The organism is Actinoplanes utahensis, from assembly GCF_016862455.1.
GTDB classification, from domain to species: domain Bacteria; phylum Actinomycetota; class Actinomycetes; order Mycobacteriales; family Micromonosporaceae; genus Actinoplanes; species Actinoplanes utahensis.
The window spans coordinates 1-44,480 of record NZ_BOMZ01000059.1 but is presented as its reverse complement, the minus strand read 5'-3'; the positions used below and the strand labels follow the sequence as shown (position 1 = coordinate 44,480).

Annotated in this window: 43 protein-coding genes; 18 read left to right on the top strand and 25 right to left on the bottom strand. The window is 72.7% G+C overall.

Annotated features, from left to right (window positions below; all coding sequences use genetic code 11):
• Positions 1-130: 130 nt before the first annotated feature.
• Positions 131-796, bottom strand: a complete 666-nt coding sequence (locus Aut01nite_RS21810; RefSeq protein WP_043523851.1) for a CDP-alcohol phosphatidyltransferase family protein — start codon at positions 794-796, stop codon at positions 131-133.
• 169 nt (positions 797-965) lie between these two features.
• Entirely contained in the window at positions 966-1,889 is a 924-nt protein-coding gene (gene metF / locus Aut01nite_RS21805; RefSeq protein WP_043523852.1) for a methylenetetrahydrofolate reductase [NAD(P)H], read from the bottom strand.
• A 67-nt stretch (positions 1,890-1,956) separates the two neighbouring features.
• Here metF and Aut01nite_RS21800 point away from each other — a divergent pair, with 67 nt between their 5' ends.
• The gene (locus tag Aut01nite_RS21800; protein WP_043523853.1) at positions 1,957-3,027 is read left to right on the top strand and encodes a polyprenyl synthetase family protein; all 1,071 of its coding nucleotides are present in this window, start codon (positions 1,957-1,959) and stop codon (positions 3,025-3,027) included.
• An 85-nt stretch (positions 3,028-3,112) separates the two neighbouring features.
• On the opposite strand, the gene Aut01nite_RS21795 is transcribed toward Aut01nite_RS21800, so the two are convergent.
• A complete protein-coding gene (locus Aut01nite_RS21795; protein WP_043523854.1) occupies positions 3,113-3,463 on the bottom strand; it encodes an Rv2175c family DNA-binding protein in 351 nt (116 codons plus the stop codon).
• A gap of 9 nt (positions 3,464-3,472) precedes the next feature.
• Between Aut01nite_RS21795 and Aut01nite_RS21790 the strand changes: the two genes are divergently transcribed.
• The 3 genes from Aut01nite_RS21790 to Aut01nite_RS21780 all read left to right on the top strand — a co-directional run bounded on the left by Aut01nite_RS21790 (position 3,473) and on the right by Aut01nite_RS21780 (position 7,202).
• The gene (locus tag Aut01nite_RS21790; protein ID WP_152628582.1) at positions 3,473-4,243 is read left to right on the top strand and encodes a hypothetical protein; all 771 of its coding nucleotides are present in this window, start codon (positions 3,473-3,475) and stop codon (positions 4,241-4,243) included.
• A 101-nt stretch (positions 4,244-4,344) separates the two neighbouring features.
• Positions 4,345-6,336 (top strand): Stk1 family PASTA domain-containing Ser/Thr kinase, encoded by a 1,992-nt coding sequence (pknB, locus tag Aut01nite_RS21785; RefSeq protein WP_043523856.1) that lies wholly within the window; start codon positions 4,345-4,347, stop codon positions 6,334-6,336.
• Positions 6,324-7,202, top strand: a complete 879-nt coding sequence (locus Aut01nite_RS21780) for a deoxyribonuclease IV (protein ID WP_236642611.1) — start codon at positions 6,324-6,326, stop codon at positions 7,200-7,202. The genes pknB and Aut01nite_RS21780 overlap by 13 nt, the downstream gene beginning before the upstream one ends.
• Here the strand turns inward: Aut01nite_RS21780 and Aut01nite_RS21775 are convergent.
• Entirely contained in the window at positions 7,189-8,058 is an 870-nt protein-coding gene (locus Aut01nite_RS21775; RefSeq protein ID WP_043523857.1) for a LysR family transcriptional regulator, read from the bottom strand. The genes Aut01nite_RS21780 and Aut01nite_RS21775 overlap by 14 nt on opposite strands.
• Positions 8,059-8,129: 71 nt before the next feature.
• Between Aut01nite_RS21775 and Aut01nite_RS21770 the strand changes: the two genes are divergently transcribed.
• Positions 8,130-8,834 carry a CTP synthase C-terminal region-related (seleno)protein gene (locus Aut01nite_RS21770; protein ID WP_043523934.1) on the top strand — a complete coding sequence of 235 codons (705 nt, stop codon included), beginning with the start codon at positions 8,130-8,132 and terminating at the stop codon, positions 8,832-8,834.
• On the opposite strand, the gene Aut01nite_RS21765 is transcribed toward Aut01nite_RS21770, so the two are convergent.
• From Aut01nite_RS21765 to Aut01nite_RS21755, 3 genes are all read right to left on the bottom strand, one after another.
• The gene (locus tag Aut01nite_RS21765; protein WP_043523858.1) at positions 8,815-9,834 is read right to left on the bottom strand and encodes a threonine aldolase family protein; all 1,020 of its coding nucleotides are present in this window, start codon (positions 9,832-9,834) and stop codon (positions 8,815-8,817) included. The genes Aut01nite_RS21770 and Aut01nite_RS21765 overlap by 20 nt on opposite strands.
• Positions 9,827-11,233, bottom strand: a complete 1,407-nt coding sequence (locus Aut01nite_RS21760) for a class II 3-deoxy-7-phosphoheptulonate synthase (protein WP_043523935.1) — start codon at positions 11,231-11,233, stop codon at positions 9,827-9,829. Before Aut01nite_RS21760 ends, Aut01nite_RS21765 begins: the two co-directional genes overlap by 8 nt.
• 65 nt (positions 11,234-11,298) lie before the next feature.
• Positions 11,299-12,768, bottom strand: a complete 1,470-nt coding sequence (locus Aut01nite_RS21755; RefSeq protein ID WP_043523859.1) for a glycosyl hydrolase family 18 protein — start codon at positions 12,766-12,768, stop codon at positions 11,299-11,301.
• Between the two features lie 172 nt (positions 12,769-12,940).
• Here Aut01nite_RS21755 and Aut01nite_RS21750 point away from each other — a divergent pair, with 172 nt between their 5' ends.
• The 4 genes from Aut01nite_RS21750 to Aut01nite_RS21735 all read left to right on the top strand — a co-directional run bounded on the left by Aut01nite_RS21750 (position 12,941) and on the right by Aut01nite_RS21735 (position 16,164).
• Positions 12,941-13,411, top strand: a complete 471-nt coding sequence (locus Aut01nite_RS21750; RefSeq protein WP_043523860.1) for a glutathione peroxidase — start codon at positions 12,941-12,943, stop codon at positions 13,409-13,411.
• On the top strand, positions 13,411-14,088 hold the full coding sequence (locus tag Aut01nite_RS21745; protein ID WP_043523861.1) for a DUF429 domain-containing protein: 678 nt from the start codon (positions 13,411-13,413) through the stop codon (positions 14,086-14,088). The genes Aut01nite_RS21750 and Aut01nite_RS21745 overlap by 1 nt, the downstream gene beginning before the upstream one ends.
• Before the next feature lie 166 nt (positions 14,089-14,254).
• Complete coding sequence (locus Aut01nite_RS21740; RefSeq protein ID WP_043523862.1) at positions 14,255-15,466, top strand: sensor histidine kinase; 1,212 nt, start codon at positions 14,255-14,257, stop codon at positions 15,464-15,466.
• On the top strand, positions 15,463-16,164 hold the full coding sequence (locus tag Aut01nite_RS21735) for a response regulator (protein WP_052163457.1): 702 nt from the start codon (positions 15,463-15,465) through the stop codon (positions 16,162-16,164). The genes Aut01nite_RS21740 and Aut01nite_RS21735 overlap by 4 nt, the downstream gene beginning before the upstream one ends.
• On the opposite strand, the gene Aut01nite_RS21730 is transcribed toward Aut01nite_RS21735, so the two are convergent.
• The 5 genes from Aut01nite_RS21730 to Aut01nite_RS21710 all read right to left on the bottom strand — a co-directional run bounded on the left by Aut01nite_RS21730 (position 16,112) and on the right by Aut01nite_RS21710 (position 22,137).
• Positions 16,112-16,921 (bottom strand): CPBP family intramembrane glutamic endopeptidase, encoded by an 810-nt coding sequence (locus tag Aut01nite_RS21730; RefSeq protein ID WP_052163458.1) that lies wholly within the window; start codon positions 16,919-16,921, stop codon positions 16,112-16,114. The genes Aut01nite_RS21735 and Aut01nite_RS21730 overlap by 53 nt on opposite strands.
• Before the next feature lie 125 nt (positions 16,922-17,046).
• Positions 17,047-17,859, bottom strand: coding sequence for a pyrroline-5-carboxylate reductase (gene proC, locus Aut01nite_RS21725; RefSeq protein ID WP_043523863.1), 813 nt, complete (start codon positions 17,857-17,859; stop codon positions 17,047-17,049).
• A 154-nt stretch (positions 17,860-18,013) separates the two neighbouring features.
• Positions 18,014-19,042: a 6-phosphofructokinase gene (locus tag Aut01nite_RS21720; protein WP_043523864.1), complete on the bottom strand. Its 1,029-nt coding sequence runs from the start codon at positions 19,040-19,042 to the stop codon at positions 18,014-18,016.
• A 146-nt stretch (positions 19,043-19,188) separates the two neighbouring features.
• Complete coding sequence (locus Aut01nite_RS21715) at positions 19,189-19,686, bottom strand: pyridoxamine 5'-phosphate oxidase family protein (RefSeq protein WP_043523865.1); 498 nt, start codon at positions 19,684-19,686, stop codon at positions 19,189-19,191.
• A gap of 150 nt (positions 19,687-19,836) precedes the next feature.
• Positions 19,837-22,137 carry an ROK family protein gene (locus Aut01nite_RS21710; RefSeq protein ID WP_052163459.1) on the bottom strand — a complete coding sequence of 767 codons (2,301 nt, stop codon included), beginning with the start codon at positions 22,135-22,137 and terminating at the stop codon, positions 19,837-19,839.
• Positions 22,138-22,371: 234 nt separating this feature from the next.
• On the opposite strand from Aut01nite_RS21710, the gene Aut01nite_RS21705 reads away from it, so the two are divergent.
• Positions 22,372-23,637, top strand: coding sequence for an MFS transporter (locus Aut01nite_RS21705; RefSeq protein WP_204037620.1), 1,266 nt, complete (start codon positions 22,372-22,374; stop codon positions 23,635-23,637).
• A gap of 69 nt (positions 23,638-23,706) precedes the next feature.
• The gene (locus tag Aut01nite_RS21700) at positions 23,707-25,494 is read left to right on the top strand and encodes a glycoside hydrolase family 3 protein (RefSeq protein WP_043523866.1); all 1,788 of its coding nucleotides are present in this window, start codon (positions 23,707-23,709) and stop codon (positions 25,492-25,494) included.
• A 271-nt stretch (positions 25,495-25,765) separates the two neighbouring features.
• On the opposite strand, the gene Aut01nite_RS21695 is transcribed toward Aut01nite_RS21700, so the two are convergent.
• Complete coding sequence (locus Aut01nite_RS21695) at positions 25,766-27,244, bottom strand: MFS transporter (protein WP_052163460.1); 1,479 nt, start codon at positions 27,242-27,244, stop codon at positions 25,766-25,768.
• Positions 27,245-27,345: 101 nt separating this feature from the next.
• On the opposite strand from Aut01nite_RS21695, the gene Aut01nite_RS21690 reads away from it, so the two are divergent.
• Positions 27,346-27,990, top strand: coding sequence for a TetR/AcrR family transcriptional regulator (locus Aut01nite_RS21690; RefSeq protein ID WP_043523867.1), 645 nt, complete (start codon positions 27,346-27,348; stop codon positions 27,988-27,990).
• Here Aut01nite_RS21690 and Aut01nite_RS21685 read toward each other — a convergent pair.
• A complete protein-coding gene (locus Aut01nite_RS21685; protein WP_043523868.1) occupies positions 27,968-28,465 on the bottom strand; it encodes a polyadenylate-specific 3'-exoribonuclease AS in 498 nt (165 codons plus the stop codon). The genes Aut01nite_RS21690 and Aut01nite_RS21685 overlap by 23 nt on opposite strands.
• A 22-nt stretch (positions 28,466-28,487) precedes the next feature.
• Positions 28,488-29,330, bottom strand: a complete 843-nt coding sequence (locus Aut01nite_RS21680; protein WP_043523869.1) for a phosphotransferase enzyme family protein — start codon at positions 29,328-29,330, stop codon at positions 28,488-28,490.
• A gap of 249 nt (positions 29,331-29,579) precedes the next feature.
• On the opposite strand from Aut01nite_RS21680, the gene Aut01nite_RS21675 reads away from it, so the two are divergent.
• Positions 29,580-30,257, top strand: a complete 678-nt coding sequence (locus Aut01nite_RS21675) for a Crp/Fnr family transcriptional regulator (RefSeq protein WP_373871528.1) — start codon at positions 29,580-29,582, stop codon at positions 30,255-30,257.
• On the opposite strand, the gene Aut01nite_RS21670 is transcribed toward Aut01nite_RS21675, so the two are convergent.
• Positions 30,254-30,928: a lysophospholipid acyltransferase family protein gene (locus Aut01nite_RS21670; RefSeq protein WP_043523871.1), complete on the bottom strand. Its 675-nt coding sequence runs from the start codon at positions 30,926-30,928 to the stop codon at positions 30,254-30,256. The genes Aut01nite_RS21675 and Aut01nite_RS21670 overlap by 4 nt on opposite strands.
• Positions 30,929-31,071: 143 nt before the next feature.
• On the opposite strand from Aut01nite_RS21670, the gene Aut01nite_RS21665 reads away from it, so the two are divergent.
• Positions 31,072-31,866: a hypothetical protein gene (locus Aut01nite_RS21665; RefSeq protein WP_043523872.1), complete on the top strand. Its 795-nt coding sequence runs from the start codon at positions 31,072-31,074 to the stop codon at positions 31,864-31,866.
• A gap of 34 nt (positions 31,867-31,900) precedes the next feature.
• Entirely contained in the window at positions 31,901-33,316 is a 1,416-nt protein-coding gene (locus Aut01nite_RS21660; RefSeq protein ID WP_043523873.1) for an alpha,alpha-trehalose-phosphate synthase (UDP-forming), read from the top strand.
• Here the strand turns inward: Aut01nite_RS21660 and Aut01nite_RS21655 are convergent.
• The 6 genes from Aut01nite_RS21655 to Aut01nite_RS21630 form a co-directional block, all read right to left on the bottom strand.
• Entirely contained in the window at positions 33,303-33,911 is a 609-nt protein-coding gene (locus Aut01nite_RS21655; RefSeq protein WP_043523941.1) for an alpha/beta hydrolase, read from the bottom strand. The two genes, Aut01nite_RS21660 and Aut01nite_RS21655, sit on opposite strands and share 14 nt — an antisense overlap.
• Positions 33,912-33,979: 68 nt before the next feature.
• Positions 33,980-35,293 carry a flavin-containing monooxygenase gene (locus Aut01nite_RS21650; RefSeq protein ID WP_043523874.1) on the bottom strand — a complete coding sequence of 438 codons (1,314 nt, stop codon included), beginning with the start codon at positions 35,291-35,293 and terminating at the stop codon, positions 33,980-33,982.
• 25 nt (positions 35,294-35,318) lie between these two features.
• Positions 35,319-35,996, bottom strand: a complete 678-nt coding sequence (locus Aut01nite_RS21645) for an endonuclease/exonuclease/phosphatase family protein (RefSeq protein WP_043523875.1) — start codon at positions 35,994-35,996, stop codon at positions 35,319-35,321.
• 10 nt (positions 35,997-36,006) lie between these two features.
• Positions 36,007-36,954, bottom strand: coding sequence for an ROK family glucokinase (locus Aut01nite_RS21640; RefSeq protein WP_043523876.1), 948 nt, complete (start codon positions 36,952-36,954; stop codon positions 36,007-36,009).
• Between the two features lie 24 nt (positions 36,955-36,978).
• Entirely contained in the window at positions 36,979-37,716 is a 738-nt protein-coding gene (locus Aut01nite_RS21635) for a hypothetical protein (protein WP_052163461.1), read from the bottom strand.
• Between the two features lie 24 nt (positions 37,717-37,740).
• Entirely contained in the window at positions 37,741-38,193 is a 453-nt protein-coding gene (locus tag Aut01nite_RS21630) for an SRPBCC family protein (protein ID WP_043523877.1), read from the bottom strand.
• A gap of 93 nt (positions 38,194-38,286) precedes the next feature.
• Here Aut01nite_RS21630 and Aut01nite_RS21625 point away from each other — a divergent pair, with 93 nt between their 5' ends.
• Both Aut01nite_RS21625 and Aut01nite_RS21620 read left to right on the top strand, forming a co-directional pair.
• On the top strand, positions 38,287-39,975 hold the full coding sequence (locus Aut01nite_RS21625) for a sensor histidine kinase (RefSeq protein WP_052163462.1): 1,689 nt from the start codon (positions 38,287-38,289) through the stop codon (positions 39,973-39,975).
• A 7-nt stretch (positions 39,976-39,982) separates the two neighbouring features.
• Positions 39,983-40,651 (top strand): response regulator transcription factor, encoded by a 669-nt coding sequence (locus Aut01nite_RS21620; protein ID WP_014688640.1) that lies wholly within the window; start codon positions 39,983-39,985, stop codon positions 40,649-40,651.
• Positions 40,652-40,682: 31 nt separating this feature from the next.
• Here Aut01nite_RS21620 and Aut01nite_RS21615 read toward each other — a convergent pair whose 3' ends face one another.
• The 3 genes from Aut01nite_RS21615 to Aut01nite_RS21605 form a co-directional block, all read right to left on the bottom strand.
• A complete protein-coding gene (locus tag Aut01nite_RS21615) occupies positions 40,683-40,937 on the bottom strand; it encodes a hypothetical protein (protein ID WP_043523878.1) in 255 nt (84 codons plus the stop codon).
• Positions 40,938-40,971: 34 nt separating this feature from the next.
• The gene (locus Aut01nite_RS21610) at positions 40,972-41,286 is read right to left on the bottom strand and encodes a TlpA family protein disulfide reductase (protein ID WP_043523946.1); all 315 of its coding nucleotides are present in this window, start codon (positions 41,284-41,286) and stop codon (positions 40,972-40,974) included.
• Positions 41,287-41,369: 83 nt separating this feature from the next.
• Positions 41,370-43,496 (bottom strand): ABC transporter ATP-binding protein, encoded by a 2,127-nt coding sequence (locus tag Aut01nite_RS21605; RefSeq protein WP_236642612.1) that lies wholly within the window; start codon positions 43,494-43,496, stop codon positions 41,370-41,372.
• Positions 43,497-43,758: 262 nt separating this feature from the next.
• On the opposite strand from Aut01nite_RS21605, the gene Aut01nite_RS21600 reads away from it, so the two are divergent.
• Positions 43,759-44,295, top strand: a complete 537-nt coding sequence (locus Aut01nite_RS21600) for a DUF4240 domain-containing protein (protein WP_043523880.1) — start codon at positions 43,759-43,761, stop codon at positions 44,293-44,295.
• The last annotated feature ends 185 nt before the right edge of the window (positions 44,296-44,480 follow it).

Here is a 44,480-nt window from a genome sequence, read left to right as displayed (position 1 = left end):
GGTCACCGGGATGGGCGGCGGGAATCGCCGGTCACCGGGATGGGCGGCGGGAATCGCCGGTCACCGGGATGGGCGGCGGGAATCGCCAGGCGGCGCGGCAGGCGCCGATCACCGGGGACGGGCGGCGGAATCAGCGCAGGGCGGCGCGGACCGCGCGGGTCAACTGCGCCAGGCCGATCAGTTGCAAGGTCAGCCAGACGGTGACGGCGACGATCAGGACCGGGACGGTCCAGGTGGGAACGATCAGCGCGGCGAGGGCCGCCAGGACGCAGCCGGTGATGGTGACCGCGACCCGGGTCGGGCGTTCGCCGACGGTGACGACACCGATGTCGGGCATGCCGGCCGCCGTGGCGCGGGCCCGGACGTACTCGTGCAGCCAGCTCGCCGCACCGGCGCAGACGGTGAGCCAGCCGGGGACCCCGGCCACCCAGAAGGCGGCCAGCCAGGCGATCTCGCCGATCCGGTCGGCGACCGAGTCGTACACGAAACCGGTCCGGGTGATCCGTCCGGTGATCACCGCGACCGCCCCGTCGAGGCCGTCCGCGGCCGCCGCGAGCAGCACCAGGATCGCGCCGGCGGCGAGGCCGGGCGGGCCGGTCAGCGCCGCGAGCGGCACGGCCAGGCAGAGCGCGAGACCGGCGAGGGTCACCGCGAGCGGCCCGACCCGGTTGCGGGCGAGCCAGGAGCCGATCCGGTACGCCCCCCGCACCCATCCCCGGACCAGTGGTGACGCCTGCCGGGGATCGAATCCGCCGTGCAGCCCCGACCACACCACGGCATAGTCGTCCCAGGTCATGCCCGCCCCGGCAGGACCCCGGCCGGTTCCGGCAGGACCCCGGCCGGTTCCGGCAGCCGGAGCAGGGGAGCCCGCCGGCTCGGGGGCGGGTGGCTTGGCGGGCGGGACGCCACCGCCCGCGGCCCCGGTCAGGGCCGGCGGGTCGGTGGGGGTGGGCTGCATGGCCGGGTCAGGCGGCGGTGGCGATCTCGGCGGGCGCCAGGAGCTGCCAGACCTCGCGGGTCGCCGTCGACCTGTTCAGGGTGATGAAGTGGATCCCGGGGACGCCCTCGGCGAGGAGCCGGGCGCACATCTCCGCGCACGTCTCGATGCCCAGGGCCCGGACGGCCTCCTCGTCGCCGGCGAGGCGCTCGAAGCGGCGCAGCAGGGCCGGCGGGAACGGCGCCCCGGACAGCACGGCCGAGCGTTCGATGGTGGCCATCCTGGTGACCGGCATGACGCCGGGCAGGATCGGCGTGTCGCAGCCGGCGGCGGCGACCCGGTCGCGCAGGCGCAGGTAGTCGTCGGCGTCGAAGAACATCTGGGTGATCGCGAAGTCGGCGCCGGCCCGGCATTTGCGGACGAAGTCGCGGGTGTCGCTCTCCACGTCGGGTGAGCGGGGATGTTTGTACGGGAACGCGGCCACCCCGACGCTGAAGGTGCCCGACTCGCGGATCAGCCGGACCAGGTCCTCGGCGTAGCGCACGCCGTCGGGGTGCGCGATCCACTCGCCGGTCGGGTCGCCGGGCGGGTCGCCGCGGACGGCGAGGATGTTGCTGATGCCGGCGCCGGCCAGGCGGCCGATGACGTTGCGCAGCTCGGCGATCGAGTGGTCGACGGCGGTGAGGTGGGCCATCGGCAGCAGGGTGGTCTCGGTGGCGACGCGCTCGGTGACGGCGACGGTGGTGTCCCGGGTGGTGCCGCCGGCGCCGTAGGTGATCGACACGAAGCTGGGCCGCAGTGACTCCAGCTCGCGGATCGCCTGCCAGAGGAACTGTTCGCCGGCCGGGGTCTTGGGCGGGAAGAACTCGAACGAGAACGTCGGCGCCGGGCCACGGACCAGGTCGCCGACGGCGGGGGCGCCGGGCATCCGGGTGGGAAGACCGAGGGACATATGCGAACTGTACCGGCCGGCACAGCCGTTGATCGGCTGCGCGGGGGCACGCGATACCGTCAGCCGGGTGACGATTTCTCCACTCGATCGGGCCGGTCTGCGGCCCCGTGTCGACAAGGCGCTCTCCGGTTTCCTCGCCACCCAGCGGGCCCGCCTGCTGGAGATCGACCCGGCGCTCGCCGAGGTCGCCGACACGGTGTCGGCGTTCGTGCTGGGCGGGGGGAAGCGGCTGCGGCCGGCGTTCGCGTACTGGGGGTTCCGGGCCGCCGGCGGTGTGGATTCCAGCGAGGTGGTGGCGGCGGTCGCGGCGCTGGAGCTGGTGCAGGCGAGCGCGCTGATCCACGACGATCTGATGGACCGGTCGGACACCCGCCGCGGGGAGCCGTCGGTGCACCGCCGATTCGAGGTGCTGCACGTCGACGAGGGCTGGCGGGGCGGCGCGGCCGGGTTCGGGGACTCGGCGGCGGTGCTGCTCGGCGACCTGGCCATGGTGTGGTCGGACGAGATGCTGCACTCGTCCGGGATGGGGTTGGCGGAGCTGGCCCGGGCGCGGCCGGTCTTCGATCAGATGCGGACCGAGGTGACCGTCGGGCAGTACCTGGACGTGCTGACCCAGGCGACCGGGGAGATGTCCCGGGAGCGGGCCGGGAAGGTGGCCCGGTTCAAGTCGGCGAAGTACACGGTCGAGCGGCCGTTGCTGCTGGGCGCGGCGCTCGCGGGCGCCGGTCCGGAGGTCTTCGCGTCGTACGCGGCCTTCGGTCTGCCGCTGGGTGAGGCGTTCCAGATGCGCGACGACGTCCTCGGTGTGTTCGGCGATCCGGCGCAGACCGGCAAGCCGGCCGGCGACGACCTGCGCGAGGGCAAGCGGACCTACCTGGTCGCGGCCGCGTTCGAGGCGCTCGGCGCGGCGGGGCGGGCCGAGCTGGACCGGGCGCTGGGCGACCCGGGGCTGGACGACGCGGGGGTGGAACGGCTGCGGGCGGTCATCCGGGAGTCGGGCGCGCTGGCCGCCACCGAGGCGCGGATCGACGCGCTGAGCGGTGAGGCCCTGGCCGCGCTGAAGGCGGCGCCGGTCGAGGACGAGGGACGCGAGGCGCTGCTGGCGCTGGCGGACGCGGCGGTCCGCCGATCGGTCTGAGTGGCACGGGCCCCGGAGAAGGGGCGGGCACCCGGACTCCGTGTGGATCCGGGTGCTTCCGCCGTACCCAGAGAAAGGTCTTGATCTAGAAGCCGAGGGCCTGCGCGCGCCGCTTGGCCTCCCGGGCGCGGTCACCGCCCAGGGCGATCGCCGCGTTGCCGTCGAGGGTCTCGTCCGGTTCGTAGAGCCACTTGAGGGCTTCTTCGTCGTTGTACCCGGCGTCATGGAGCAGGGTCAGAACCCCGGGCAGGTGCTTGAGCACGGTGGCGTTCGCCACCAGCTCGGCGGGCACCACCCGGACGCCGTCTCTGCGGACCGCGAGCAGTGAGCCCTCGCGGATCAGCTGGTGCACCTTGCTGATCGTCACACCGAGCTTTTCGGAAACGTCCGGCAGGGTGATCCACCCTGCCGGGCCGGGGGTTACGGGATCGGTCACCAGTACAGCGTGCCAGACCGGATCGGAGAACTGTTGATGAGCCTGTGGCGCAACGTCCGCGGCGAGATGGCCGGCGCATGGCGGTCGATCTGTTACGACCTGGGCCGGCGCCGGGCCGCGCCGTCGTCGCCGAGACCGGATGTCACGTCGACCGGGATGGAGACGTTCCCGGGTTCCCTGGTCGGCCTGCCCGTGCCGCCGGTGGAGACGGACGCCCGGCCACCACGGCGATTTGTCGCGGTTGCCGCGTTCTGTGCGCTGTCCCTCTGCGGGGCCGCCGGGTCGTACCTCGTCGCGACCACGGCGTTCGCCGACCGGATGGGTGACCGCGTCTCCCCGGTGGCGCCGCCCGCGGCCGCCCCGGCCCGGCCGGCCTTCGAGGCGACGGAGGACGCCATGGGCGGCGTCCCCGCGAGCACCGGCCGGCCGCGCACAGCCATCGCGGCCACCGCGGCCACCGGACCGGGGCCCGCCCGGCCGCCCGGCACGACCGCCCCCGCCGCCCCGGCCGCCCCGGCCGCCGCCCGGAAGCCGGCGCCTCCCGCCGCGGCCCGGCCCGCTCCGGGCCGCACCGGCATCCCCGAGGTCACCACGTCGCCGGACTGTGGCTGCGAGGCGCCGCCGGTGCCGACGCCGACCGCGCCGTCACCCACTCCTTCGGTGTCGGATTCCGGCTCCCCGTCCCCCTCCGCCAGCCCGGACACGAGCCTCTCCCCCACCCCGGACACCAGCTCGCCAGGGCAGCGAAGTGACCGCCGTCACCGTCGCCAGCGGCACTGACAGCGAGATCGCCCCTGGTCGGAAGCGTCTGGATACCCGTTTGGACTCAGCTGTGACATCCTGGGACACCCTCACGGGAAAGACACATACACTTCACGCCGATGGACACCACAGTCGCCGATACGTTGATCGGCACAACGATTGACGGGCGCTACCGGATCACCGGTCGCGTCGCCCGTGGTGGCATGGCGACCGTCTACCGGGCCACCGACGAGCGGCTTGAGCGCACCGTCGCGCTGAAGATCATTCACCCGTCACAGGCCACCAACGTCCACTTCGTCGACCGTTTCACCGACGAGGCCAAGACGATCGCCCGCCTGACCCACCCGAACGTGGTGGCCGTCTACGACCAGGGCCGGCATCAGGGGCTCCCCTATCTGGTGATGGAGTTCGTGCAGGGCCGCACCCTGCGGGATCTGCTGAGCCAGCGCACCCGGCTGACCCCGGTCGAGGCCCTGGCGATCCTGGAGCAGATGCTCGCCGCGATCGCCGCCGCGCACCGCGCCGGCCTGGTGCACCGCGACGTCAAGCCGGAGAACGTGCTGGTCGCCGAGGCCCCCAGCGGCGGATCCGCGGATTTGGTCGACGCGGTGGTGAAGGTGGCCGACTTCGGTCTGGCCCGCGCCATCGAGGCCAGCACCGTCGACGACTCCGGCCAGCTCATGGCCACCGTGGCGTATGTCGCTCCCGAGCTCGTGCAGACCGGGCAGGCCGACGCCCGCACCGACGTCTACTCGGCCGGCGTCGTGCTGTTCGAGATGCTCACCGGCCGGGTGCCGTACGACGGCGCCGAACCCGTCGAGGTCGCCTGGCAGCACGTCGACAACGACGTCCCGCCGCCCTCCCGGATCGTTCCCGGCCTGCCCACGGTGCTCGACCGGCTGGTCGCCCGGGCCACCCGGCGTGACCCGGCCGCCCGGCCCACCGACGCCGGCGGGCTGCTGACCGAGGTGCAGGCCGCCCGCGAGGGCCTCGGCGTCACGCACGCCGAGACCGCGATCATGCGCCCGGTCCCCGGTGTGCCCCGCCCGGCCGACGCGACCGCGATCGTGCCCGCCGTCCCGGCCGCGGACGCCACCGCCCTGGTGCCGCAGATCCCGGCCGGCACCTATCAGGCCTCGCACCGCCCGTCCTGGGCCCGGTTGCCGGAGCAGGGCGGCCGCACCGCGCCGCACCGCCGGACTGCGCCGCCGGCCGCCGGCCTGGCCGGTTTCTTCGCCGACCGGCGGCGGGTCGTGCTGACCTCGCTGATCGCCGTGATGGCCGTCGTCGTCCTGGGCAGCGCCTGGTGGGTGACGTCGGGGCGATACACCGAGGCCCCGACGCTGCTGACCATGACCGAGGCGCAGGCCATCGCGCTCGCCGACAAGGAGGGCTTCACCGTCCTGGCGGGCGACGGGGTCTACAGCGCCGAGGTCCCCGAGGGCTCCGTGGTCAGCCAGACCCCGGGCGCCGGCGAGGAGATCGTCAAGGGTGACGCCATCACGGTGAACCTGTCGCTCGGTCCCGAGATGCACGCGGTCCCCGACCTGGAGGGTCAGGAGCTGGAGTTCGCGAAAGCGGCGCTGGCCGACCTGAAGCTGAAGGTCAAGCAGGGCGCGGGCGTCTACAGCGACGTCGCCCCGGCGGGCGTGGTCGTCTCCACCAACCCGAAGGCGGGCACCAAGCTCAAGCCGGGCGCGACGGTCACCCTGGTGGTGAGCAAGGGCAAGCCGCCGATCGACATACCGGACGTGGTCGGCAAGAACATCAACGAGGCTCGCCAGTTGCTCAACGAGAAGGGCCTGAAAGCGGTCGAGGAGTCGGTGGAGAGTGACCGCCCGCGGGACGAGGTCGTCAGCCAGACGCCCAAGGCCGGCACCGGCGCGGAGAAGAACACCGAGGTCAAGCTTCAGATCAGCCTCGGCCCGCCGCTGCTGACGCTGCCGGACTTCAACAACCAGCCGTGCCCGCAGGCGCAGCAGACCCTGCAGGGCATGGGCCTGCAGGTCCAGATCAACATCGACCCGAACGCGACCGTCCGCGGGCAGAACCCGCCGGCGAACACCCAGGTCGAGCCCGGGAGCTTGGTGCAGCTGACGTGCTTCCTGTAAGTCAACGGATCGGCTCGCACACGAAGACGTCGGGAGGGCTCGCCAAGGCCGCCCTCCCGTACGTGGACGCCGCGGGTTCGGAAACCCTCCAGGTGTACGTGTCCAACTCCCGGGGCTGGGCGCTGCCGGCCGGCGATCCGAAACAGGACACCCTGTTCCGCGACGGCATCGGTGAGCGCGGGCTGCCCGCCTTCATCCACGCGTCGCTGCTGGTGAACCTCGGGTCGCCGACCGAGCTGACGGTGGAGAAATCGGTCGCCACGCTGGCGCACGCGCTGGACCGGGGCCGGGCGATCGGCGCGACCGCCGTCGTCTATCACGCGGGCAGTTCGGTGGACGAGTCGCACGACGGCAAGGCCCTCCATCAGGTACGCGAGGCGCTGCTGCCGCTGCTCGACCGGGCCGCCGCCGAGGGCCTGCCGAGGATCCTGGTGGAGCCGAGCGCGGGCGGCGGGCGCAGCCTGGCCTCCAAGGTGCAGGACCTGGAGGCCTACCTGGCGGCGGTGGAGAACCACCCGTGGATGGGTGTCTGCTTCGACACCTGCCACGCCTGGGCGGCCGGCCACGACCTGGCCACTCCGGGCGGCATGACCGCGACGCTCGACGCGCTGGTCGCGGCGGTGGGCCCGGGCCGGCTCCAGCTGATCCACGCGAACGACTCGAAGGACGAGTGCGGGTCGACGCGGGACCGGCACGAGACGATCGGCAAGGGCCGGATCGGTGCGGCCCCGTTCGCGGAGCTGTTCGCGCATCCGGCCACCGCCGGCGTCCCGGTCATCGTCGAGACGCCGACGGTCGAGCACGAGGGCCATGCCGCCGACATCGCCCTGCTGAAGAGCCTGCGCGTCCCCGTCACGGGTTCCTGAGCAGCGACGCGGCGAGGGCGGCCGCCGGCTCGCCGGGGTCCTCGGGGCGCAACAGCTCGATTCGGTGCACCAGCCGGGGCGCGGTGATCGGCACCCCGGCCAGGCCGGGCCGGGCCGCCACCAGTCCGGCCGGCAGCACGGTCAGCCCCTGCCCGGCCTCGGCCAGCCCGATCAGAACGGTGACGTCACCCCCGTCGTAACGCATCCCGGCGCGCAGGCCGTCGACCGGCAGCCGTGCGCGGGGCGCCACCACTGGCGCGTCGATCCAGGCGGCATCGGCCAGGTCGGCCAGGTTCACCCCGGTCCGGCGGGCCAGCGGATGCCGGGCCGGCACGGCCACCACCGCCGGCTCCTCCCCCGCCCCGATCGCGCCGGCCCGGGGCTGGTGCGGCAGCGGCAGCGGATCGCTCGGCGCCGCGAAGCCGTCGACCAGGGCCAGGTCGATCTCGCCGGTGACGGCGGCGGTGACGATCCGGTCCCGGCCGTCGACGAGCACCCGGCTGGACAGCCGGGGGTGTTCGGCCCGGATCCGGGCCAGCGCCGCCATCACCCGCGGCGACCAGGCGAGTGGGGTGAGCCCGACGATCAGCCGGCCGGGCGGGGCGACGGAGCGGGTCACGTCGGCGCGGGCCGCGGCGAGCCGGGTCAGCAGGAGTGTGGCGTGCCGGTGCAGGCGCTCGCCGGCCGTGGTGAGGGCGACCGGGCGGCGGGTCAGCAGCGGGATGCCCAGGTCGGCTTCGAGGGCGGCGATCTGCTGGGAGACCGCCGACTGGGTGTAGCTGAGCCGCTGGGCGGCGGCGGAGAACGAGCCGGTCTCGGCGACGGCCACGAAGGTGCGCAGCAGGTGCGGATCCACATCAGCGATGCTAATGCCGGCTTCACCGATGATCGTTGGACCTGATCGCGGCGATCCCGAAGACTTGGCACATGATCACGATTGCCCTGGTCGGGGACCGGTCACCGGCCGTCCGCGCCCACACCCGCATCTCCGCCCTGCTCGACGTGCTGCGCGAGGAAGGCGATCTGGACGCCTACTGGATTCCCACGCCGGATGCCGAGGATCCCGCGGTGCTGCACGGGTTCGACGGGATCTGGATGGTGCCGGGCAGCCCGTACCGCAGCGTCGACGGCGCCCTGGCCACGGCTCGCGTCGCGCGTACCGGCGGCATCCCGTTCCTCGGCACCTGCGGCGGTTTCCAGCACGCCATGCTGGAGTTCGCCCGCGACGTCTGCGGCCTGACCGGCGCGCACCACGCCGAGTACGGCGCGGACGACGGGGAGGCGCTGATCGTCGCCCTGGCCTGTTCGCTGGCCGGGCACGAGGCGACAGTCGACCTGACCGCCGGGTCCCTGATCGAACGGCTGCTCGGGACGTCCCGCACGGTGGAGCGCTACCACTGCTCGTACGGCGTCTCGGAAGCCCACCTGGACGCCCTCGCCGCCGGCGGGATGCGTTTCACCGGCCACGACGAGACCGGCGCGGTCCGGGCCGCGGAGCTCCCGGACCACCCGTTCTACCTGGCCACGCTCTTTCAGCCGGAACTCGCCGGGGACGGGACGGACCCGCACCCGATCATCCGCGGTTTCGTCCGGGCCGCCGCCGACCGGGCGATCAGGCCAGCAGTTCGCTGAGGACCTCGATGGCCTGGTCCATCGCCTCGTCGTCGAGGTCCAGGTGGGTGACCAGCCGTGCGGTGCGCGGGAGCATCGCGGAGATCAGCACGCCGCGTTCGGCGGCGCGTGCGGTGAGCGTGGGCGCGTCCAGGTCGTGCTTCGACAGATCCAGCGGTACGAGGTTCGTCCGCACCCTCTCCGGATCGACCACCCCGAACCCGGCGAGGGCCTCGGCGATGATCCGGGCCCGCTCGTGGTCCTCGGTGAGCCGCCGGACGTGGTGGTCGAGCGCGTACCGCCCGGCCGCGGCGAGGATGCCGGCCTGCCGCATGCCGCCGCCCATCCGTTTGCGGATGACCCGAGCCCGGGCGATCCGTTCCCGGCTGCCGACGACCAGCGAGCCGACCGGCGCGCCGAGTCCCTTGGACAGGCAGACGGACAGGGTGTCGAAGAGCGCGCCGTACTCGGCGAGGGTCACCCCGTCGGCGACGTGGGCGTGCCAGATCCGGGCGCCGTCGCAGTGCAGCGCCACCCCCTGAGCCTGGGTGACGGCCCGCAGGTCCTTGAGGGTGGCGAGCGGGACGACCCCGCCGCCGCCGAGGTTGTGGGTCTGCTCGACGGCGATCGCCGACGTCGGCACCGAGGGGTAGCCGGCCGGCCGGATCATGCCGGCGATCCGCTCGGCGTCCAGGTCGGCGCCGTCGGAACCCCAGGTCCGGGTCTGGATGCCGCCGTACCAGGCGCCGGCGCCCAGCTCGTAGGTGACGACGTGCGCGTCGCCGCCGGCCAGCAGCTCGCCACCGGCCGGGACGACGAGCTGCATCGCGATCTGGTTGGCCATCGTGCCGGACGGTGCGAACAGCGCCGCCTCGTGCCCGAACAGGCCGGCGACGTACGCCTCCAGCTCGTTGACGGTCGGGTCGTCGCCGAACACGTCGTCGCCGACCGCCGCCTTCGCCATCGCCTCCCGCATCCCGGCGGTCGGCCGGGTCACGGTGTCCGAACGCAGGTCAGCCACGAAGCATCTCGGCGACCAGGAACGCCAGCTCCAGACTCTGCTGGGTGTTGAGCCGCGGGTCGCAGGCGGTCTCGTAGCGGCCGGGCAGGTCGAGGTCCTCGATGCCCTGGGCGCCGCCGAGGCACTCGGTGACGTCCTCGCCGGTCAGCTCGACGTGGATGCCGCCCGGGTGGGTGCCGAGGCCGCGGTGCACCTCGAAGTAGCCGAGAACCTCGTCGACCACCCGGTCGAAATGCCGGGTCTTGTAGCCGTTCGACGACTCGTGGGTGTTGCCGTGCATCGGGTCGCACTGCCAGACGACCTTGGCGCCGGAGGCGTGCACCTTCTCCACGATCGGCGGCAGCACGTCGCGGACCTTGCCGTTGCCCATCCGGCTGATCAGGGTGAGCCGGCCGGGGATGTTGTCCGGGTTCAGCTTCTCGCACAGCTCGATCGCGGTCGCGGGCTCCGTGCCGGGGCCGATCTTGACGCCGATCGGGTTGGCGATCCGGCTGATGAAGTCGATGTGCGCGTGGTCGAGCTGGCGGGTCCGCTCGCCGATCCACAGGAAGTGGCCGGACAGCCCGTACGCCCGGCCGTCGGAGACGCGGGTCAGCGCCCGGTCGTACTCCAGGGCGAGGGCCTCGTGCGAGCAGTACAGGCTGACCGTGCGCAGCGCCTCGCTGTCGGTCATGCCGCAGGCGCGGATGAAGTCGAGGGCCCGGTCGATCTCGCGGGCGATCGCCTCGTACCGCTCGCCGGCCGGGGAGGCGCGGACGAAGTCCTTGTTCCAGTCGTGGAGGCCGTGCAGGTCGGCGAGGCCACCGGAGAGGTACGCCCGGAGCATGTTCATGGCGGCGGCGGAGTTCGCGTACGCCCGGATCATCCGCTGCGGGTCGGCGACCCGGGCCGCCTCGTTCGCGTCCAGCGAGTTGATCAGGTCGCCCCGGTACGCCGGGAGGCCGAGCGCGTCGGTCGGCGAGGAGCGGGGCTTGGTGTACTGGCCCGCGACCCGGGCCACCTTGACCACCGGCATCGACGCGCCGTACGTCAGCACGACGGCCATCTGCAGCAGGGTCCGCGCGCCGGCCAGCAGGTGGCTCTCGGTGTTGTCGGCGAACGTCTCGGCGCAGTCGCCGCCCTGAAGAAGGAACGCCCGGCCCTCGCACACCTCGGCGAGCCGGTGCCGCAGCTGGTCGACCTCGTAGGGCGCGACGATCGACGGCACGTTGTCGAGGACCTTGCAGACCTCGGCGACCTCGCCCATGTCCGGCCAGGGCGGCATCTGGACACGCGGCAGGCTGCGCCAGTGGTCCAGGCCGAGGGCCTCGTCCTCGGCGGAGTCGGTGGACGGGCGGGACGTCTGCAGAGCAGGGTTGCCCACCCCGGGGTGACTGAGCTGATGCCACTCACGACGCATGCGGAAAGCGTACGGAAGAGGGGCACCGACCTTGCGGCCGGTGCCCCTCTCTTTCACTGTGGGCTTTACAGGTTGCTCTTGATCGCGCTGATCAGCTCACCGTTGGTGGTGTCACCGGAGAGCTCCCAGAAGAACGCGCCGCCGAGACCCTGGTTCTTCGCGTAGGTCATCTTGCCGGCGATGGTCGACGGGGTGTCGTAGCTCCACCAGTTGTTGCCGCAGAGCGCGTACGCCGTGCCGGCGATCGTGCTGGTGGCCGGGCACTTGGTCTTGAGGACCTTGTAGTCCTCGATGCCCGCCTCGTAGGTGCCGGGCGCCGCGCCGGTCGCCGAGCCGCCCGGGGCCGCCTGGGTGACGCCGGTCCAGCCACGGCCGTAGAAGCCGATGCCCAGCAGGATCTTGCTGGCCGGAACACCCTTGCTCTTCAGCTTCTGCACGGCGGCGTCGGAGTTGAAGCCGGCCTGCGGGATGCCGGCGTACGAGGTCAGCGGCGAGTGCGGAGCCGTCGGGCCCTGCGCGGCGAAGGCGCCGAAGTAGTCGTACGTCATCGGGAAGATCTTGTCCATCTTCTGCGCCGCGGTGGCGTAGTCGGTGGCGTCGATCTTGCCGCCGTTGCTGCCGTCGGCGGTGATGGCTGCCGTGATCAGAGCGTTCGAGCCGAACTTGCCACGCAGCGCGGTGATCACGTTGTTGAACGCGTTCGGGCCGCTCGTGTCGCAGGTCAGGCCGCAGGCGTTCGGGTACTCCCAGTCGATGTCGATGCCGTCGAAGACGTCCGCCCAGCGCGGGTCCTCGACCAGCTTGTGACAGGAGTCGGCGAAGGCGGCCGGGTTCTTGGCGGCCTCGGAGAAGCCACCGGACCAGGTCCAGCCGCCGACCGAGTAGATCACCTTGAGGTGCGGGTACTTCGCCTTGAGCTTGCGGAGCTGGTTGAACGAGCCACGCAGCGGCTGGTCCCAGGTGTCCGCGACGCCGTCGACGCTCTCCGCGGCGGTGTACGCCTTCTCGTAGTCGGCGTAGGAGTCGCCGATGCTGCACTTGCCGCCGGTGGTGTTGGCGAACGCGTACAGGATGTGGGTCAGCTTGGCGGCCGAGCCGGACGTGTCGATGTTCTTCACGTGGTAGCCGCGCCCGTAGACGCCCCACTCCGCGAAGTAGCCGACGACCCACTTGTCACCGGGGTTGGTCGGCGGCGTCGTGGGCGGCGTGGTCGGGGGTGTGGTCGGCGGCGTCGTGGGCGGCGTGGTCGGCGGGGTGGTGGGCGGCGTGGTGCCGCCCCCGCAGACGCCGTTGTCGATCCAGACGGCCCACTGAGTGCTGTTGGTGGCCGGCGACTCGCCCTGCGTCCACCACTTGGCGGTGTAGTTGTGGCCGTTCTGTGAGGCGACGTTGTCCTTCACATAGGCGGTGGTCGAACTCCATGCGGGGGCACATGCGGCGGCTGCGGCTGCGGACGCGGACACGGCGGGAACCGCGACACTCGCCGCGATCACGACCGTGCCGGCGAACAGCGCCCGGCGGGTGGTTTTGTGCACGGGGACGTCTCCTCAAACAGTTAGGAAACTTTCCAAAGAGAGGGATGAAGAGACCGTAGTCACATCGATTAACAACAGTCAAGCCAGGTGAACAGCTTTAAGGTTTCTTTAACAGCACTGTGCGCGCCGCGACGGGGTGCAATCGTGCGGACACGGCCGGTAGTCTTCGGTCATGACCATCTTCGACGTCAGCATTGGCGCCCTCACCGGCGGCGCGACCGAATTGGACCGTTACCGCGGATCGGTCGTCCTGGTGGTCAATGTGGCCTCACGATGCGGCCTGACCCCGCAGTACACCGGACTTCAGGACCTCTACGAGACCTACCGCGACCGCGGGCTCGTGCTGGTCGGCGTGCCGTGCGACCAGTTCGGCGGCCAGGAGCCGGGCACCGCCGCGGAGATCGACGAGTTCTGCCGGGTCGATTACGGGGTCACCTTCCCGGTGACCGAGAAGGTGGAGGTCAACGGACCGGGCCGGCACCCGCTCTACCGGGAGCTGGTCGGCTCCGGCGACGACGTCGAGTGGAACTTCGAGAAGTTCGTCGTCGCCCCCGACGGCACGGTCGCCGCCCGTTTCTCCCCCGGCACCGCACCCGGCGACGCCGAGCTGATCGCGACGATCGAGAAGCTGCTGCCGCACTGATGAGCATCCACGTGATCGGGGTCGACGCGTACGCGCTCGGCTGGGTCGGCGTCGAGCTGCGCGACGGCGCCTTCGGCCGCGCGATCCTCGCGGCCACCCTCTACGAGATCGTCGCCGGCAGCTCCGGTGCCGCCGTGATCGGTGTGGACATCCCCCTCGGCATGCTCCCGGACCGCTGGCGCGCCGCCGACACCCTCGCCGCGGACCAGCTCGGCCCGCGCCGCGGCAGCGTCTTCCGGGTGCCGCCACGCCCGGTCTGGCAGGAGCCCGACTTCGCCTCCGCCAACCGGCTCTGCCGGGAGCTCACCGGCGCCGGGCTGTCCCGGCAGTCCTGGGCGCTGCGGCCCAAGCTGCTCGAAGCCAACGCCATCTGGGAACGCCATCCCGGGCTGCTCTTCGAGGCCCACCCGGAGCTGTCCTTCCGCACCATGGCCGGCGAACCGCTGGCACACGCCAAGAAGACATGGAGCGGCCAGGCCCGCCGCCGCGAGCTGCTGGCCCGCAACGGCATCGTCCTGCCGGACCGGCTCGGCCCCGCCGGCCAGGCCCCACCCGACGACATCCTGGACGCCGCCGCCGTCGCCTGGACCGCCCACCGCGTCGCCACCGGCTCCGCCCTCTCCCACCCCAGCCCGCCCGAGGAGGAGAACGGCAGCCGCATCGCCATCTGGTATTGAGAAGACCCTTCTCCGGTACGCCGCCGGCGACGGCCTGGACCGCAGCGCGGCCACCGGGCCGGATCCGGCGCTCACCGCCACCCCCGGCCCGCGCTTGCCCGCCCGCTGGACGTCGCGGGCCGTGGCTAAGCTGTGGCCGGCCGGGTCGGCACGGGGCGGGAGGACTGTGGAACAGGACACCACCCTGGCAGCCCGGCTGGACCGCTGGGCCCGGGCCCGGCCGCTGCTGGTGGACGGCTCCCTCGCCGGCGTGATCTGGCTGGTGTTCGGCCTCCCGGGCGTGCTCGTCGGCGGTCCGGCCGGGCTGGTCGTCGCGACCGCGACCATCCTTCCCCTCGCCCTGCGCCGCCGGCAGCCGGTCGCTCTGCTGGTCTGGTCGACCGCGGTCTTCGGGCTCCAGCTCGCGGTGCTGCCCATCCCGCTGCCGGCCAACATCGCCCAGGCGCTGGTGATCTACACGGTCGCCGCACACGTGGCGTCGCTGCCCGTGCGGCTGTGCGCGCTGGCCACGGCGCTGGCCGGGTGTCTGGCCGCCGGCTTCCGGTGGAGCACCGAGCCGGAGTACACCCGCAACGCCCTCGTCATCGCCGTGTTCCTCGCCGTCTTCGCCGGGCTGATCTGGCTGATCGGCAACGTCGTGCGGGGTCGCGAGACCAACATGAGAGCGCTCGGCGAGGCGTACGCGCGGTTGGAGGAGGGCCGGCTGCAGCGCGTGCGGTTCCTGGCCCAGCGGGAGCGGGTCGCGGCCGCCCGGGAGATCCACGACATCGTCGCCCACTCGCTCACCGTCGTCATCGTGCAGGCGGACGGGGCGGAGTACGCCGCCGAGCACGCCCGGCCGTGGGACCGTGCCGATGCCCGCACCGCCCTCGCCACGATCGCCCGGACCGCGCGGACCGCGCTCACCGAGGTGCGCGGCGTCATCGATGTGCTGCGGGACCCCGAAGCGGCGGACGACCCGGGCGGGCCGCCGGTGTGCCTGTCCGATCTGGAGCGGCTCGTCGCCGCGGTCCGGGCCGCCGGGCTGCCCGTCGAGGTCCGCGCCGACCCGGCCGTGTTCGAGCGGGCGCCCGCCGCGGTGCGCTTCGCGGTGCTCCGGGTGGTCCGGGAGTCACTGACGAACGTGCTGAAGCATGCGGGCGCCCGGGCCACGGCACGGGTGGCGGTCGAGTGGACATCGGAGGCGGTGCGGGTGCGCGTCGCCGACGACGGCGCCGGCGCGTCCGGCGTGGCCGTCGACGGGCCGGGTCACGGGCTGGGCGGGATGCGGGAGCGGCTGCGCGCCCTGGACGGTGTGCTGACGGCCGGTCCCCGTCCCGGCGGCGGGTTCGGTGTCGAGGCCGTCGTCCCGGTCGCACCGCCGGGAGCGCGCCGATGAGCCCGTCCCCGCCGATCCGGGTCTTCCTCGTCGACGATCAGGAGCTCGTCCGCGCCGGCTTCGCGATGATCCTCGACGCCACCCCGGATCTGCGGGTGGTCGGGACGGCGGGTGACGGGCAGGCGGCACTCGACGCGCTGCGGCAGCCGGGACACCACGCCGACGTCGTCCTGATGGACATCCGGATGCCCGGCCTCGACGGGGTGGAGACCACCAGACGGCTCCTGTCCTCCGCGAACCCGCCGCGGGTCGTCATGCTGACGACGTTCGACTCCGACGACCTGCTGGTCGACGCGCTGCGCGCCGGCGCGTCCGGATATCTGGTCAAGGACGCCGGCCCCGCCGAGCTGCTGACGGCGATCCGGGCCGCGGCGGCCGGCGAGTCGCCCGTCTCCCCGCGGCTGGTCCGGCGCCTGATCGACTCCTTCGTCCTGGGGGCGCCGAATCCCGCCGCCGGCCGGCCGCCCGCCGCGCCGTCCGCTCTGGCCAGGCTCACCGCCCGCGAGCGGGAGATCCTCGCGGCGATCGGGCTGGGGCTGACCAACACCGAGATCGCCGTACGGCTGCACGTGGCCGAATCCACCGTCAAGACCCACGTCGGCTCGGTGCTGCGCAAACTGGAGGTACGCGACCGGGTGCAGGCTGTCATCCTCGCGCAGTCGCTGGAACCCGCGGACGGCCCGCCCGCGCCCGGCTGACCCCGATCGCGGCAGCGCACGCGGCGGTGCCGAGGAGCACGAACAACCCGGTGTCGCCGCTGAGGTACTCGTCGACCAGCACGGGCTGGTCGGTGGCGATCGGGATGGTCAGCGCGGCGAAGGTGGCATTGTGCGCGAAGTGCGCCAGCACGGCGGGCCACACGCTGCCCGACATGGTCCGCAGGTGGCCAATCAGGAACGAGAAGGCGATCACGGTGCCGCTGAACAGCGTGAGCACCAGGAACCGGTTGCCCTCGCTGTGGTAGTACGGCGTGAGGAGGATGTACGGGAGGTGCCAGCCGATCCAGACCACCCCGACGGTGAGCATCGCCGCCCGTTCGCCCAGGAAGGCGAGCCGCGGTTGCAGGTAACCGCGCCAGCCGATCTCCTCCGCGAACGCCAGGATCGGACCGGCGACGCACAGAGCGAGCAGATCGGCCGGCCACGGCCCCTGCGGGACGACCGGCCGGGCGATGCCGAGCGCGACCGTCGCCGCGGTCGCGAGCAGGCAGACACCCGCGGTGGTGGCGATCGTCAGCGGCCAGTGGCGCAGCCCCAGCCGGCCCATCCCCAGCCGGCGCCAGCCGTCGCGCCGGTAGCCTTCCCGGGTGACGACCAGAAGCATCAGCAGTACGACGAGCAGTGGCGAGAAGGCCAGTATCAGCCCTCCCGCGACGTCGGCGGTGCCGAGGGCGATGCCGAGGGTCAGCAGGACGAAGACGATCGACGCGGTGCGATCGGAGAGCGTGGCGAACACGGAACGGACCTGCTTTCGCTGAGGGTCCGCCCAGTCTCGGCGCGTGCCGGCCCGCCGCCATCCACCCGCGGACGGAACCTCGGCGAGCGGCCGCCCACCGTCTCCGTCCGCGGTACTAGTACCGGCTACTTCGCCTGGTCGGCGATCTCCCGGGCGCGGTCGCGGGCCGCCTCCAAGGCGCCCATCAGGGCCGCGCGGACGCCGTGCTTCTCCAGCTCGTGGATGGCGGCGATGGTCGTGCCCGCCGGGGAGGTGACCGCCTCGCGGAGCTTGACCGGGTGCTCGCCGGAGTCACGCAGCATCACCGCCGAGCCGAGGGCGGTCTGCACGACCAGCTCGTGCGCGGTCTGCCGCGGCAGACCGAGCAGGACACCTGCGTCGATCATGGCTTCGACGATCAGATAGAAGTAGGCCGGGCCGGAGCCGGAGATCGCCGTGACCGCGTCCTGCTGGTACTCCGGCACCCGGACCGTCCGGCCGAGCGGCGCGAACATCTCCTCGGCGACGGCCAGGTGCGCGTCGGTGGCGTGGGCGCCCGCGGAGATCGCGGTCATCGCCTCGTCGACGAGCGCCGGCGTGTTCGTCATGACCCGCACGACCGGGGTGCCCTCGGGCAGCCGGGCGGCGAAGAACGCGGTGGGCAGGCCGGCGCAGAGCGACACGACGAGCGTGCCGGCGGGCACCCGGCCACCGATGTCGTCGAGAACAGCGCCGGCGTCCTGCGGTTTGACCCCGATCGCCAGGATGTCGGCGTTCCGCACCGCGGTGGCGTTGTCGACGACGGCGACACCGTAGCGCTCGGCGAGCTCGGCGCCGCGGGCCTCACGGCGGGTGGTGACCAGCAGCCGGTCGGGGGGCCAGCCGGAGCGCAGCAGCCCGGACAGGACCGTCTCGCCCATCTTGCCGGCTCCGATGACCGCGACGATGTGCTTGGGCAACGCAGACTCCTCGACGGCGCCGCAGCCCCGCCGCGACGGCAGAGAACGCTGCCACCGGCCGCCCCGGAACAGCGCAGAAAAGGACAAGCCGGCCCGCGCTGCTCTTCCGGATGACCCGGGACAGCAGCGCGAACCAGCCGACGACCCGGACGGGTCAGCTGCCGAAGAAGACCTCGGCCTCTTCGTAACGCTCGAGCGGAACGGTCTTCAGCTCGCCGGTGCCCTCGATCAGCGGGATCCGGACGACGTCGGTGCCGCGCAGCGCCACCATCTTGCCGAAGTCGCCCTCGTGCACGGCGTCGATCGCCTGCAGGCCGAAACGGGTCGACAGGACCCGGTCGAACGCGGTCGGGGTGCCACCGCGCTGGATGTGACCGAGGACGACCGTACGAGCCTCCTTGCCGGTCTTCTCCTCCAGCTGCTCGGCCAGCCACTGGCCGATGCCGCCGAGGCGGACGTGACCGAAGCTGTCCAGCTCCTGGTTGTGCAGGACCATCTGGCCGTCGAGCGGCTGAGCGCCCTCGGCGACGACGACGATCGGCGCGTACTCGACCTGGAAGCGCTTGGTCACGTACGTCGCGACCTGCTCGACGTCGAACTGGCGCTCCGGCAGCAGGATGACGTTGGCGCCACCGGCGAGGCCGGCGTGCAGCGCGATCCAGCCGGCGTGCCGGCCCATGACCTCGACGACCAGGGTGCGGTGGTGCGACTCGGCGGTGGTGTGCAGCCGGTCGATGGCCTCCATCGCGATGTTGACCGCGGTGTCGAAGCCGAAGGTGTAGTCGGTGCCGTTCAGGTCGTTGTCGATGGTCTTCGGCACGCCGACCACGTTGACGCCCAGCTCGGCCAGCTTGGTGGCGACACCCAGGGTGTCCTCGCCGCCGATCGCGACGAGCGCGTCGACGCCCTGCTCGGCCAGGTTGGCCTTGATCTTCTCGACGCCACCCTCGATCTTGAACGGGTTGGTGCGCGAGGAGCCGAGGATGGTGCCGCCGCGGGGCAGGATGCCACGGACCTCAGCGATGCCGAGCGGCTTGGTCAGACCCTCCAGCGGGCCCTTCCAGCCGTCGCGGAATCCGACGAACTCGTGACCGTAAGCGGACACACCCTTACGGACGACGGCACGGATGACCGCGTTGAGACCGGGGCAGTCGCCGCCACCGGTGAGCACGCCGATACGCATTTTTCTTCCCCCTGGATCGGGTAGCGAGATGCGGATAGCCCGTCGAGGCCCCAGGAGACTTCTTTCATCGGCTGCGTTGCCGGTCCGGGGCGGGGCCGCACACCCGGCACTCTAGTCGCCGCCCCGATCCCGGTGGAACTCGGCCTCTAAAGCCTGACGGTTTCGTTCTCGCCAGCGTCCGGCGTCTTTCCGGTAACAGCCGCCTTCGCGTACCCGAGGAGAGTGACGACCTTGGAACTGTGCGCCGCCTCCCAGTACTCCGCGGTCTCCGCGTTCACCTTGACCAGGGTCAGGTTCGGCGTCTCCAGGCCGGCCGGGAACCACGCCTTCAGGAACGGGTTCCACAGCCGCTCCGCCTGGGCCCGGTCCTGCACGTGCGCCGCCGTACCGGAGATCGAGATCCAGTTGTTGTGCTTGGAGTCGCTGAACGCGACGTTCACCTGCGGGTGCACCCCGATCTGCGCGACCAGGTCGGAGTCCGCGTAGGTGAAGAACCACAGGTCCCCGTCGAACTCCACGTCCTGCACCGCCATCGGCCGGCTGACGTGCTTGCCGTCCTCGGTCATCGTGGTCAGCATGGCGATCTTCGCGTCCGCCACCAGCGCCTTCACCTTGTCCCGTCGCTCTTGATCCGTCGCGGTCATGTCGCCTCCTCGGGTCCGGTTTCCGTCCCGTCCCACTTACCCCACCACCCCCACGGCAACCCGAGATCCACTTCTTGCGGCGTACGGGGCCCGCGCCCCGGCCGCGCGACCCCGCGGCGGGAGGCGGCCCGGCGGTGGCGAGTGGCCGGGTCAGATCAGTGACTCGAGGGCGCCGATGGCCTCGGCGTCGGGGCCGAGGGCCGCCGGGACCACGGTCAGGCCGGCGACGGCGGAGGGTGAGCAGTGCCGTTGCAGGGCTTCGCGGACGCCGTCGACCACGAACTCGCCGGGTGCCAGGAAACGGCCGCCGACCACGACCACGGACGGGTTGAAGACCGAGACCAGCGGGGTCACCGCACGGCCGATCAGACGGCCCGCGTCGAGCAGGGCCCGCCGGATCGGCCGGTCGCCGTTCGCGGCGAGGTCGAGCAGCCGGTCCTCGGAGGGCGGGCCCGGGGCGGGACGGCGGTCCAGCAGGGCGGCGAAGTACTCCGGGGTGAGGAACGCCCGCAGGCAGCCACGCCGCCCGCACCCGCAGAACGGCCCCATCTCCCGGACGTTGAGGTGCCCGACCTCGCCGGCGTAGCCGATCGCCCCGCTGTACATCCGCCCGCCCGCCACGAGGCCGCCGCTGAGGTACTGGTCGGCGCTGAGGAAGAGGATGTCCCGGGCGCCCCGGCCGGCACCGCGCCGAACCTCGGCCAGCGCCCCGAGATGCCCGTTGTTGGCCACCTGGACCGGGCACCCGAGAACCGCCGAGATCTCCTCGCCCGGCGAGTAACCGGAGAACATCGTCAGCACGCTGCGGGCCCCGAACTGCCCGGTGACCGGGTGCACCGGCGCGGGCACGCTGACCGCGACCCGGGTGTCCGCCCCGATCCGGTCCCCGTGCTGTTCCAGCAGTTCCCGCACGAACCCGCCGGCTTCCCGCATCATCGGCCGCGCGTCGTGGGCGAGCGGGACGGCCCGGAAACCGTCGTACCGGATCTCGCCCGAACCGTCGGCCACCAGCACCCGGATCCCGGGCCCCTGGAACGCCAGCCCGACCAGCAGCGCCTCCGGCGCGGCCAGCCGGAAATGCGGCGACGGCCGTCCCGCCCGGGGTTCCGCCGGAGCGCACCGCTCGACGATCCCGTCCCGGCACAGCCCGGCCAGCAGATCCGCCACCGCCGCCCGCGGCAGTCGCGTGATCTTCACCAGATCGCTTCGCGCGGTCGCCCCGCGCCCCCGCAGCGCCTCCACGAGGATGTCCCGCCGCACGGCCCGTTCCCTGCGCCCGAGCACTCCGGCCCCCGCCCCGCCCTCACCCGGGCGGGCGTCCGCCGGCGACCCCGCCTGATCGGAGGTGGTGGGGCCGGTGCTCCGGGCGAGGGTTCGGCTGCCGCGGGCGGCCGGGGTGGCGCGGAGGCCGGACCAGAGGGCGCCGAGCAGGGCGGCCCGGTCGCCCAGGGTGGCGGCGTGGATCTCGGTGGTGGCGGCGACCTCGGGCTGGGCGTAGCGGGTGAGGGCTTCGCGGACCGCGGTGACGATCGGGCCGTCCGGATCGACCAAGGGGCCGTCGAGGATGACGAGGGACGGGTTGACGGTGTTGGCGACATCGGCGAGGACCCGGCCGATCATGCGACCGGCGTCGGCGAGGATCCGTTCGACGGCGGTGTCGGAGCGGGCCAGTTCGACGGCGCGGGCGGCGCTGACCGGCTCGCCCAGGGTGTGCCCGACAGCGGTCAGGATGGCGGGGACGGCGGCGATCGTCTCCAGGCAGCCACGGTTGCCGCAGCGGCACAGCGGGCCGATCTCGTCCATCTGGACGTGCCCGATCCGGCCGGCCGCGCCGGTTCCCCCGTGGTGCAGCACCCCGCCGAGCAGCAGGCCGCAGGTGATCGCGGCATCGATCCGCAGGTGGCAGACGTCGGCGTGACCGGCCGCGATGCCGTAGCCCCGTTCGCCGAGAAGGCTCAGTTCGGCGGTGTTCCGCACCATGACCCGGCGGCCGAGACGCCGCTGCAGTTCCGCGCCGATCACGGCGGCGTCCACGGTCGCGCCGAGGACGGTGGACCAGACGCGGCCGCCGATGTCGGTGGAGCATGCGGTGATCAGGGTGGTGAGGGTGTCGAGGCCGGGGTCGGGGCGGTGGCGTTCGGAGCGGATGGCGCCGGTGAGGTCGGCTGCCGCCACCCGTACCCCCTCGGGGGTGAGAAGCGCGCCCACCACCCCGCCCGCCGCCACGCCGAGGGTGATGGACCGGGCCGGACGTCCGGCCCGGGCGCCGTCGGCGACGGCCGCCTCCTCGGCCAGCAGCCCGGCCGTGAGCAGTTCGGTGACCAGGGCGTCGACCGTCATCCGGGCCATCCCGGTGCGGCGGGTCAGGTCAGCCCGGCTGATCCGCCCGGTCTCGCGCACCACCGCCAGGAGCAGATCCCGGCGGACCTGATGTACGCGACGACCGGCCATCGGGCCAGTTTTGCCGAAGCTGGACATAATTTCCGGGGGACTGCGACCCCGGTCACACGCAGTACCGGGCAAATCCGGCGCGAGTAAGGCGAGACACCGGCGAATCATGGCCGTGAGCAGGCCCTTCAGGCTCTGGTTCGGCACGCTTCGGATCGATACCTTCAGTGAAACAAGGCGTTAACAAACACCGGAGCCGGCCCGGTGACTCTCCCCCTTTTTCTCTCGAGGTGTGCGATGACGACTGTCCAACCCCGTCCGCCGGCCACCGTCCCGACCGCTCCGAACGCGCCGACGCGACTGATCGTCGCGATGGCGCTGGCTCAGCTGGGCGCGTACCTGACGATCCTCACGCCGGTCGTGGTCACCATGTCGATCCGGGTCGCGCAGATCGCCCCGGACGACAAGGCCGCCGCCCTCGGCACCGTCCTGTCCGTCGGGGCCGTGCTCGCGCTGATCGGCAACCCGTTCTTCGGCGCCATGTCCGACCGCACCACCTCCCGGTTCGGCCGGCGGCGGCCGTGGCTGCTCGGCGGCATGCTCGCCGGGTTCGCCGGCCTGCTGGTGGTCGCGCTCGGCGGCAGTGTCCCGGTCCTCACCGCCGGGTGGGCGCTGGCCCAGCTCGGGGTCAACGCGACGCTGTCCACGCTGACCGCGCTGCTGCCCGACCAGATCCCCGCCCGCCAGCGGGGCCGGGTCAGCGGCATCCTCGGCCTGATGACCTCGGTGGCCATCCTGCTCGGCAGCGCGATGGCGGCGGCCCTGGCCGGGAACGCGCTTCTGATGTTCGCGGTGCCGTCCGCGATCGGCGTCGCCACGGTGGCGCTGCTGGTGACGATCCTGAAGGACCGGCCGGCCGAGAAGGGACACTTCGCCCCGTACCGGTTCAAGGAGTTCCTGAGCACCTTCTACGTCAGCCCGCGCCGGCACCCGGACTTCGTCTGGAACATCATCAGCCGCTTCCTGATCTGGATGGGCCTCGCCAGCGTCACCACGTACCAGGCGTACCTGCTGATCGACCGGTTCGGGTACACCACCGACAACGTCGCCAACGGCATCCTGGTCGCCACCCTGATCAGCACGGTCGGCCTGGTCGTCGGCTCGTCGGCCGGCGGCCTGCTCTCCGACCGCACCGGCCGGCGCAAGCCGTTCGTCCTCGGCTCCGGCATCGTCGTCGCCGTCGCCCTGGCGGTGATCGCGTACGCCGGCACCTTCCCGGTCTTCCTCGCCGCGGTGCTGCTCTTCGGCCTGGGCCAGGGCGTCTACCTCGCGGTCGACCTGGCGCTCGCCACCGACGTGCTGCCGGACCCGGACGACGCCGCCAAGGACATGGGCGTGCTCAACATCGCCAACGCGCTGCCGCAGTCGCTGGTGCCGATCCTGGCCGCGCCGATCCTCGCGATCGGTGGCGGGGACGCCAACTACAGCGCGCTGTTCCTGGCCGGTGCGGTCGTCGCCGTCGCCGGGTCGCTGCTGGTCCGCATGGTCCGCGGCGCCCGCTGACCCCGCTCCCCCGCTCGCCGGGCGCCCGGCCGTCCCGGGCGCCCGGCCCTCTTCTCGAAGGAACGCACGATGCACCCGTACCAGAACCCCGCTCTTCCGATCGAGGACCGGGTCTCCGACCTGCTCTCCCGCCTCACCCTGGCGGAGAAGGCGGGCCTGATGTTCCACACGATGATCGCGGTGAACCCGGACGGCACGATCGCCGACGGGAACCCGATGATCCCGTCCGCGTCGTCACTCCTGCGCGACAAGTTGATCAACCACGTCAACATCCTGACGTTCGCCCCGGTGCCGCCGGAGCGCCTCGCCGCCTGGCACAACCGGATCCAGGAGATCGCGGCGGGCGTCGGGCACGGCATCCCGGTCACCGTCTCCAGCGATCCTCGCCACGGTGTGATCGACAACCCCGCGGCCTCCGCCGCGGCGGGCGGCTTCTCCGCCTGGCCGGAGCCGATCGGCCTGGGCGCCACCAAGGACCCTTCGCTGGTACGGGGATTCGCCGACATCGTCCGGCAGGAGTACCTGGCCACCGGCATCCGGGTGGCCCTGCACCCGATGGCCGACCTCGCCACCGAGCCGCGCTGGGCCCGGATCAACGGCACCCTCGGCTCGGACGCCGACACGGTCTCCGCGCTGATCCGCGAGTACGTGCTCGGCCTGCAGGGTGACGCGCTCGGCCCGGACTCGGTGGCGGCGATGGTCAAGCACTTCCCCGGCGCCGGGCCGCAGAAGGACGGCGAGGACGCGCATTTCGCGTACGGGCGGGAGCAGGTGTATCCGGGCGGCATGTGGGACTACCACCTGAAGCCGTTCGAGGCCGCGTTCGAGGCCGGGGCCGCGCAGGTGATGCCGTACTACGGGATGCCCGTCGACACCGAACACGAGGAGGTCGGCTTCGGCTTCAACGCCGGTGTGATCGAGGGCCTGCTGCGGCAGCGGTACGGCTTCGACGGCGTGATCTGCACCGACTGGGGCCTGGTCAGCGACGCCGTGATCATGGGCACCGACATGCCGGCCCGCGCCTGGGGCGTCGAGCACCTGGACCGGCACGCCCGCGTCCTGAGGATCCTGGAGGCCGGCGCCGACCAGCTCGGCGGCGAACACTGCCCGGAACTGATCATCGACCTGGTCGCCGACGGCCGCCTCCCGGAGTCCCGGGTCGACGTCTCGGCCCGCCGGATCCTGCGCGACAAGTTCCGGCTCGGCCTCTTCGACGACCGCCGTTTCGTGGACCCGGCAGCCGCCGCCCGGATCGCCGGGCAGCCCGCTTTCCGGTCGGCCGGCCTCACCGCCCAGCGCGACTCCATCGTCGTCCTCACCGACCGCCCCGTCCTGGCCGCCGTCCCGGGCTCCGGCATCGCCGCGCCGGTCCTTCCGCTGGCCGAGGGGATCTCGGTATATCTGGACGGAGTCGACCCGGTGATCGCGGCCGGCTACGCCAAGGTCGTCGACGATCCGGCGTCGGCCGACGTGGCGATCGTCCGGCGGGCCGCCCCGTACGACCCGCGCGGTGTCGGTTTCGAGGCGTTCTTCCACGCCGGGCGCCTGGAGTGGACCGACGAGGAACTGGCCCCGGTGCTGGAGCTCACCGCCACCCTGCCGACCGTGGTCGACGTGTGGCTGGACCGTCCCGCCGTCCTGACGCCCTTCGCGGGCAGAGCGGCGGCGCTCACCGGCAGCTTCGGCTCCAGCGACGAGGCGCTGCTGGACGTCCTGTTCGGCCGTGCCCCGTCGAGGGGCACCCTGCCGTTCGAACTGCCGTCCTCGATGGCCGCGGTCGAGGCGTCGCGCGAGGACGTTCCGAACGACTCGGCCGACCCGCTCTTCCCCTACGGTCACGGCCTCCCTCTGAGCTGATCCCCGCTCTGGCCCCACCGGCGTGTGGTCCGGGTGCGACCCACACGCCGGTGGGGTGACCGTGACCATCGCCTTCAGCCCGGCGGCCGCGCTTCGGCCCGGTGCCGCCGCCACCCCGCGCGGAGGTCCGGGGACGGCATGGTTCTTCGGGACGGCTCCGGGCGTACCAGCGAAGGTTGTGCGGAACCGCGCGGCGAAGCGTCCCGCAACAGCCGGGGAAAGCGGAAGGCCCGGCCACCTGGGGCGGCCGGGCCTTGCGGGCGTGCGGAGGTCAGTGGGCCATGGCGGGCGGGGCGTCGGGGTCGACGTCGAGCGGCCCGGCGCGGAAGAGGACCGCGGCGACCACGGCGGCGAGCAGGAAGAAGCCGGCCGACCACCAGAACACCGTGTGGTAGCTCTCCAGCGCGGCCTGCGCCTGGACCAGCGGGGACGGCTCCTTGCCGACCATGTGATCGGCAGCGGCGGTGGCGGCGAACGAGCTGAGCAGGGCGGTGCCGATGGAACCGCCGATCTGCTGCACCGTGTTGATCATCGCGGAGGCGACGCCGGCGTCCCGGTGCTCGACGCCGGAGGTGGCGGCGTTCTGGGTGGGCGCGAAGACCAGACCGAGACCGAGGCCGACGACGATCAGGCCGGGCAGGACGCCGGTGGCGTACGAGGAGTCGAGCTCGAGGCGGGTCAGCAGGACCATGCCGCCGGCGGCGATCAGGGCGCCGAGCGGGACCAGCGGGCGCGGGCCGATCCTCGGGGTGAGGATCGAGCCGGCGGTGGTGGCGGTGAGCATGATCCCGGCGAGCATCGGCAGGAAGGCGAGACCGGTCTCGACCGGGGTGAAGCCGAGGATGCCGGCCAGGTAGTAGGTGAGGAAGAGGAAGATGCCGAACATGCCGGCGCCGGCGATCGCGACCGAGGCGTACGCGCCACCGCGGTTGCGGTCCAGGACGACGCGCAGCGGCAGCAGCGGGTGCTCGGCCTTGCGCTCGATCAGCACGAAAACGGTGAGCAGGACCAGGCCGGCGATGATCGGGCCGAGGGTCATCGCGTCGGTCCAGCCGTCGGTCTCGGCGTTGGCCAGGCCGAAGACCAGCGCGACCAGGCCGGCCACGGCGGTGATGGTGCCGGGCACGTCGATCCGGCCATGGGCGGGGACCGGTTCGTCGCGCAGCTTCAGGAAGGCGCCGGCCACGGCGATCGCGGCGATCACCAGGTTGACGTAGAGGCACCAGCGCCAGGAGACGTACTCGGTGAGGACGCCGCCGAGCAGCAGGCCGATGCCGCCGCCGGCGCCGGAGATGGCGCCGAAGATGCCGAACGCCTTGCCGCGCTCGGCGGGCTCGGTGAACGTGGTGGACAGCAGCGACAGCGCGGCGGGGGCGAGCGCGGCGCCGAAGACGCCCTGCAGGGCGCGGGCCACGATGAGCAGCTCCAGGCTGCCGGCGGCGCCACCGAGCGCGGAGGCCAGGGCGAAGCCGATCAGGCCGATGACGAACATCCGCTTGCGGCCGAAGAAGTCGGAGAGCCGGCCGCCGAGCAGCAGCAGGCTGCCGAAGGCGAGGGCGTAACCGGTGACCACCCACTGCCGGCCGTGGTCGTCGAAGCCGATGTCGGCCTGGGCGGTGGGCAGCGCGATGTTCACGATCGTGGCATCCAGCACGACCATGAGCTGCGCCAGGGCGAGCACCACGAGGGCCCACCAGCGGCCCGCCTCACGTCCGGTGGCCGGCGGCCGATCAATAACGGTGCTGCTCATGCGGGGAGCCTTCCGGAGCTAAGTTGAGGTACGTCCTCCACTTCGGCAGGCTAGCAGGGTAAGTTGAGGAATCACCTCCACTTACTTGTACCCTTGGCCACATGGCCCTGCGACGTGATGCGCAACGCAACCGGGAGCGGATCCTGCGCGCCGCCCACGAGGTCTTCGCGGCCCGCGGGTTCGCGGCCACCCTCGACGACGTGGCCCATCACGCCGGAGTCGGGATCGGCACCGTCTACCGGCGCTTCCCCACCAAGGAGGAGCTGATCGAGGCGGTCTTCACCGATCGCCTGGAAGACCTGGTGACCCTGGCCGAGGAGGCGCTCGCCGCCCCGTCGGCCTGGGAGGGCCTGACCGGCTTCCTGCGGACGTCGGCGCGCTGGCACGCGGCCGACCGCGGGCTGCGCGACGCCGCGCTGAGCATGGACGAGCAGCATTTCAAGAAGGCCGGCGAGCAGATCGTGCCGCTGCTGGAGCAGATCATGGAGCGCGCGCACGCCGAGGGCACGCTCCGGGCGGACGCCGGGTTCCAGGACTTCCCGATCATCATGGCGATGGTGACCGAGATGGCCCAGCACAGCGAGGGATGCCGGCCGGGCCTCTACGAGCGTTACCTGGAGCTGATGATCGACGGCCTGCGGGCGCGGCCCGGCAACGGCTCGCTGGGAGCCGCGCCGACCGGCACCGACATCCGCGCCGTCATGCGCGAATGCGTGCCGCCGATCAAGCCTGCGCCGCGGTCATAGCGTTCCACCGGGCCAGGTTGTGCCGGGCGTCGACCAGGGCGTCGTGCCGTCCGGCCATCTCCGGCAGGTGCGGGCGGCCCAGGTCGTCCCAGCGCTGCCGCAGGTCCTTGGTGAACCGGGGGATCTCCCGGGGCAGGGCCGGCATCGCGCCCCAGAGCTGGGCGAGCGCGACGTGGTCGTACGCCGCGTACCAGGCCCAGAGCTCCATCTGCTCGCCGCGCCCGCGGATCGGCTCGGCGAGGAACTCGTAGAGGTCGTCGCGGATCCGCTCCCGGCTGCGCCAGGCCTTGTCGGACGGTGAGGGCAGTTTGTCGAGGACGTTGCGGCGCACCCAGGGCACGGCCTTGGAGTCGTCGAACTCGGTGCTGACCGCGTAGAACTCGCGGCCGAACTCGTCGACGACACCGATCGAGACCAGATCGACGGTCCGGCCGTCCTCGATGAATTCGCAGTCGTAGAAATAGCGGTATGGCATCGCCGTCCATCCTCGCCCATCGTCATCCGGGCATGGACTCCAGGGCCTCCCTGGCCGAGGTCAGCGTCTCCGGGCACCCCCGGCGCGCGGCACTGTCGGCAAGCATCGCCCACCGCAGTCTCAGCAGCACGGGCAGGGCGGCGTCCAGTTCGTCGGCGCCGACCGGCCCGGTCGCACGGTAGCCGTCGAGCAACTCGGCGCAGCGTTCCGGCCCGCCGGCGTAGGCCACCGCGGCGGCCACGTCGTAGACCAGCGGGCCGGTGCCGCTCGCCCCGCAGTGCAGCAGCCCGGTCCGCCCGGTCGCCGGGTCCAGCACGAACGCCCCCGGCTCCGGATCGCCGTGCAGCACCCCGTAGGTGAGCTGGTCGGTCACGGTGAGCCGGGTGGTCGCGACGACCGCGGCGCGGAGCCAGGGCGCGGCTGCCGGATGGGCGGTGGCCGGGGCGGGCAGCCGCCAGGGACGCAGGCCGGGGTGCCGGAAATCCCGGAGGGCCTGGTGTACGACGCCCAGGCGCTCGCCCCACCACTGCTGGTCGATCGGGTCCCGGCCGCTCAGGCGGCGGCCCGGGATCCGGCGCAGAACGGCGGCCGCCCCGTCCGGCGTCGCCACGGTCAGCGCGCCGCCGAGGGTCCGGACGGGTTCCCCGGCGGCGATCCGGGTGCCACGCAGGTGCAGCGCCGCCGCCAGGCCGGCCTCCAGGGGCTGCCGGGACGCGGTCTCGGCGAGCAGCAGCAGATGCGGTTCACCGCCCGTGGTGAACTCCCAGCCCCGCGACATCAGGGTCAGCGGCAGCCCGGTCATTCCGGACGGGACGAGGTGCCACTGGTCCCGTAGGAGCGATCGAAGGAAGTCATCATCCGGCATCGCGGGATTATCTCGACACAAGCCGCCAAAGCGACGGACAGCGAGGGCGATAGTCACTCAGAGAGATTGACGGTTTACAGAACGCTATCGAAGGGACATGATCGTACGAGGACTGCTTCGATGTCCGTTTTGAAAATGGCGTTCGAGGCACGCTTCGTGCTAAGAGTGATCGTTCGCGTCGTGGGGCCGGCGCCGGGCCACGTCCGACGCGGTCCCCACCGGGGGAGGGATAGCGCCGTGGACCATCGCATGCCGGATCCCGGCGACGCCTTAACCGGCGTGGACATGTTCGCCGGGCTGGAGCCGGAGGTTCGCCAGCGCGTCATCGCCGCTGCCGTCCCACGGCACTACCGCAAGGGCCAGATCATCTTCGTCGAGCACGACCCCGGCGACTCGCTGATCATCATGAAGCGGGGCGCCGTCGCCGTGTTCCGGACCGCGCCGACCGGTGAGCGTGCGGTCCTCACCGTGGTCCGCCCGCCCGACGTGCTCGGCGAGGTGTCCCTGCTGGACGCCTCGACCCGCAGCGCCTCGGCCGAGGCCATCGAGGACTCACAGGCGCTCTCGCTGTCCCGGGTCGCCTTCATGGAGCTGGTCCACTCCAACCCGCGCATCCTGGACGCGGTGATGCGCTCGGTCGGCGGCCTGATCCGCCGGCTCACCGAGCAGAACGCCGATCACGTCTTCCTCGACCTGCCCGGCCGGGTCGCGAAGACCCTGGTCCGGCTCTCCGGCGAGAGCCAGGCGCCGATGATCACCATCGAGCTCAACCAGAGCCAGCTCGCCGAGATGGCCGGCGGCTCCCGGCAGAGCGTCAACCAGGCGATCGGCTCCTTCGCGAGCCGGGGCTGGCTGCGCACCGAGGGCCGGCGCATCGTCGTCACCGACGTGCAGGCCCTCCGCCGCCGCGCGGGGATGCAGGGCTAGGCGGCCGCCTTCAGCGTCGAGGCGTAGACGTCGACGTACTCGCGGCCGGACAGGGCCATCAGCTCGTACATGATCTCGTCGGTGATGGCCCGCTCGACGAAACGGTCGCCCTTCTGATCGGCGTACCGGGAGAAGTCGAGCGGCTCGCCGATCCGGATCCGGACCCGCTTCACCGCCGGGATCAGCGTGCCGGTCGGCTGGATCTCGTCGGTGTTCAGCAGCGCCACCGGCACGACCGGGGCGCCGCTCTCCAGCGCCAGCCGGGCCACCCCGGTCTTGCCGCGGTACAGCCGCCCGTCGGGCGAGCGGGTGCCCTCCGGGTAGATGCCGGCGATGTCGCCCTGGCGCAGCACGCGCAGCAGCGTGTCCAGAGCCGCCTGGGCCGCCTGTCCGCCCGAACGGTCCACCGGGATGGTCCCCGCGCCGGTGAAGAACATCCGGGAGAACCAGCCCTTGATCCCCTTGCCGGTGAAGTATTCGGCCTTGGCGACGAAGGTCACTTTCCGCTTCATGATCAGAGGGGTGAAGATCGAGTCGGAGAACGAGAGGTGGTTGCAGGCCAGGATCACCGGGCCGGAGCGGGGCACGTTCCGCAAGCCCTCCACCTTGGGGCGGAAGACCAGTCTCAGCAGCGGCCCGAGGACCACCAACTTCAGCAGCCAGTAGAACACTGACGTCCTTTCGACGGATGCCACCGGGCGTCCGGGGCGACAGGAAGCGTACGAAGCGGGGGCGGCGCGTCACAACGCACTCCCGCAACAGGCGCCTGCCGTGTCACCATTCAAGGCACGGTCGGGCGAGGGGGTGTGCATCGGTGACAGCGGGTGGCGCCCGTCGTGGGCGGCGCGACAATGGGCTTGACGCCGCCGACTACGCGGCGGCGGGAGATGTGGATCCTCGGATCGGCGAGCATCTGCTCGACGTTCTGGCAGCCGGCGGCATCGCCGCCTACCTGCAACCGACCGCCGATCTGAACCCGATCCTGCGGGCGACCACGTTGCCCGCACGGCCGATCGACCGGCTGTTCGTGGACCGGGCGCACCTGGAGACCGCCAAGGAGCACCTGCAGAAGGTGACCGGCGGCGCACCGCCCACCCCACCGTCGCCGCCGGCGCCGGCGCCCCGGCCGCAGGCCGAGGTGGACGCCGAGTGGGCCAAGATCGTCGCCGGGTTCCACACCACGGTCGACGCGTCGACGCCACCGTGGCCGGCCGCTGAGGACACCCCGCGCCAGGAGCCGGCCCGGCCGGTCACCGAGGAGGGCACGCCGCACAACCGCCGGCGCACCGACCCCCCGGACGAGCCCTCGATCCTCTACGGACTGGACACGTTCGGCGGCGACCTGCCGCCCGACGAGGCCGACGAGGAGGAGCGCTACATCCCGCCGCCTCCCCCGCCGCTGCCACGCATCTCGAAATACGCGGTCACCGGCGTGCTGGGGGTGGTGGCCGGCCTGGTGCTGTTCCTGTGCCCGTGGTTGCTGCCGATCGACTCGTTCACGGTCACGCTGCTGGGCTTCGCCGCGATCGTCGGCGGGGCGGGCACCCTGGTCTGGCGCCTACGCTCGGGCGACGAGGACGACGAGGACGACGACGGCGCCGTCGTATAGACAGAGGTCGGTGTCGCCGCAGTAACCTAAAGTGATGCGTCAGAGTTCGCTCGTCGTCATCGCCAATCGCCTGCCCCTGGATGACAGCACCGCTCCGGACGGAGCCTGTGAGTGGCGCCGCAGTCCCGGCGGCCTGGCCAGCGCCCTGCACGCGATCCTGGAGCAGACCCCGGCCACGTGGGTCGGCTGGGGCGGCGGAATGGGCCCGGCGCCGGCCCTGCCCGATGTCGGCAGCCTGCGGTTACGGCCCGTGCCACTGACCGGGGACGAGCTGCGGGGCTATTACGAGGGGTTCGCCAACTCGACCCTGTGGCCGCTCTACCACGACGCGGTGCAGCAGCCGACCTTCGACCGGGGCTGGTGGGAGACGTACCGGGCGGTCAACCGGCGGTTCGCCGAGGCCGCCGCCGAGGTGGCCGAGCCGGGCGCCGCCGTCTGGGTGCAGGACTACCACCTCCAGCTCGTCCCGGGGATGCTCCGCGACCTACGGCCGGACCTGCTGATCGGGTTCTTCATGCACGTGCCGTTCCCGCCGCCGGAGCTCTACATGCAGCTGCCCCGGCGCGTCGAGCTGCTGCGCGGGATGCTCGGGGCCGACCTGGTCGGCTTCCAGCGCGAGCAGGCCGCCCACAACGTCGCCCAGCTGGCGCAGAAACTGCTCGGGGCCCGGGCCACCGACGACGCCATCACCGTCGACGGGCGGACCGTGCGGACCGGCGCGTTCCCGGTCTCCATCGACGTCGCCGAGATGCGGGCGCTGGCCACCCGGCCGGACGTGGTCAGTCAGGCCGAACAGCTGCGGCACAGCCTGGGCGAGCCGAAACGGGTGCTGCTCAGCGTGGACCGCCTCGACTACACCAAGGGCATCGAACACCGGCTCACGGCCTACAGCGAGCTGCTGCGCGACGGGTTCGTGAAGGTGCGGGACACCGTGATGGTGCAGGTGGCGGTGCCCAGCCGGGAACGGGTGGAGAGCTATCAGGGCCTGCGTGACCGGATCGAGGGAGAGGTCGGCCGGATCAACGGCGAGTACGGCCGGGTCGGCGAGCCCGCCATCCACTACCTGAATCAGCCGTTCACCCGCTCCCAGCTCGCCGCCCTCTACCGGACCGCCGACGTGATGGTGGTGACCCCGCTGCGCGACGGGATGAACCTGGTCGCCAAGGAGTTCGTGGCGGCCCGCGAGGACGGCGCGGGAGCCCTGGTGCTCAGCGAGTTCGCCGGGGCCGCCGCCGAACTGGAACAGGCCTTCCTGGTGAACCCGCACGACGTCGACGGGCTCAAGGACACCCTGCTGCAGGCGATGGAGGCGGACAGCGCCGACCTGACCGCCCGGATGACCGCGATGCGCCGGCACCTGGCCACCCACGACATCATGGCGTGGGCGCGGGCCTACCTGAGCGCGCTCGACCACACCGGACGGCTGGCGGACCGGCTCACAGCTCCTTGAGCAGCCAGTCCAGGATCGCGTCGATCGGCTCGGCCCAGCTCGTCTCCAGCATCAGGTCGTGGCCCATGCCGGGGAAGAGCAGGGGCGCGACCCCGTACCGGGCGGCGGCGCGGTCCAGGGCGGGCCGGGTCACCACAGAATCGTCCGGGCTGCCCACGACGAGCATCGGCGGGCCGCCGACCGGGTCCGGCAGCCGGACCCGCCCGGCCGGCGGGATCCGGCCCGCCAGCACCGGAGCGACCAGGACCGCCGCGCGGGCCGGGTAACGGCCCAGCGCCCCGGCCACCACCCGGCCGCCGGTCCCGTGACCGATCAGCACCGTCCGGCGGGGTAACCCGGCCGCCACCTGCACCACGTCGTGAACCCGGGCACGCAGGTCGCCGCCGGGCCGCGGGGTCACGGCGTGGGACGGGAAGCCGCGGCCCGCCGCATGGCCGAGCCAGTGCTCGGCGAACACCGCGGCGCCGTGGCCGTGGCCGGGCACGAACAGCAGCGGCGGGCGGCCCGCGTCGTCGTCCGGCAGCCTCGAGACGACCTCGCGGTCCGCGGCGGGCACCGGGTCGGACCAGTCCTCGTACCGAAGGATCTCACTCATCTCGGCCGGCCCCCTCTCGCCGAAGATCGGCGATCCGAACCGTGGCGGCCGGAACTTCCGTCGTTCGCTCATGCCGCCATCCGGGCCAGAAGGCTCTCGACGGCACGCAGGTAGTCCACGTGACCGACCTCGAACCAGTGCCGCCGGGTGGGGATCACCGGACGCCGTGACCAGGACGCCGGCGGGCGCTGCGACTCCTCGCGCTGCACGGCGGCGGCCTTCTCCGGGTCGGTGACGCGCAGCCGCAGCCAGCGGGCCACCGCGACGCTCTGCCAGTGCGCGAGGGGGAAGATCCCGCTGTCCGGCTGCACCAGGCCGACCACCGCGAGCGTCGGGTGCCGGCGGGCGAAGGTGTGCAGGTGCAGGTCCGGGCGGCCGTGCTCGTCGGTGTCCAGCAACTCGGGGGCGGCGAAGTCGAACCGGGGACGGTAACCGGTCGCGGTGATCACCAGGTTCGGCTCGATACGACGGCCGTCGGCCAGTTCCACCGCCGCGCCGTCGTACCGGGTCACGTCGCCGACCGGCTCGATCCGGCCGTGCCCGAGATAGTGCGGCAGCAGGCCGTTGACCACCGGGTGGCTCGCGAACGGCGGGTGGTCCGGGGCGGGGACGCCCCAGCGGGTCAGGTCGGCGGCCGCCCGGCGGTAGCGCCACTGCCGCCACCAGGCCGGCCCGCGGCGCGGTCGCGCCTGGTCGGCGGGGCGGGTGCCGAGGTACTTCGGGGCGTACCAGTAGCCGCGCCGGGTCGAATGCCACACCCGGTCGGCGTGCTGGGCCGCCTCGACCGCGATGTCGCAGCCGGTGTTGCCGCCGCCGATCACCAGCACCCGGCGGCCGCGCAGCCGGGACGGATCCTTGTACGCGTTCGCATGGATCACCTGCCCGCCGAACTCCCCCGGGATCTCCGGGCTGACCGGCGACCAGTTGTGCCCGTTGGCGATCACCACGGCCGCGTACCGCTGCACCCGCGACGAGCCGCCGCCGGTGGACCGGATGGTCACGTCCCAGCGGCCGTCCCCGGCCGGCTCGATCGAGGCGACCTCCATGCCGAACCAGATGTCGTCGCCGAGCTCGAAGTGCGCCGCGTACCGCTCCAGGTACTCCAGGATCTGGCTGTGGTGCGGATAGTCCGGCCAGGTGTCCGGCATCGGGAAGTCGGGGAACTCGGTGAGCGGCCGCGACGAGATCACATGCGCCCCGGCATAGACCGGGCTGCGGTCGTGCCGCCAGTTCCAGGCGCCGCCGACGGAGGTCTCACGCTCGTAGCAGTCGACCGCGAAGCCCTGCTCACGCAGGTTCTTCACGGCGGTCAGACCGCTCGCTCCGGCGCCGATGACGCACACCGCGCCGCCACGGTCGCCGAGGTCCGGGGAGTCTTGCACCCGGCGATCCTTGCAGATGCCGCGCTTAGGAGGAAGGGAGCAAAAGGTCCGCGACGATCGGCAGATGATCGCTCGCGACGCGGGCCCGGTCGGTCCCGACGATCTCGTACTTCTCGATGGCGATGTCCGGGGTGACGAACAGCGCGTCGATCCGCCGGCTGGGCACCGTCGCCGGAAAGGTGGGCACGTCCTCGGACGAGCCGAGCAGCCCGTCCTCCACCGTCCGCCAGGCGCCACCGCCCGGCCCCTCGTTCAGGTCGGCCGCCACGATCGCCGGGCCGGTCACGGTGTCCAGCTCGGCTTTCCAGTGCGCGGCCTGGGCGGGCCGTTCGGCCGGGTCGGTGGCCAGATGCGACCCGGAGACGGTGAACGCCGCGCCGCGGACCGCGCCCTGCGCGAACACCGCGCCGCGCAGATGCCGTCCCGGCGTCAGCGGATAGCGCATGCACCAGGTCCGCCGGATCGCCACCCGCAGGCTCACCAGCAGCAGGTTGCCCAGCGACGGCAGCCCACCGGCGGCCACCACCAGGCCGGTCTCGGAGGCGAGCAGCGCGCACTTCTGCCGCCACCGGAACCGGCGCGGCGCCTCCTGCACCACCAGGACGTCCGGGGCCAGGTCACGGATCAGGCCGACCAGCGCGGCCCGATCGTCCCGCAACCCGTGGACGTTGTAGCTGACCACCCGCAGCGGAACCCCGGACATCCCGGCCGCCTCAGGCGCGTCGGGCCAGGTCGGCCGCGCCGACCACGCCGGCCGCGTTGCCCATCCGGGCGGCGTGGATCGCGGCCACCGGGAAACGGTCCCGGTTGGCGAGCTGATCCCGGTACGCCCGTTCGATCGGGCCCATCAGCAGCGGGCCCGCGTCGATCACCCCGCCGCCGATCACCATCAGCTGCGGGTCGAGGCTCTGTGCCAGGTCGGCCAGCGCCACCCCGAGCCAGTAGCCGACCTGGGCGAAGGCGTCCATCGCGACCCCGTCACCGGCCCGCGCCGCCTCGGTGATCTGCCGGCCGGTGATGGCCAGCGCGTCGCCACCGGCCAGCCCGAGCAGCGTGGCGGCCCGTTCCGGCTCCTGGCGCGCCCCGGCCCGGCCGAAGCGGACCAGCGCGTTGCCGCTCGCGTACTGCTCCAGGCACCCCAGCCGGCCGCAGCCGCACGGATGCCCGTCCGGCACCGACTGGATGTGCCCGAGCTCGGCGGCGATGCCGTTGGCACCCCGCCACAACTGCCCGTTCACCACGATCGCGCCGCCGATGCCGGTGCCGACGGTGATCATCACCATCGAGTCGGCGTGCGCGGCCACGCCGAAGCGGAACTCGGCCCAGGCGGCGACGTTGGCGTCGTTGTCCAGCACGACCGGCAGGTTCGTGGCCTTGCTCACGTAGGCCTGCAGCGGCTCGTCGCGCCAGGCCAGGTTCGGCGCGAAGAGCACGGTCGAGCCGGCGGCGTCGATCCACGCGGCGGCGCCGATCCCGATCGCGGCCGCCTCCGGGTACTGCGCCACCAGCTCGGCGGCCACCTCGACGATCGTGTCCCGGGTGCCGGCGGGGTCGTCCGCCGGCGTGGGCCGGCGGTTAGAGGCGAGCACGTTGCCCTGCTCGTCGACCACACCACCGGCGACCTTGGTGCCGCCGACGTCGATTCCGATGGTCAGCGTCACGCTGCCCGTCCCCTCTGCAAACAGTTACACCGCGCCGCCGGGGTGGGCGTCGTCGCCCGTCCCCGTGTCGCGGTCCTCGGACGCCGCGGCGTCCAACTCATGATCCACGCTACGGGGCGCGTCCGGGCCGTTCACGGCCGCCTCGGCAGTGGCGGCCGCCCAGACGTCCCCGGTCCGGGTGGATCCCGCCGCCGTCCGGGCCCGCTCGGCCGCCTCCACCGCGCGCGCCACCGCCCGCTCGGCGGCGGCGGCCCGGGCCCGCGCCGCGGCGGCCTCGTTGCGGGCCCGCTCCACGGCGGCCGCGCGGGCGTCGGCGGCGCTGGCCGCGCCCCAGGGATCGGACTCCGCGTCGGGCTCGTCGGCGGGCGGCTCGTCGGTCGCCGACGACCAGGCCCGATCGGGGCTCGGCTGCGGGCGCGGGCGGGGCGTGGACGGACGGGGCCGCTCACCGCTCAGCGTGGCGAAGGCGCGCATCAGCCCGGCCACCCCGGCGGCGATGTCACCGACGCTGCCGGCGAGCCGCTCGGCGGTCTCCGGACTCGGGTCACGCACCGCGGCGATCGCCTTGCACACCGGGCACACGCAGCACTCGGCGCTCCCGGTCGACCAGGAGCCGGCGGCGGCGCCGGCGCTCGCCAGCAGGCCCATCACGGAGTCACCCAGGTGGCCGAATCCGTCCCCGGACGAGTGCCCGCCCGCCGAGGCCCTGGCGAGCAACGCCGCGACCAGGCGCTCCGCCTCCTCCCGCGCTGTCCCCGGCATCCCGCGCTCCCCTCGGCTCGCGGCTCAGGCCGCGGGCAGGCTCTCGACGCGGCGCTTGAGCTCCTTCAGCGCCATGTCCATGATCATTTTCTCGGCCTTGCGGCGGAACATCCCCAGCATGCCGATCGCGAGGTCCACCACCAGGGTGTACGTCACCGTCGTGCTGCCGTCCGCGTTCTCCACCAGATCGTAGGAGCCGTCCTGGGAGCGCTGCGTCTTCGACGGCTCGACCAGGCGCCACTCGATCCGGGACAGATCGTCGGCGTACGCGTACTCCAGCGTGTACTCGTCGACCAGCACGGTCGCGTCGATCTGGAAGCGCACCTGCGCGGCGTATCCGTCCTCGTACTCCTCGAGGACCTGGACTTTCTTGATCGACTCCGCCCACTCCGGGTACCGCGGGAAGTCGCAGATCACCGCGGCGACCCGGGCCAGGGGCGCATGGACCTGAATCGACTGTGTCGAGGTGTCCGCCATGCACGGCAGGCTACTCGCTGAACGCGCCCGTTCGCGCGACCGGGGCATCGCCGGAACGCGCCGATTCCGGTGCCTCCCGCTACGATCCGTCACGTGCCAGCCCTCGCCAGTGGTTCCGCGCGTATCCGCCCCGCCGAAGCCGCGGCCCGCGCCGTCATGCTCCTGCTGGTCGCGGCCCTGACCCTGACCGCCACCGGCCGGCCGGCCCAGCTCGGCTGGATCGCCCTGCTGGCGGTCGCCGCCGTGCCCAGCTTCGTGGCCCGCGGCCATCCGGTCCTGGCGCCGCTGGGCCGGGTCGCCGAGGTGACGGTCACCTGCCTGGCAGCCGGCTGGGTCGCCGCCGCCGCGCAGGAGGCCGACCGGGTCGACGCCGGGTTCGGCGCCGAGGCGGTGCTGCCCTACCTGGCGGTGCCCCTGCTCACCGCGGCCCTGCACCGCCGCACCGGGGAGGGCCTGTCGCTGCTCGGCGTCGCGGCGGTCACCATGGTCGCCGGCGGCGCCCTGGCCGGGCCGGGCGACATGCTGCGCACCCCGGGCTACCTGGCGGCCTGCGGCCAGTGGCTGGTGCTCGGGGCGATCATCACGTTCGCCGCCGAGACGATGCGCCAGCTGCTCCAGCCCCCCGAGCCCACCCCGCAGCCGTACGCGGAGGCCACCCGCCTGCTCACCCAGCTGCGCAGTGTGGCCCGTTCGCTGCCCGGCGCGACCCTGGACCCGGGCGGCATCTCCGAGCACCTCCTGGAGGAGCTGCGGGCGGTCGCGCCCGGTCACCGGGCGGCGGTGCTGTCGGCCAGCGGCGGCGGCCGGCTCGTCGTGCTGGCGCAGACCGGCGCCGAGCGGGTCGACTGGGAGACCACCCTCGACGCCGACTCCGGGATCGCCGACGCCTGGGCCACCCAGCAGCCGCAGACCGCCAGCCGGTCGCAGGCGCGCAGCCACCCCGGGGGCGACGTGTCCTCGCTGGTGGTGCCGCTGGTCGCCGGGGTCCGGACGATCGGGCTGGTCATCCTGGAGACGGACGCCGCGGGGGCGTACCCCTCCTCGGTGGTCCAGGCCGTGACCGAGGTGACCGGCCCGGCCTCGCTGCGGCTGGAAGCCGCCCTGCTCTTCGACGACGTCCGCTCGCTGGCCACCAACGAGGAGCGGCAGCGCCTGGCCCGGGAGATCCACGACGGGGTCGCCCAGGAACTGGTGATGGTCGGTTACGGCATCGACAACGCGCAGGCCACGCTGCCGGAGGGCGCCGAGGAGACGGCCGAGGAGCTGCGCGTGCTGCGCGCCGAGGTGACCCGGGTGATCACCGAGCTGCGGCTGAGCCTCTTCGAGCTGCGTTCCGAGGTCGACCGCAACGGCGGCCTCGCCGCGGCCATCGCGGAGTACGCCCGGACCCTGGGCACCAGCGCCGGGCTGCGGGTGCACTTCACGTTCGACGAGTCGACCGCCCGGCTGCCCGCCGCGACCGAGGCCGAACTGCTCCGGATCGCCCAGGAGGCGATCACCAACGCGCGCAAGCACGCGGGGGCGTCGAATCTCTGGGTCACCTGCACGGTCGACCCGCCGTACGCCGAGATCGAGGTGTCCGACGACGGCAAGGGGTTCGCGGACACCCGCCCCGACGGCCGCTACGGTCTTACCATCATGGCGGAACGTGCCGAACGCATCCGCGGTCGTCTCAAGATCACGCCGCGACACCCCAGCGGGACAACCGTCGCTGTAGTGCTCGGAACACCGCCCCGGCGCGATAGCGTGCGGGATAGCGTTTCAGCTCCAGAAGGGGAGTAACCCGAGCATGTCGACCAGTCCTGCGCCGACGACGCGCACCAAGGTCCTCCTTGTCGACGATCACGATCTGATCCGTAAGGGGCTGCGACACGCATTCGAGCGCGACCGTCAGTTCGAGGTCGTCGGTGAGGCCGCCACGGCGGCGGAGGCGGTGCGCCAGGCCGGCGCCCTCCAGCCGGATGTCGTGATCATGGATCTTCGCCTGCCCGACGGCAGCGGCCTCGAGGCCACCCGCGCCCTGCGCAAGAACAACGCCAACATGGGCATCGTGGTCCTGACCATGTATGCCGGCGACGACCAGCTCTTCGGCGCTCTCGAGGCCGGGGCCAGCGCTTTCGTGCCGAAGACGGCGCCCGCGGACGAGGTCGTGGCGGCCGCCCGGCACGCCGCGTCGGCGCCCAGCGCGTTCACCGCGGCCGATCTGGCCGAGGCCATGAAGCGGCGGCTCGCCCCGTCCGGTCCGCAGCTGTCGCCGCGTGAGGGTCAGGTGCTCCGCCTGCTCGCCGACGGCATGAGCGTGGCCGGGATCGCCAAGCAGCTCTTCGTCTCGGAGTCGACGGCGAAGACCCACATCTCGAAGCTCTACGAGAAGCTGGGTGCGGCCAACCGGGCGCAGGCGCTGATGACGGCTCTCCGGCTCGGTCTGCTGGAAGCTCCCGACGCACCGAAATTCTAAACATTCCGGACAGATTCGGCGTTTCTATTTTTCAGGCGCCGAATCCGGATGTACGTATCGCAGCCCCGGCGAAGCCCGACGGCTGCGCCGAGGAACGCGGCCGGCCGCCCCGGGGCGCCGCGACGATGCCCGGCGCCGTGACCCACCGCGGAGAGCGGCCGGGCTGTTTCTCCTCCAGGGAGACGAGGACCTTCCGGAGCAGGCCGTTCAGCTGGGCCGGCTCCTCCCGGGTCAGCGCCGCCGGCAACTCCTCGTCGCGCTCGATCCAGCGCAGCGGGTGCTTCATCCGGACCAGCGCGCCCTCGACCTCCGGTGGTGGCTCAGGCCTGAGCGGGGAGGATCTCCGCCAGGGCGGCGATCAGATGCGGCTTGGTGGGCACTCCGGTGGCGCGGCGCACCTCCTGCCCGGCGGCGTCGAGGATCAACAGCGTGGGGGTGCGTACGATCCCGAGCTCGCGGACCTCGTCGAGGTGGCTCTCCGCGTCCACCTCGACGTGCCGCACGCCGGGCAGCAGGGCGGCGACCTCGGCGCTGACCCGGCGGACGGCCCGGCACGGCGCGCAGAACGCGGTGGAGAACTGCAGCAGGGTGGCGGGCGCCGGCTCGACCCCGAGTCGTTGGAGCAGTTCCCTCATGTCCCGATCTTCGCTCGCCACCCGGCGGACGGCCAGCCGCCCGCTCGGTCCCATCAGATCCGTCCGGCCACGGTGACCCGGGCTCACGCGGACTGGTAGGCGCTGGCCTGCAGCGTGAACAGCTGGGCGTAGAGCCCGGCGGCCGCCATCAGCTCCTGGTGATCGCCCTCCTCGACGACCGACCCGTGGTCCAGCACGTAGATCCGGTCGGCTTCGCGGACACTCGCCATCCGGTGGGTGATCAGCACCACGGTCCGCCCGGCGGCCAGGCCCCGCAGCCGCCGGTAGACCTCGTGCTCGGCTCGCGCGTCCAGGTTCGCGGTGGGCTCGTCGCAGATCAGCAGCGGCGCGTCCCGATGGAAGGCCCGGCTCACCGCAAGGCGCTGCCACTGGCCGCCGGACAGGTCGGCGCCGTCGGTGAAGTGGCGGGACAGCAGGGTCTCGTACTCCCGCGGCAGTTCCATCACGAACTCGTGGGCGTCGCCGGCCATCGCCGACTCCCGCACCCGCGCCAGCGTCGCCGGCCGGTCGTGCCGCCCGATCGCGATGTTGAGCCGGGCCGACAGCGGCCACCGGGTCGGCTCCTGCATCACCACCGCCACCCGCTCCCGCACCGACTCCGGATCGAACCGGGTCACATCCACCCCGTCCCAGGTGACCGTGCCCCGCTGCGGCCGGTACAGACCGGCCAGCACCGCCGCCAGCGTCGACTTGCCGGATCCGTTCTCGCCGACGAGCGCGATGATCTGGCCGCGGCGCAGGGTCACGCTGACGTCCTTCACGGCGGCCCGTTCGGCGTCCGGATAGCTGAACGTCACCCGGTCCAGGCGGATCTCGGTGAACCGTTCCGGCGCCCGAAGGCCCGGCTCCGCCTCGGCCCGCGCCAGCGACAGTTCGCAGAAACCCTGGAAGTCGGAGAAGTAGAGTCCCTGCTCGTAGACCCGGTTCGCGGTGAACGCCAGCTCGCTGAGCTTCCCGATCCCGATGTTGATCGCGTAGGCGGCCGCGCCGGCCACGGCCAGCTCCATCCGGCCGCTCCACAGCAACCAGAACAGCATGGCGTACGCCAGACCGGTCGCCAGCCCGCTCAGCGCCTGTCCCGCCAGGTTCGTCCGGACCACCCGGCCGATCACCCGGATCTCCTCCAGCGTGGAGATCCGCAGCAGCCGGCCGACCTCGGTGAGCAGGAACCGCCGTACCGTGAAGGCTCTCAACTCGGCCGCCGGCTCCCGTGCCGCCAGCAGGTAGGCGAGCATCCGCTGGCGCCGCCAGACCGCGATGAGCCGCAGCTTGCTGCGGTAGCCGAGCCGCGCCGACCGCACCGCCGCCCACGCCGTCGGCACCACCGCGAGCACCAGCATCGGCAGCAGCGCCGGATGCAGCACCGCCAACACCCCGGCCGCGGCGGCCAGCCCGACCAGGTGCGTCAGCACCTCGATGCCGTGGTCCACCACCTGCTGGGCGGCGTTGATCCCACGGTCCCGGGCCCGTTCCATGGCGTCCCGCCAACCCGGATCGTCGAACGTGGCCAGATCCACCCGCGTCGTCAGATCCAGCAGCCGCATCTCCGCGGCCTCGTAGACCATCGGCGACAGCCGCCCGTGCGCCGCGGTCGCCGCCGACGCGAGCAGCCCGCGCGCGGCGAGGGCGACGATCAACAGCGCCAGCGACGGTACGGCTGCCCGGACCCGCTCCGGTGTCGGCCCCGCCAGCAGCAGCCCGTCCAGCACACCGACCACACTGATCAGCCCGACGGCCGCCGCGACACCGGCCGCGACCTGCAGGACCAGCACCGCCGTCGTGGTCCGCGGGCTGGCCCGCCACCCGAGCAGCCACGCCTCCCGCAGCAGACGGGGCAGCCGCCGCACCATCTGCAGGAACGTGGTGTTCGCCGCCTCCTCCGTGCTGGTCAGCCAGTACGGCAACTCCAGTTCCCCGTCGTCCTGCGCGGTGAGCATCGTCTCCGCCGCCACCGCCCCGCCGTCATCGGCAGCCGTCTCACTGAGACCGGGTACCGCTCCCCCGTCGCCGGCCGTCGTCCCGCTGGAGCGGCTCTCCGCTCCCCCGTCGCCGGCAGCCCCCGTTTCACCGTCGCCGGCGGCCGTCTCACTCAGGCCGGGCACCGCTCCGCCGTTGGCAGCCGCCACCGCCTCACCGTGCTCGGCGGTCGTCTGGTGGGTAGGACTCGACTGGGGAGCAGGGTCCGGCATCGTCGGTCGCCTCTCGGGTCCCTCGGCGGGGCTCCGCGACCGCGGCAGGGATGCGCGACGCACGGGCGGCACGCCGCACCCGGCCTGCCGGAAGCCCCGCTGTCGTTCCTACGCCGACCGGCCGCCGGACGTCCACCGCATAGCGCGGAATCCGGCACTCATTCACGCTCGTGAGCGTCTTTCACCCGTACGGTTCCTCGGCGGCATCGGTGTCCGCCTGCGGGCGGTGATTCTTGTCGGACCCCGCTGATACGTTCCGCCCATGACCACCGACGCGCCGACGGCGCTCCTCCCGACCGCCGCCGACGAGGCCCGTTTCTGGGCACTCATCGAGTCCGCCTGGGCCGGGCTGGGCCCGGAGCCCGCCGCGATCCGGCTCGCGCTGCTCCACCGCACACCGGAGACCGGCGAGGAGTCGCTCTATGCCCTGGACCCATGGCTGGAGCCGTTCCTGGAGCGGCTCCGGGCCGCCTCCGCCGGCCTGTCCGCACAGGATCTCACCGACCTCGACCGGGTTCTCGAGCGCAAGTTGTTCGACATCGACCGGCAGGACATCCACGAGTTCACCGACGGTTCCGACGACGGTTTCCTCTACGCCCGCGGTTTCATCGTCGCGGCCGGCCGCGAGTTCTACCAGGCGGTCCAGGCCCGTCCCGAGCTGGCGATCATGGACGCCGAGTGCGAGGCGATGTGTTACCTCTTCAGTCACCTGCACCGGGAGCGGTTCGGCGCCCACCCCCGGACCGGCTCCGGCATCAGCCGCGAGACCTGCTCCAACCGGGCCGGCTGGCCGTCCTGATCCCCTTCGGCCGACGCCCTCGGCAGCGTCACCGTCGCATACCCGCCTGACCGGTCAGGCGGCTATGCGACGCCCCCAGTTCAACAAAGGCCGGTGCGGCACCACACCGGCCGGGCGCGGTTCAGAAAGCGGTGCGGCACCACACCGGCCGGACGCGGTTCAGAAAGCGGTGCGGCACCACACCG

What these genes read in the sequence shown, in the direction of transcription:
- Aut01nite_RS21810 (WP_043523851.1), bottom strand. Translation starts at nt 796, where the DNA reads ATGACCTGGGACGACTATGCCGTGGTGTGGTCGGGGCTGCACGGCGGA.
- metF (WP_043523852.1), bottom strand. Translation starts at nt 1,889, where the DNA reads ATGTCCCTCGGTCTTCCCACCCGGATGCCCGGCGCCCCCGCCGTCGGC.
- pknB (WP_043523856.1), top strand. Translation starts at nt 4,345, where the DNA reads ATGGACACCACAGTCGCCGATACGTTGATCGGCACAACGATTGACGGG.
- Aut01nite_RS21770 (WP_043523934.1), top strand. Translation starts at nt 8,130, where the DNA reads ATGATCACGATTGCCCTGGTCGGGGACCGGTCACCGGCCGTCCGCGCC.
- Aut01nite_RS21760 (WP_043523935.1), bottom strand. Translation starts at nt 11,233, where the DNA reads ATGCGTCGTGAGTGGCATCAGCTCAGTCACCCCGGGGTGGGCAACCCT.
- Aut01nite_RS21750 (WP_043523860.1), top strand. Translation starts at nt 12,941, where the DNA reads ATGACCATCTTCGACGTCAGCATTGGCGCCCTCACCGGCGGCGCGACC.
- Aut01nite_RS21745 (WP_043523861.1), top strand. Translation starts at nt 13,411, where the DNA reads ATGAGCATCCACGTGATCGGGGTCGACGCGTACGCGCTCGGCTGGGTC.
- Aut01nite_RS21735 (WP_052163457.1), top strand. Translation starts at nt 15,463, where the DNA reads ATGAGCCCGTCCCCGCCGATCCGGGTCTTCCTCGTCGACGATCAGGAG.
- Aut01nite_RS21720 (WP_043523864.1), bottom strand. Translation starts at nt 19,042, where the DNA reads ATGCGTATCGGCGTGCTCACCGGTGGCGGCGACTGCCCCGGTCTCAAC.
- Aut01nite_RS21715 (WP_043523865.1), bottom strand. Translation starts at nt 19,686, where the DNA reads ATGACCGCGACGGATCAAGAGCGACGGGACAAGGTGAAGGCGCTGGTG.
- Aut01nite_RS21710 (WP_052163459.1), bottom strand. Translation starts at nt 22,137, where the DNA reads ATGGCCGGTCGTCGCGTACATCAGGTCCGCCGGGATCTGCTCCTGGCG.
- Aut01nite_RS21705 (WP_204037620.1), top strand. Translation starts at nt 22,372, where the DNA reads ATGACGACTGTCCAACCCCGTCCGCCGGCCACCGTCCCGACCGCTCCG.
- Aut01nite_RS21700 (WP_043523866.1), top strand. Translation starts at nt 23,707, where the DNA reads ATGCACCCGTACCAGAACCCCGCTCTTCCGATCGAGGACCGGGTCTCC.
- Aut01nite_RS21695 (WP_052163460.1), bottom strand. Translation starts at nt 27,244, where the DNA reads ATGAGCAGCACCGTTATTGATCGGCCGCCGGCCACCGGACGTGAGGCG.
- Aut01nite_RS21690 (WP_043523867.1), top strand. Translation starts at nt 27,346, where the DNA reads ATGGCCCTGCGACGTGATGCGCAACGCAACCGGGAGCGGATCCTGCGC.
- Aut01nite_RS21685 (WP_043523868.1), bottom strand. Translation starts at nt 28,465, where the DNA reads ATGCCATACCGCTATTTCTACGACTGCGAATTCATCGAGGACGGCCGG.
- Aut01nite_RS21680 (WP_043523869.1), bottom strand. Translation starts at nt 29,330, where the DNA reads ATGCCGGATGATGACTTCCTTCGATCGCTCCTACGGGACCAGTGGCAC.
- Aut01nite_RS21675 (WP_373871528.1), top strand. Translation starts at nt 29,580, where the DNA reads ATGCCGGATCCCGGCGACGCCTTAACCGGCGTGGACATGTTCGCCGGG.
- Aut01nite_RS21660 (WP_043523873.1), top strand. Translation starts at nt 31,901, where the DNA reads ATGCGTCAGAGTTCGCTCGTCGTCATCGCCAATCGCCTGCCCCTGGAT.
- Aut01nite_RS21655 (WP_043523941.1), bottom strand. Translation starts at nt 33,911, where the DNA reads ATGAGTGAGATCCTTCGGTACGAGGACTGGTCCGACCCGGTGCCCGCC.
- Aut01nite_RS21645 (WP_043523875.1), bottom strand. Translation starts at nt 35,996, where the DNA reads ATGTCCGGGGTTCCGCTGCGGGTGGTCAGCTACAACGTCCACGGGTTG.
- Aut01nite_RS21635 (WP_052163461.1), bottom strand. Translation starts at nt 37,716, where the DNA reads ATGCCGGGGACAGCGCGGGAGGAGGCGGAGCGCCTGGTCGCGGCGTTG.
- Aut01nite_RS21630 (WP_043523877.1), bottom strand. Translation starts at nt 38,193, where the DNA reads ATGGCGGACACCTCGACACAGTCGATTCAGGTCCATGCGCCCCTGGCC.
- Aut01nite_RS21620 (WP_014688640.1), top strand. Translation starts at nt 39,983, where the DNA reads ATGTCGACCAGTCCTGCGCCGACGACGCGCACCAAGGTCCTCCTTGTC.
- Aut01nite_RS21615 (WP_043523878.1), bottom strand. Translation starts at nt 40,937, where the DNA reads ATGAAGCACCCGCTGCGCTGGATCGAGCGCGACGAGGAGTTGCCGGCG.
- Aut01nite_RS21610 (WP_043523946.1), bottom strand. Translation starts at nt 41,286, where the DNA reads ATGAGGGAACTGCTCCAACGACTCGGGGTCGAGCCGGCGCCCGCCACC.
- Aut01nite_RS21605 (WP_236642612.1), bottom strand. Translation starts at nt 43,496, where the DNA reads ATGCCGGACCCTGCTCCCCAGTCGAGTCCTACCCACCAGACGACCGCC.
- Aut01nite_RS21600 (WP_043523880.1), top strand. Translation starts at nt 43,759, where the DNA reads ATGACCACCGACGCGCCGACGGCGCTCCTCCCGACCGCCGCCGACGAG.